Below are 57,671 nucleotides of genomic sequence, written 5' to 3' on the forward strand. Positions count from 1 at the left end.
GAAAAAATTGATCAAGAATTACTAACCGGTAAGCAACTCCTTAGTTAGCTGTTACCTGACCAACCAAACCTATAATCCCGCCTCAACCCCTACCACTTTCCAAAAGTTTCGTCACAAATCGTTAGTTTACGCTAGTTATTGAAAGTTCTTTAAAGAAATTATTTGTTATAAGCAAATAAATGTTCGTTGAGTTCTATAAATTTGCAATGCTAGGATTTTTATCTTAGTGTCTTTAAGTACCTCCCTACATCGATAATTGTCTGATTTTTCAATTATCTCTCTATATCGGCACAAAAAGCCGGTAAGTGAATCAATTGTTACATTTTCTAAATCAGTACTTTAAGATGGAGGAAGTTTACAAACCCCAAACAAAGCAAGAATTAGCGCACGCTTATGGCGTGACCTTACGAACCATATCCAGTTGGCTGGAACCTCACTTGGATGAGGTGGGCGAAAGAAAAGGCCGAACCTACACGCCCAAGCAGATCAAGATCATTTACGACATTATCGGGCCGCCTTCACTGGTCGGGAATGGTAAAGAGGATGATGGACGGGTATGATAAGATCAATCAGCGGTTCGAAAAGGCGGTGACTATGCTCCAAGAGAACCTGCAATACTTGGCCGACGAAACCAAAGTAAGCGATAGGTTCATATCTCTACACAATGCCATCATCAAAGCCTTGATAGATTACCAGCATCTCACAACGGAGATCATTGAAGACCTCCAATACGAAAATTATCACCTCGCATTGAAGAAGTCGAAGGAGTACCGGGAGTTGGAAGACATCAAGATAAGCTTTGAGGCCATTTGCATTATTCATGGCATTATGGACTTTGTCGCCTGGATGAACAAAGGCAAGGACTACCTTATCACAATGGCCGTAGATCATTATAGGGATGGAACGATACAGGTTCCTTACCAGCTCATGGAGCTTATAGACCGATTACCGGAACAGGAAAGAAATACAGTCATGACCATTCTAATGAAAAAGGGGCAGGAACGATGGAGGAACGAGCTGGAAGCCCTTGCCCGAAAACCGGAAAAAAGACAATATGCTGGAACATAAAGAGATTAAGAAAAACGGCAGGAAAAACAAACCGGCCAAAAAACACTTAATCCTCGAAATCAAAGATTACCTCGAACTGAAATATGAAATCCGTAGAAACGTACTCGCCCTTGAGATCGAATACCGGCCAGTAGAGGAAGACCATTTTACGGTACTCGACGAGGCAAAGATCAATAGCATTTGGATCGACCTGCAGTTGAATGGCTTTAAAATATCCGATGCCCTGCTAATCAAAATCCTGAACTCCGATCTGTTTCCCGGACACCACCCCATTGAAGATTATGTAGCGCGACTGCCAGCTTATGACGGGAACGATTACATAAAGGCATTAGCAGAGACCGTTACTATTGCCGATGTACAGGTAGCAGATACACACCTACGCGATCTCTGGCTTCCCTACCTGAAAAAGTGGTTGGTGGCCAGCGTAGCCACCGCATTAGGGCGGGGTATTAACCACCTGTGCCTGATCATGGTTGGTGGTCAGGGTATCGGTAAAACAACGTGGCTGAACCGGCTGTGTCCTGATACCATGTATGACTTCCTAGTCTGTTCGCATATCAACCCATCACTTACCGACCAGAACACGGCTAACTTCCTAGCCGAAAAGTGGTTCGTCAACATCGACGACCAATTGGAAACCATTTTCGGTAAGGACTTCAATTCTATGAAAGCTATCATTACCGCCCCTTTTGTTACCAACCGGAAAGCATGGCACCGGCTTACCCGTAGGCGCAAGCGGGTGTGTAACTTCATGGGCAGCGTAAACAACCCCCGCTTCCTAACCGATGTGGAGAACCGCAGATACCTCGTGTTTACGGCAGAAGGTATCGACCTCGATGAAAAGGTAGACATGGATAAAGTGTGGGCGCAGGCCCTTCACCTGCTCAATGCGGGGTTTTCTTACTGGTTCTCTAAAGAAGAAATACAGCAACTCAACACGGTGAACGAGTTGTACCGTCAGGTATCGGTGGAGGAAGAATGGCTGATGAAATTATTCGAGCCTTGTGAAGCTACAGATCCGCAGGCGAAGTTTCTAATGCCTTCCGAAATTTTAGCAAAAATGAATGCCTGGTCGGGGATGAAACTTTCTATTCGCAAACTATCACAGGCTATGGAAAAACTAGGCTTCGGCAAAAAGGTTTCCAAGCGGATCAGCGGCCAGCCCCGCAATGTTTACCCGGTCATCGAGCGTACTGACAGTGACGAGACCCAATTCCAGCAAAACATTCGTTCATCCTTTGATTAACTATTCAACAGAATAAGTTGAAACGGATTTGCAATTTGGACAAGATACTTTGTTGCCCTTGACTTCCGCCCGTATATTACAACTTATGCAATACCATTCCCCATCACTTCTTTTTCTTTCCCTTTCATAATCAGACCACTCAAATTTAAAATTGCCGTGTAGAGTATATCCTCCATATTCTGTCCGGTATATCTTTTTTTGCTTCATAATTCAGCAATGTTTTAATGAAAGCTACGGGTTCTATTGATGACTGTATTGCCGGTAGCGGATACAAATTTTTAAATAGTACTTCATATCCAGTTAAATGCAAACCCTCCATAAGTGCCTCAATTACAAATTTTTAACCAAAATATCATAGCCTATAAAATTTCTAACTTTTCGTGACTACAACGAATACATAATTATAATATAATTGATATTCAATAACTTAAATAAAACAATAAGGTATTAAAGCGTAGTCGCTGTAGTTTTTGTATCCGCGTAGTTGTAGTCGTTTAGGGTAAAGTTGTATTTCTATCGTTTACACGAAAAATATAAGCGTGATGAACCGCATTAGATAAGTCCTTTCAACTCCTTCAATTTCTTTTCACACAAGTCATTGACCAACCCCCTGAACTTTTCCACCAAAGCGAAAAGGGCATTTAGTTCCTTCTTCGTTATCTTGTAATTCACATCGTACCGCGCATCTACGTAGGCATTCCTCAATAGGCTGTAGAGGTTCTTTTCAGCCATCGTTTCACGTGGGAAAGCTTCATATATTTTTTTATAAAAGGGAAATACTATTTTCTCCAACTCGTCCAGGTGGTGGGTTTTTGGTTTATAACCGGTATAAACTAAAAGGAGAGACACGTAAAGATGTTCGGTCGATTTGTGGAGATGAAACACTGCCAAATTAAAATAACTTTCTTCCAAACAGAATCGGTATACCTTTAAGAATGTTAGTGAACTCTCCTTCCAATAATCAAGATCAAAAACAGCCTTTTCATACCTTTCCTTGGGTTCCAACTCCCTTACATCTTCCAGCTTGAATTCACCTTTGGAGTACAGTAAAATACCCTCCCGCCTAATATCGATGAATAGGTAATTGTATTTCCGTATTTCGTTGTTGACTTCCGAATATTGTTCATAATTGAAGGTAACCCATGTGGCAATGTCATAGTCCATACTTATGCGTCTTTCTAATTCGCTACGCAGCGTATAGTTCCTTTTTTGTTTGTGGTCGCAAATAACCAGAATGTCATAGTCACTTTGATACTCCCGCTCTATGTCCACCCAATCGCCTCTCGCGTAGCTTCCGTAAAGTATGGCCGCTTTTGGATCGAACACTTCCTTTATGTAATCGATAACTAACCGCAGCTCTTTCTGTTTCTTTTTCGGTAGATGATCCAGACTTGTTTTCATGATGAAAATTAATCACGTTAAAACAGTCCTTTCAACTCCTTCAACTTTTGATCACACAAATCATTAACTAACCCCCTGAACCTTTCCACCAAAGCAAAAAGGGCATTTAATTCCTTCTTCGTTATCTTGTAATTCACATCGTACCGTGCATCCACATAGGCATTTCTCAACAGGCCATAAAGATGCTTTTCAGCTTCGGTCTCACGCGGAAAGGCCTCGTGTATTTTTTTGTAGAGAGGGAGTACCAATTTCTCCAAGTCATCCAGATGGTGGGTTTTTGGTTTGTAACCAGTAAAAACCAACAGGAGGGCCACATAAAGATGTTCCGTGGATTGATGCAGATGAAACGCTGCCCAATTGAGATCATTTTCTTCTGAATAAAAATTATATCCTTTCAATGCTGTGAGTGAACTCTTTTTCCAATAATCAAAATCCTGAACAGACTTTTCATACCTTTCCTTCGGTTCCAGATCCTTGACATCTTCTAGCTTGAATTCACCTTTGGAATAAAGCAGAATACCTTCCCGTCTAATATCGATGAATAGGTAATTGTATTTCCGTATTTCGTTGTTGACTACCGAATACTGCTCATAATTGAAGCTGACGCTGGTGACTATATCGTCGTCCATACGGACGCGTTCTTCCAATTCGCTACGCAGTGTATAGTTCCTTTTTTGTTTGTGGCCGCATATAATCAGAATATCATAATCACTTTGATACTCCCGTTCTATGTCCACCCAATCACCTCTCGCGTAGCTTCCATAAAGTATAGCCGCCTTCGGATCGAACACTTCGCGTATGTAGTCAGTGATGAGCCGTAACTCTTTTTGTTTCTTTTCCGGTAGATGATTGAGGGTTGTTTTCAAACGTTAAAGCCTATCAGTTTCCATAAAGAAATAACAAAATAGATAGAAAAAAGAATATTCGGTAATTAATTTACCTGTCTTGCAAAAGCGCCGTAAAACTGCTGTAATCCTCATTTTGTAGCTTACTCCCTCTTTTTCTGAACGTTATTGCCCACACGATCAATAAACTTCAAATTTCTTCCCCCTTCATGCCCTAACCGGAAAGCGCTGAAAAGCCCCTCCTTACTTTCATGGTATGAAGCCGGAAATTACGAACACATCACAACAAGCACCGGAAACCAACGCAGATGATTTCGAAGCCCTGCTATGGGGCGCAGCATTCAAAACGCAATGTGGCTACCGGGTATTGAAAATGTGGCGTGAACGCGAACGAAACGGCAAGAACAAAACCAAAAACACATGATGAAAAATCCGGAGATTTTACTTTTGATCAACAGTTTCTTACTCACCATAGTCACCCTTTCTTTCCTTGTCATCGGCTATTTTCTCAAAAGCCTGCACAAAGATTTTAAGGACTTGATCGGGCGGGTGAACCAGCTCTACTTAGAACTCAACACCCATGCCCGGTTGTTCGATACGTTATCCAAAGCATTCCAAAGTCGGCTGGAAGATCATGACGACCGGTTGAAAAAACTCGAAGGAAAGTGATGTGGAAATTACTGGTGGGCGGTGGTTTAGTAGCAGGCGCAGGATATTACTTCCTGCGCCTACGCCGTACTTCCAACCATTTGGAAAGCATAACCACTGCCCAAATTCACCACATCAGCTTTAAAGACATCATCATCCGTATAGATGTTAAACTCAAAAATCCCGCCGGGGGTGCCCTTTCCCTGAAATACCCTTTCGTAAGGCTCACCTACAAAGGCCGGTCTATCGGCAGCTCACAAGTGGCAGACCGCAATATTACCCTTCCGCCGCACGGCGAAACCTCCATTACCGGCATTACCATTACTATTCCCCTGCTAAACCTTACCGGCCTTTCTAAAGACCTTTTGAAGCTGCTCAAAGGCAACCCTCAAGGGATCGTCCTGCAAGCCGTAACCATTACCGAGATCGACATAGGCATCGGCCCGGCTATCCCGTACGAGAAAACCGAATCCATCACCCTTAAAAAGACAGCCGATGGAGCGGCTTAATCATGCCCATATCAAACCCGGCAAACAGTATGATCGTTTGTTTCCCCGGCCTGACTGGAAAGATACCGTGATCAAACGATCTGCCGACCTGGCCGATACCCTTGAACTGATCCCTAAAGTAGTACAAAAGACCAAAGGAGACACCACCAAAATCAGTAAGCTACTGGAAGGTAAAACCAAACGTGAAACCTGTAGTAACATTTGGCATTTTGTCTATGATCATATTCCCTACCGCCGCGATGAAAAAGGCAAAGAACAAATACGGCGGCCTTCCCGGAGCTGGTTCGAGCGCAAACGCAGGATGGACGGCAGTGACGGGGGAGTGGACTGCGATTGCTACACGGTTTTCATTTCCAGCATCCTTACTAACCTCAACATCAACCATACCCTACGGGTAACCAAAAACAACAAGGAATACTTTCAGCACATCTACCCCATTGTACCGGGTAAGGGAAAATACATCACGCTCGATTGCGTGGTAGACACCTTCGATTACGAAGCGCCCTTCAAGGAAAAAATCGATAAGCCAATAAAAATTATGGAGTTACACTATTTAAGCGGCCTCGAAAGTGACACATTGGCCGATAACGAAATTTTAGACGATCCCTTTTATGACGAAACCAACGATCTGCTTGACTTCACAGGGGCCAATATAGACGTTGAAGACTTCCTCGACGGCCTGTCTGAAGGGGAATTAGGCTTCTTACGGAAATTGAGAAAAAGGATAGGGAGAGGCGTAAAAAAATTCGGCAGGAAGGTCGGAAAGGTGGCCAAAAAGGCCCTTCACGTAGTAAACAAGATCAACCCTGCCACCCTTCTGCTGCGGAATGGTCTTTTACTGGCCATGAAACTGAACATGATGAAAGTGGCCGAACGCATCAGGTATGCCTACCTATCAGAAGCCGATGCCCGGAAAAAAGGGATCGACATAGGCAAACACCGGAGACTGGTGCACACCAAAAGACGCCTTGAAAAGATCTTTTACGGAGCAGGGGGTAAACCCTCCAATTTAAGAAAAGCCATTCTCACGGGCAAAGGCAACAAAAACCGGGAAGTACGCGGATTAGAAGGATTAGGCGAAGTTTTCGATGGGGGTAATTATGATGAAAACAGCTCCATCCGGGAGATTTTAGGGGAAGAACTTTATTACGAGGAATTCGCCGGGGACTTTCAGGAAATAGAAGGTTTCGAAGATTTAAGCGGCGAGCTGGGCGCAATTGCGACGGGTACCGCCTTGGCGGCTGCCAGTGGAGCGGTGGCCGCTATTTCCAAACTGCTGGATAAGATCGGGGACGTAAAAAATAAAGCCACGTCCTTAGTGCAGAATACGCCCTTTGCCCCCCGGCCTGCTACTCCTGCCATTCAGCCCGCAGAAGTCTCCAAACCTTCCGTCGCACCAAACAGGGTTTCAAGCCAAACTCGGAGGCCCGGCTTTATCGTCCCAAGCAGGGTACGGAAGCCTACAGTGGTCAGGCAGTTGCCTCCGCCTGTAAAGACTCCACCGGCGAACGTACCTGTCCAGCCTGCTACCGACCTGCCCATGCAGGCTAGAAGAATGCCATCGGGCACAGAAAAAAATACCCCCCAGACCCCACCTCCGGAGAAAGAAAAAGGCTTTGTCAATTGGATAAAAGAGAACCCGGTCAAGGCAGGTGTAGCCGGTGTGGGAGTCATTGCTGTAGGGTACGGGGTATACAGACTGGCAAAGCCCAAATCGCTCAACGGTGAGCTGGCAGGCACATCGAAAGGAAAACGAAAATCTGCTACTAATAAGAAAAAACCCTCTGCCGGGAAACCCCGGAACACAAAACGCGGAGCTACCCGCCGGAAAGTCACCAAACGAAGCACCCGGCAACGGGATACCCGAAAAAAGGTGGCCATTGCCCTCATGTAACATTATCAAATTCAAATCAAGCAATATGAAATCAATTACAGCACGAAAACGAGAACGTTTCCTGAACGAGGTCAAGACCACCGGGGACGTGATGAAGAACAGTGCCATCGGCACGTTGAGAGATATCGGTATAGGAGTGATCGGGGGCGGCCTGATCGGCTCCGTAGTGGGGAGGCATAGTTTCTTTGCGGGCCTTGCCACCTCCTTCGGAGGCTATTACATGGCCAATCCTACCGTATCAAGCTTAGGCTTGGGCATTATGGCTACCAATGGCTTCCAGATTTCCCGCAACAACCCACCCGCCGGTACACAAGGACTGGATGGGTTCGACTTTAAGCAAGAGATGGAAAACGCCAAACAGCGAGTAGTAAACTTCCGGGACAACTTTGCCGAGAAACTTTACCTCGACAAGTTCATCAAAAAAGAGGTTTCCGGCCTTGGTGGTGTGGATTACTACCTGCATGGCCAGTTAGGGGACGAGGACGATGCCGCCGCCGAACTGGATCGTATCGAAGAACAACTGGTCGAGAGTGCTGAACAGTTCCAAGACGAAAATGCCGTAAGCGGCTATACCTCCCAAGGACTGGATGCCCTCGATGACGACCTTCTTTTGGAAGAAATGGAGGTGAATTATTAGCCTAAACACCAGAAGTAAAAACTATTTAAAACGATTAACGCAATAACGAACAAAATGGAAGAACTGGATTTTATAGAAGAAAGCGAGTTCAACAATGCCGGGGAGCTGTTAGGACTCGATGCCGCTTTAGGTGGCGAGCTGTCTGCCCGGCTAAGAAGGATGGACCCGTTACGCAGGTTGAGAGTACTCAACAAAATGGGGAAAAAGAACCGGAGCAGGGGCTCACGGGCCGAGATGGAGAATTTTTTCAGGGAGCTGCCCGGTCACATCAAACAGGAATTGCTGCAAGGTAAGTTACGCCTTGCCGATACCACTATCTTTTCCGTAAAGAAGATCACCTCCAAAACGATCAAGTTGTTTGAAACGCAGGACGATAAAGAAGTGGGGTTAAGCAACGTATCCAATGCCAAGCTACCCAAGAACTTTGCCTTCCTTGTCAGTGGCATTACCATGCTGGCCGGTGAGCTGCCAGTGGCTCCCGACGGAGCACAGCCTTATGACGAGAAGGAGGCTGTCAAGGCCATCAGGTTCGCCAGCATCTATGCCTTTCCGGCATTGGCCAACGGTGAGCATTCCCTAAAAGCCAACAAAAAGCAGATCATACCGGAAGGAGAAAGCAACTGGAAGTTTGTCACCGATAACAATACGATGAAGAATCTGGGCTACTATAAACTGGACAACCCAAGGCTAATTCAAGACGATGTGTTGATCGAATTTACCGTAGAGCTGGGCACTGATCTACTCATACCCAATAACACTTACCTGAAAATAGTATTCCACGGTACCGGCACTACCCCTTAATGTACAGATCATGAGTAATAACAGCCTACAGATACGTGAAAGCACAATTATACAACGTTTCGACCTGCAAATCGACCGGGCGGGGGAAACCTTCGATGAAGAATTCGAGGTAGAATCCCGTTCCGAAAGGATCCTTGGAATATTGCTTACTTCCGACAGGGAGGACCTGATGTTTTACCGGGGTAGCCAAGAGATCAAGATCAATAACCAAGAGGTTTATCCGGAAGGCTATGAAAGTAAGCTACTCATGTCAGGATTGAACGTAGCGCCCCAAGAGCGATTTCATGAGGTCATCTTTTATGTGGGCAACCGCAAAATAGATGTGAAGTACAAAGATACCGATCATCCCAAAGCGTCTTTTCAGCCTTATAGGATTTCGTTGTATGTGTTTATGCGTGAAGATGAACCATAATAAAACAACCAAAGTACAGGTCAAAAAAATACGGATCACAAGGCCGGGAGAGCGCCGGTTCTTCCAAATCAAGCTACCGGCAGATGCCCGGCGGATCATTTCGGTGAAAGTAACCGCTACCCCATGAATACATGGATAGACGACATATCGCTACTTACAGAGGATTTCTTTGCAGGGTTCCGGGGGAGTCTTTACGAAACACCATCGCAGGCCGGTGGTATTTACCGTATTACTACCGGGACATGGACTATCCGCGATACTGCCGGGTGTGGCAAGCCATCCTATTCACAAAACCTCTACCGTTACTTAGCCCAAGCGGGGAATGTGCGTTTCCAAGCAATTGGAAGTAACCATGACCTGTTTTACTGCCAAGAGGTACGTGTTACAGGGCACGACCTATTGTGGGAAGAACCCTTTGTTTTCCAATGCTTCACCTTTGGCCAAGGAGAATTCTGGATCGACGGTGCAAAGCCTGCTATCCCGGGGATAGGGGTGGCACTGTGCAACCCCATCATCTTCGGCATCTATGAAGACGATCATAACCGTATCCTGAAACGCCCATCGGGATACGAGGTAACCATTTATATCCATTACGAGACATGACCGTAGGATTTGCCCTCGACTATATCGAAAAACGCATGAAGGCCATTGGATATGGCGCCAATTACCTGCTGAAATTCCGCCACTTGGTTTTGCAACCTTCGGAAACACGTAAGGTACATGCCTTCAACGAATATTATCTCTTGATCGAAGAAAATGCCTACATCACGATAGTGAGTGACTTTGGCCTGTATGATACCGGCACCACCATCACCAACGAATTGCAGTACGAGCATTTCGGTAAGATCAGGATGACAAACAAAAGAGAAGCTGTAACCAGTGCGAAGTTCATCCAAGTGATCCCACTCCACAAGGAAAATACAAAGGAGGACGCTGATAAATTAAAACTTGACTTGGAAAACTAATGCCTGTTACCACGGAAAAATATAGCCAAGCCAAGATCGACAGTATTGCCAACCTGCTGGCTGTAAACGAAGAACAAGGAACAAGTATCGACTATGAAGTGTTCGTAGACACGCTAAAAGTCATCCCTCGTACCGATAGTGCCGGTCGGTTCGAATCCTACACCGATTTCGTGAACGCCGATACTAAAAGTATCACCATCATTCTTTACAACGGCCAGTCCAACCGAAATGACAAATACATTTTCCGGCTAAAGGAGGAAAATAATGGTTTACAAGGGTTGGGGATGGATGAACGTATCCATGAAAAGCTATCTACGGAGCGGCAAAAATGGGAGTTCGAACAATTGGAAACCAAAAGCCAGAAGCTACAAAAAGAGCTAAAAGAAGCCGGGGAGTACATCGACGAGTTGGAAGAAACCATAGTAAAGCTCCGTAATCGAAAATTTCATCTGGGCAGTATCAACCTCGGAGAGTTGGGGTCAGTCATGCTGGAAGGTTTTATTCGAAGAAATCCACACCTACTCTCCAAGCTGCCCGGGGGCGAGGCATTAGCCGGTGTGATCGAAGAAGACAATGAAAGCTTGGATGCCGAAGCTCCCGATAGCGAAGTGGAGGTCGTGTCCAAAACATCCCCATCGGTCACCGGTCAGGAGCGGGAATACATAGACCTTTTAGCGAGGATCAGGAAAGTTTTCAGTGAGCAGGATTTCATCCAAGTAATGCATATCCTCGATGCCCTAAGCCAAAACCCAGCTCTAATAATGGAAATGCTGGATGTACTACAAACAGAACATCGAAAAAACGAAGAAGAACCAAATAGTTGATGCCATGAAAAAGTATAGCTATGATATGACCATCGGTGCAGCTTCACAACCGGAAGCCGACCGGAAAATACACGCACTGGCCATTCTTTGCCGAAAGCTCAATACCCAAGAGTTGGAGAAGCTGGCAGATGTGGTGCAACACGATCCGCTCAAAACCAAGATCGCTAAAAAGGCCCTTGGCTTATGATACCCGCAACAATGGCAGCCGCAAAAGCGGCAGATTCCAAAGTAATCCGCTATGCCTTCCTTGGGTTGGGAGGATTATTATTGACCGGTGGCGTGATCCTGATCGGTAGAAAGATCATTAACTCCGCCATTTCAAACAAAGTGGAGAAGAAAACTTTGGATGAACGATCACCGGCTACCTTGGCGAAGCAGTTCAGGATGGCTTTTGAAAATAATAATTGGCCCGGCACCAATGAAGAATTAGTGCGCAGGCTTTTTCAGAATATTCCTTCCAAGGAATTCTTCTATAAGCGGGTGGTAAAAGCCTATAAACAACTTTATCGAAGGAATCTGCTTCGGGACTTGGCCGATGAGTTAGCTGACACAGAATACGCCGAAATGATGAACATTTTAAGTCCTAAACCGGATCGCCTTTTTCCCGGCCAGCAGCCCAAACCCAACTATGATCCATACGCATGGGCTAAAAGGCTCAAAGCGGCGTTTGACCTGACCTATTGGGGTTTTCCCCAAACTGACGAAGAAGCAATTCGCGCTGTAATACAGGAGGTACCGAATAAAAAAGTATGGCATGAAGTGGAGAACGCTTATGCTCAACTTTATGCACGCCGCCTGATGACCGACATGGAAGATGAACTGGATCGATGGGAAATGAAAGAATTTATGGATATGATCAACGCTAAAGATGTGGTATAGATGGCAGCGATAAAAACCAAAAGTAAACCGGGAAATACCGGGGCGACTTCGAAAAACCAACAGGCACAAAACCGGTTGCTATGGTCGGGTATTGCTTTGGCTGCCGTAGGTACAGCCGGCTACCTCGGCTGGCGTCATTTCCGAATGCGCCGCAGCAGGTTCGAGGCATTGAAAACCTTACCCGCTTCGGCTCCTGCGTTTTCTCCCGGCCATCCGGTCCCCTCGACCAATGCATTCCCATTAAAAAAAGGCAGCCGGGGGAAGTTGGTAAAACAGTTGCAACAAGCCTTGATCCGGCAATATGGAAGCGGTATCCTGCCCCGCTTTGGAGCGGATGGTATTTGGGGGAATGAGACACAAAATGCCCTGATCTCGAAAGGATTGCCTACCTCCATCACAAAAGCAGAGTTTAACCGGATCGGGGGATCGCCGGTAACCGCCCCTAATGGTTTCGATCCCTCCCTGCTCGCACGCCGGTTGATCCAAGGTATCAGTACCCGGAATTTTGCCACGGTAGACCGGTTACTGGCAAGTATGAAATCAGTCAATGAATACGATGCCGTCAACCGGGCATTCAAAACCATCCGGCTCTTTGGCATACGCCATACCCTTGTCACGGCCCTGTTCAAATTCTTTACCGGTACCAGCCAAAAAGAAACCATTCGTCAGCACCTTTTACGCATGGGCTTAAAATTCAATGGAGGTAAATGGTCGCTTTTTGGATTAGGGGCTTTAAGTGGCAGGTCTGTCATTACCATTCGCCCCACTACTATTTGGGATGGGAACGAAATCACCGTAGAAGTTCCTGCCCACCTGCTCTTGGGAAAAGAAATTACCAGTGAAGACGGTTTTACCCGTTTCGAAACACTGGATAAACACCAACTGATTGTTCACACTAACGCTATTGCTTATGCACCATCCTATGATTGAAACACTGGAAAATACACTCCGCAGGAAGGGTTATGTAGTATTCGAAGGAAAGACCAAAAGCGGTGAAGTTAAGCCCTACGACCTGAATATTATCGGTATCCGCACCGATTGTAACTTTCCTAACCGGTTCGACGACAGATTGATTGTCTTTTGCAAAGACGAAAAAGGAAAGGCACTATTTTGTCGTTTTAAGATTACCACAGATCCGGGGCTTTACTGGCTCGAAAATCCTATGCATGTAAAGGGTACGGCCATCATATGCCCCGGGCAGTACCGCAGCGCCTACAAGATCGGGAGGCACAAAAACTATAAGGCCCTTGAACAATGCGGTCCTATCGATTTTGTAAGGGACTATAACCGGGACAGCAGGCTGGATTTTTACAGCCATTTCAAAACATCCGGTATTATCAAAGCCAACATTCACCGGGCCACAGCCTATGGCACCAGTGTACAGGTGGACAAATGGAGTGCCGGTTGCCAAGTATTCGCGGATAGCCGGGAGTTTGGGGAATTTATGAAGTTGTGTGAAAAAGCCCGCACAGTTTGGGGCAATCGTTTCACCTATACACTACTCACACAGCAAGATATGGAACCCCATGCTTTCGAGGCTTAAAACCATATTACGACAAAAAGGCTATCGGCTTTTTACCCGGCCCTATGAACTCAATATCGTGGGGCTACGCTCATCCCGTACATTGAGTAATCGGTTCGATGACGAACTACATGTATTTTATACCAATAATCAAGGGAAATGGAAATATCATATTTTTCCCATCACCACCGACCCGGGCACTTACTGGCTCAAAAACCCGGTAGCACCACGGGGAACAGCCATTTTGGCCGCAGGCCAATATCCGGGCGCTTATGGCATTGCCAAACACCGGGGGAGGTATTATGCCCTGTGTCAGCTCCACCGCCCTGTCACGGTGATCCGGGACTATGATCGTAATGCATGGCTGGACTTACTAAACGGCACAAGGGAAAGCGGCATGTTCGGCATTAACATTCATAGGGCTAGGAATGTAGGAAAGACCAAAAAGATCGATGATTTTTCAGCCGGGTGTCAGGTGTTCAAACATGCCAGTGATTTTACAGCATTCATGGCATTATGTGAAAAGCACCGCCATCTATACAGTAATGTCTTTACTTACACCCTTATCGATTTTCGCTCATTACGGCGGGAGACCTACAAGCGATTGGCCATCGGTTCGGCATTCGTCGGGTTAGCAGCTTTTAGTTATATACGTTATGCCAAATATTTCTAAAGACATCATCAAAGACAAAGACGGGGAGTACAGTCTCCGCGAGATCGCCACGATACTGTTCGTGCTGATCTTGATCGCAAGTTGGGCGGTGGACACTTTCACCCACTTCCAAGTGCAGGAATATATGTTTTATGCTTTCGCCTCCCTAGTAGGCGCCGGTGTATTTGGATATTCATTAGAACGAAAAACAAAACAACATTATGGAAATCACTCATAAACGCAAACTCTGGATATTGATGGTCCTACTGATCGCCAACGGTGTCATCAATTTACTATTCTTCGAGCACCGGGTGGACTATCTGGAAGATTACCACCGGGCAAAGGAAAAAATGGAAACTATCGGGCAGGATTATGCCGCGCAAACGCACCGGTTCAAACAAAAACAAGACAGTCTTACACAACGACTCATGATGCTGGACAGCACAATGAAAAAACGAGAATTAGTGTTGCGCCCCCTTCTTGGCAGGATGATACATTATGCCCATGCGGATTGGGAAAAACTTTCGGAGTATGAAAAAGCAAAGTGGACGGAACTGGCCATCAAACAAATCGATACCCCATGAAGTGGACAACTTTACTATTGATCTTTATCACCTTAGTAGCCCGTGCGCAGGATAATAGCTACCTGCGGGTACTCCACCAAGGTGACCTTTTCGAAACCCCGATGCCACGTATGGTGGTACTGGATGATCGCACTTTTGGACAGTACTATTTCTACCGGGTACACTTCGATTCATTGCAAAAAAAGGTGATCGCTTTTGATCATGCTTTTAAACACTTGGATAGCCTGAACTACCGAAAAATTAAGACTCTCCAAGCCTTGATCCATGAAAAAGACCACCAGGTCGCCACCGGTCACAAGGCCTACCTCGACATGAAAGCTATGGCGGATACCAGTCTGGAAAAAGCCGACCGTCTTCAAAAGCAATATACCCGCCAATCGCGGCAAACCAAGTTTTGGAAAACCGCTACGGTCATCCTGTCCGGTGTAACCCTGATTGTCGTCGGCTTATGAGTGATAAGACAGTCATATCGGCGGCTACACTTAGTGGGACATTGGCCGGGTACTATCTGTCTCGTTGGGATGAAAAGCACCGTATTCCCTTCATGCTCATCGGGGGCTTTGTCGGTACAATGATCGGTGAGATACTGGTTAGGAAAAGAAAGCCAAGACGACTGGATTATGTTCACCCCAAGGAAGATGAATTTATCGGGATGTAAACGGGCTGATCATAAGCTCATTCAAAACAAGGGACTGAAAGGCATTAAAAGCCGAGCGCTTCGTGAAACCCGTTATGTTGAACTGGTCACTGAAGCTTTACGCACGAAAACTCCCCTGAACAAAACCAAATTGGAAAAAATAGCGGTCTCTTTTAGGATCACCGATAAGAACGAAGTGAAAGAGCTTACCGAACTGGCCATCGTTCATATAGCAAGAGAACTGGCCCAAGGTGAAGGTAGCGTTCAGGGTAAATACTGGCAGATCGTAGATTTCTACAAGCATCAGGTTAACCTATCTCATCGCACCTCCATGAGCGTGATGCTACAACAGTACAGCACGCCAGCCCCCATCGCATATCTGGCAGGGGTTTTCGTAAAGGCTGATCAGGGCGTTTCTGTTTTTGAACCTTCTGCCGGAAATGGTTTGTTGACTATAGCTGCAAAACCCGGCAATGTAGTCGTGAACGAGGTGGATGATTTTCGCAGGGCCAATCTCGAAAAGCAAGGTTACAAGCTAGTGTTGAAGCAGGATGCCACAGAACCCTTTACCACATTTACTAAAAAGTTTGACGCAGTGTTGACCAATCCGCCTTTTGGCAGGTTGGAAACCGTGGTAACGTATGAGACTTTTCCTATCCGTACACTTGATCACCTGATGGCACTAAGAGCATTGGACACTATGAAAGACAAGGGGAGGGCTGCTATTATCATCGGGAATCATACCCGTTGGGACAGTAAAGGACGAATCCAAGCCGGGAGGAACCGTATCTTTTTCAATTATCTCTATAGTCGTTACCATGTTCTCGATGTAATTAATATTGATGGCAAGCTTTACTCCCGCCAAGGCACATCCTTCGATGTACGGCTGATTTTAGTGGATGGAAGAAAGGTTACCCCCCAAGGAGCAGCACCGCTGGAAGATAAAGACCATGACAAAGTAGTCCGAAACTTTAAAGATTTATACGAAAGAATTATAAATACAATGAACACGGACAGTTTATTACTCAAAGCACAGGCCCTTAAACTCCAACTGGCCCTTTTGGCTTTCGATGAATTGGGCGCACCCTACCTGCCTGCCTCGGAAAGTTGTGTTATCCTAAATACCCAAGTACCTGACAGTATGGAATTCGAAGCCCACAGTGCCGCAAACCGCATCAAAAAAGCGGTAGGGGGCAGTATGGACGGGTTTGTCCGGGAACGGCTGGACTTCGATAGTGAGGTAGCGCTTTGTAAAGCACTGTCCGCCGAACAGATCGATGCCGTAGGCATGGCTATTTATAACATAGAGGCCCGGAAACAGGGCATGATCATCGGTGATCAGACCGGGATCGGGAAAGGCCGGGTAGCGGCCTCTATGATTCGTTACGGTGTATTACACGGTTACAAGCCCATTTTCCTCACCGAAAAAGCCAACCTGTTCAGCGATATTTACCGCGACCTCTTAGCCATCGGTGCGGGGGAACTGGTGCCCTTCATTGTTAACAGCCGGGCATCCAAAACCGATATTAAAGACGAAAACGGCAACATTATACACCAAGCCTTACCACCCACGGAACAAAAGGCGGTGATCGGGGATAAACGAATTCCGGGCCGGTACGACTTTGTGATTGCCACCTACTCACAGTTCAACTCCCCGGAAAAAAAACCGGAAAAACCCGCTTTTCTTCATGCTATTGCAAAGAATAACCTGATTGTCATGGATGAAAGCCATAACAGTTCGGGTTCTTCCAATACCGGTGAGTTCCTCCAATCGGTGATCGCCAAGGCCTCTGGGGTAACGTTTCTGTCAGCCACGTTTGCCAAACGTCCGGATAACATGCCGGTCTATGCTATGAAAACCGCCATCAGCGAGACCAACATGACAAGAGACGACCTTATTGAAGCTATTCAAAAAGGTGGAGTGGCTTTACAGGAAATACTAGCCAGCCAGCTTGTAGCCGAAGGACAGATGATCCGCAGGGAACGTTCCTTCGAGGGGATAGAGGTCAACTATATCACCATGACAGACAAAGCACAGGAACATCGGGCCATTGCTGACAACATCACCGAATTACTTCGGGAAATAATTGCTTTCCAAACCACCTATGTAGATGAGTTGGTGGAAGAACTGGACGATATTGCAACAGCAGAGGGGAAGGAGGTCGAGATCCGTGAGGGTACCTCACAGGCAGGCGTAGACAATATCCCTTACTTTTCCAAAGTGTTCAATGTCATCAACCAGATGTTGTTCAGCCTGAAGGCTGAAGCAGTGGCCAATAAGGCTATTGAACGACTGCATGAGGGTAAGAAACCCGTAATAGCCTTTGCTTCTACGATGGGCAGTTTCATCGAGCAGATGGAAAACGAGAATGGGTTGCCGGTAGCTGACGGTGATATCATCAAAACGGATTTTTCAGAGGTTTTACAACGGGGCTTGGATGGCATCCTGCGATATACCGAAACCGACATCAACGGTAAAAAAAGCTATAAGAAATTTGAGGTGACCGACCTTCCGCCCGAAGCTCAAATGAAGTATCATGATATTAGTGAACACATCAAACAGGTAAGCACTGGTATTACCATATCCCCCATAGATGTCATTTTACAAAAGCTCAAACAAGCAGGATATACAGTAGCGGAAGTCACCGGGAGAAAATACGAGCTGCAACTCAACGCCAAAACCGGGATGGGCCTGCTACAATCCCGTAAGAAGGTCAATACCAATGATGCGTTCAGGGAATTCAATAACAATGAAACAGACGTACTGATGATCAACCAGTCTGGAAGCACAGGGGCATCCGCACATGCCATTCCTACCGACAAAGTTTCCAAACCACAAGTAAAGCAGCGGGTAATGATCGTACTGCAAGCTGAATTGAACATCAATACCGAAGTGCAAAAAAGAGGAAGGATCAACCGGACGGGACAAGTACACAAGCCGGTCTTCGACTATATGATCTCGGCCATCCCCGCAGAACAGCGATTGATGATGATGCTCCAAAAAAAGTTAAAAAGCCTCGATGCCAATACTACTTCCAACCAGAAACAAAGCACGAGTATTCTCGATGTGCCGGACTTCCTGAACAAGTATGGTGATCGGGTGGTTGCAGAGTACCTCAAAGAAAACGAGGAAGTGAATAAACTGATCGGTGACCCTTTAGGGCTTAGATATAATGGAGAAAGTCCTGAGCTGGAAGGAGCCTCTCACAAGGTTTCAGGCCGTGTGGCCGTCCTGTCTGTCAACATGCAAAAAGATTTTTATGACGAGATTGCTACCCGTTATGATGAATTTGTCGAATACCTGAAACAAACCGGGGATTATGATCTGGAGGTAGAGGCCCTTGATCTCGAAGCGGAAACCCTACAGCAACGTACCATCAAAGCAGGAAAAGGTGGAGAAAGCGCCTTTGGAGACGACAGTATCCTTGAAACGGTCAATGCGAACGTACTGAAAAAACCCTTCACGTCCAGTGAACTGGATAATCTTGTAAAAGAAGCATTACAAGGGAAAGAGGCGCAAACCCTGCAGGAGCAACTTACGGAAAAGTTCGGGGCTTTTACGGAAAGCAAACTCTTGGAAGAAATCCAAAAGCAGGAGGAAAAATATAACGAACTGATCGCCGGTATTCCACAGGAAAAGAAACTACTCAGGATACTGGAAAAGCGGGGCGAATCGGATTACCTGCAAGCACAGTCCGAACGAAAAGAGGAACTGGAGGGCGCCCGGCAAAAAGCCATCACCAAAATCGAGAACCAGTTTAAAAACAGGAAAGACTATTTGGAGCGTATCTTTCGTTTTTTCCATATAGGCAAAAAGATCAAATACCCGGTAGAAACCTTCGATGAGGGTTCCGTTTCCCTGTTGGCAGTCAGCTTAGGTTTTATTATCGACGAGAAAAAGAAAAACCCTTACGTTCCCAGCTCCGTTCGTCTGCGCCTTGCCATAGCCGGAAGTCAAAAATATGTCGCCATCCCGGCCAGCTACACCAAAGATATCAACGCCATCATAGGCGTTAGCTCAGGCATCGGTAATCAAAACATTGCCGATACGTTGAAAGAATGGGAAACCTCCATACAAGCCAATAGCACAGACCGAACCGTCCGCCATATTATTACAGGGAATTTACTGCAAGCATTTAGCGACTTCAAGGGTAAGCTGGTCAGTTATACTACGAAAGATAAACAAACGCTAAAAGGTATCCTGATGCCCGAACACTGGCAACCGGAAGAAGCCATCAAAGACCGGGTAATTGTGCCAGTCATCAAAGCACAAATGTTCATACGTTCGCTATCAACCGGCAATATGATCAACACCACCGACGGTATATCTATTTTTCGCCAGCCTGATAGTTACAAGATCGTTGTCCCGTCTTCCAAAAAACGAGGCGGAAACATATTTTTGGATGAAGATATACTCAAACTGGTGGCTGGCAATAATTTCCAGAAAGTGGGTGATAAAATGGCTGCTAACTTTGACATTGAAAAGATCGACAAACTGGTCAGCCTGTTACAGGAAAAGCACTCTGCCAGTGTTGTGCTTACCGGGGAGCAATACCGGGTGATCGAAGGTGAAAATGTACCCAAAAGATCGAGGACATTAAAAATGCTTCCCCCGTCAACGAAAAAGGTAAGGCGCTTAACCCGGCCTGACAATGCTCTCAAATTGAAGGCCAAGGCACTCAAGCTTAAACTTCAACTTTTAAAATTCGCCGCATGATCACGAAAAGTAACTATTACAATAAGGTTAACGAAATCAACATAAATGACCTGCCGGAAACCCTAAAGGCAGGTCATGAGTTTGTAGATGAAACCACCGGGAAAGGGCAGGATTGGTCTGCTTATGAGGGTGAGCCGGAGATCAAAGAAGTAGTCGACCTGTACTTTCAAAAGCTCGATGCATTTCTTAAGGCCACCAAGCTTACTGCCGAACAACAACATGCCAAATCAAAAGATACCACTACCCACAGCAGCAAAAAGGAGCCCGGAAAAACCAAAAGTGCGACAGAACGAAGAACTGTAGGTGTAAAATCCCGATCAACCACGGGGCAAAATAAAGGAAAACCAAAGGTAAGAAGTAAGAAACCGACAACTCGATTTACCGGTAAGTACGTTGAAGCCTATGGCGAGGAAATCCTTTTGATCCGTAGAATGCTCAACATGCATGAAAAGGAAAAGACAAAACACCAGGTTTTACTATTCATCAATGCTATTCAACGTAAGATCGTAGAGAAAAAGGTGCGTAAAACCTCTCCCTACGCGGTGCAAATCAAATTCATCCAAGAGTGGCTGGTGGACCTTTACAACAAAATGGGGGAAACCGTTACAATAGAAATCTCCGGCAAAAAACTGGACAAGTTCCGGCGTATCACCGGGTCGAGGCAGGTCAGGCCTTCCATCCGGCTGATCAAGCGGTATACCAATTTGCATGGCAAACAGGTAGAACATGCAAGGGTAAAGTCTTTACACAATGCCATCGCCAATTCGATCAACAAAGGCAAGATCAAAAAGTCCGATCCCTATTACAATAAGCTGATGAAAATTTTGGACTCACTGCGTGATTTTAATTGTGAAGTAGGAGAAAAAAGCCACCTCAAAATTCATCATGCCACATTGAACGGACTACATGGTATCCTCAACGGAATAGAGAACAGCGATGGCTTAGGCGAGTTACAGGCCATCACAAAAAACAGGATCATGAATAGCCGGGCCATTCAAAACATGACGTTCGAGCGGTTAGGCTTTCAGGGCAAATGGCTGGATTTTATCGGTGATCCTTCTCCCGGTTTTACGGCTATGATCTTCGGAAAGCCAAAAATGGGCAAATCTTTTCTCGCGGTAGACTTTGCCGGTTACCTTGCCGAATGGCACGGCAGAGTTTTGTATGTGGCAAGAGAGGAGGGCATTTATGCCACACTTCAAGAGAAGATACAGGAAATGGCCGTAGCCCATCCCGATCTTGATTTCAGCGATTTTTTGCCTCCTGACTTGTCTAATTACGAATTTGTGTTTCTGGATAGTGTGACCAAGCTAAGCCTGTCGCCGGAAGACCTTGACGAACTAAGGACCAGCTACCCGAAAGTATCCTTCATTTTTATTTTTCAAACCACAAAGAACGGCAACTTTAGGGGTAGGAATGATTTTCAACATGACGTAGACGTAGTGATCGAAGTACCCGAAAAAGGTATCGCTGTGCAGAATGGCCGCTTTAACCAAGGGGGTGAAATGGAGATTTTTTAAAGGTTAGTCGCAAAATCCCTTTAAAATGTGAGGTGGTAGGTATGTAAATAACGATCATTGATGGCTACCAACGTATGATTGAACACCCGGAAGTCCTGCATTTTTAACCCTTTGATCTTGGGGATATAAAAGCTGAATAGATAAGTCCGGTCTTCCAGCGAATAGACATCGATTACGGAATTCCTCTCAAAGGTCAGTTTATCCTCGTTGTCCGCCAGCAATAAAGAATGAATAAATAGCAAGTTGCCCGATACACAACTATGCTTATTCACAATAACAGGTGGTGCGGCCATCGTGGTAGTTCTCCCTTTATTAATTTTGGCAAGCTTGATCCGGGCTTTGCTCACCGTATCGATAGTTTGTCCCCGGTACCGAAGGTGAAGACTCGTATCGATACCGATGTATTGATTACGATAGAAATAGACATACACCAATTGTGAAATGGCAGGATCATAATGCAGCATACCGTCGGTACAGAATGAACCATCTATTTGCTTTTCCAGCAAATTGGAGGAATGTGTTATTAGTGTTGTATCTGTTCGCCTTTTGGTGAGGATGTATTTACCTAACTTATCACTATACGTTTTTAAAACAAAAGAGGTAGGTGAAAGAGGTTCTGAATCCGCAAAATACAGGCTGTTTTTCATCAAAACTTCTGATTTCAGGTCGTTTAAGCTACCCATTAGGATCATTGGGGTTATGCCCTCCAAAAAATAAATGTAGGGAGCATTTACAATCAACCGGGGGGCACGCCTGAACTTAACTTCTTTCCGGACTTGCAGTTTCAAATGGCTGGTATCGGATAGTGAATGATCCGTTTTTATCAATAAGGCGGGCGCTACTTCATTGCCCAAGAAAACATGATGGTTGGTGATACCCGCTATATAAAAGAAATTGTATTCTAGGTCTAACACCCGGATTTGTTGTATCTGGCCACTGGAAAACTTACGGGTAAAATCATTCTTTATCCCCGTACTTGTAGCCAACTGGTAAAGCATCCATACCAGCAGGAGGCTAAAAAACAGGATCACTGAAGGAATTATTAATTTACGAATAGTCGCCATCGACACAAGCGTATTGGATACGGGCATTGGAGAGATCCAATGCCCGCTATCCGGTTAGAGTCTAAAGTACGGTGTTGCACATTTATCATCCTTAAAAATGTCCTTTCCCTGCATTTGGCAAATGTTACCACTGGAAAGGTCACAATTTGCAGGAGGAGTAACACCCTGTTGTAGTGTGCACTGGCCGGCAACGGTTATAAAAACTTCATCCGTAGCAGAGGTAGTATTAGCCGCAAAAGCGACCCCGATAGCGAATATAAAAGCTATAAACGATAGCAAATTTTTAGTTAACTTCATGACATTCTATGTTTAAAGGTTAGTGAATGATGCCTACTCTTTTTGACAGGTTTTCAGCGCCCCCCTGATCCATTGGCCAATAGAATGTTTTTAGTCTTTTTTAAACCAGCGATTGGTTCCCGGTGAATTTAATCCTGACACGTTCATGCAGATCAAACAGTTATGGGTTCTTTTACTTTTGACTTATTTGGCGGGGACGAAGCATTTGATATCATTATCCCCGCCAATCCCAACAACACAAACACGATGTTGAAAATAAGATGCTCCACCCACCCGAAACTTTCCAACACACCTCCACAGGAGCAAGGTATATCCTCTGAAAACTGCAAGATTGCGGTAATGTAAGCCGTGAACAATACCATCAAGCCGAAAGCTGTGTATAAACCTATGATTTGCAAACGCCTCACAGCCAGCATAAAAGCGGTCACCAGCTCTACACCGGGAACCAGCCATACTACTATGCCTGCAAAACTGGTCAGTAACGGTGATTTTCCAATCTGCACCATAAACGCATCGTAATCCATTAATTTGGTCACCGCAGCATAAGTGAAAAGCAAAATGAATAAGAAACGGATCGTTTCGATAGCTATATTTTTCACCATGATTTTCATTTTTTGATTGTGGTTCCAATCACCGACGAATATCCCGGCCTGTTTTCCGGTGCTTTCTCAATTCAGCAAATTTGCTAAAAGCGTTCAGTCCTGATTGAGACTATTTTGCTGTCTTTTTTGTCAAATTAGTTATACTATTTTTTACCCTAGTAATACGATTAAATAAGTTAGTTTCCCTTTAATAAGTAGTATCAAAAAAGTTCAAAATACGTCGAGGAAATTTGATTTTTTTTCAATCGCTTAATATATGGTCTGTTAATCAGGAAAAAACAAGCTAATGATCGCCCTGTCCCTTGATGCGTACCACATTTGCCTTTAACTGCTTCATGGCTCGCCTGAACCTACTTTGTGCTGCTACAGGAGTGGATAGGCCTAATAGACGCGCTACCTTTTTGTAAGTATATCCCCTGATACTTCTTAACAAGAGTATCTTTTTGTATTTGAACGGAAGTGAGTTGTAGGCCCTTGACAAGATACTGTTCCTATTTTCAATGGTCAATTCAGGGCTATGGAATTCATCATGATACCGTTGGAACTCTTTTTGTGCACTTATTCCCAACTTACTAAGCGTGTATTCGTTTTTCCTGTGTCTTGTCTTATTCCTGTAAGAGTAATCCAAACTTTTACACAAATACGCCCGTATGGAAGTTACCTCGGCGGGCAGCTTTCCGACTTTCAGCTTGTTGGTAAGGTCGGTAAAAACATCCTGTATACAGTCTTTAACCTGTTCGGGATCGTTATATTTTCGCCCGTATTGAAGCAGGATAGGAAAAAAGTAAGAGTAAAAGGGGTTGATCCGCTCTTTATTAAAGCATATCCAAAGTGATGCTTCGTATTTTTCCTTTGACTGGTAAAATTTCCCTTTCTCCATTGTTAGTTGATGTTATTAAAAAATCGGGAACCAACAATAAAGGGAATGCTAACTAAAGATCGTATACTGCTTGACTTGCCTTATAAGATAAACCCGAACTCAGATGAGTCTGATTTTTCTATCAATCGCTGTAAATATATTGATATTTTTATTTATGTTAATAATTTTTAGGTGAAATTCGAATGACCTTATGGCTATGTAAACTAGCTGCTTTCTTTCCGGTCATGATTACCTGTCCAAAACCTTTTCTAAGAGAATGGTTTACAGCACTTAGCCCCATACCAATAGGATTTTTTTGGTATTCATTTAAATATTGGCGAAATTGACTACCGTTTAAAAAATTTGACGATAACGGTCTTTTATTCCCAGAACTAAAACCGCCAATATAAAATTCGAACGGGAATAAATCCGAGATGTCCATGCCGTATTGGCGTGGGACTTTTGCCATTGGTTCGATGCGCTAGGCGGTGCGTGGTTCTGTTTGGTTTAAAGTACCACGCTATTTTTTTGCATGGAAGGTATACATTTTGTTCTTTATTGCTGCCACCCGCAGGAGTGTATTGTAGTCCATATTTGGCGAAGCCGCTCGCATTCCTATTCGATACACAACAAAGCCGAAGGAGTGGAAGTAAGACAAGAGTTTATTTCCTTTCTTATAAAAAGATGCAAACATTGGGACAGCCTCGAAATGAAATGTTTCGAAGGCTTAAAAGCTTCGCATTCAGTGCCCGGGAAAAGTGCAGGCGTTGGATTAAAAAAGGAAAGAGCTGTTCGGCAGGGCTGGTTTTTTTGATGATTGTAAGTTATATTTAATAATTTGGTTGTATAGAAAGTTGGCTAATTATTGCGAATCGACAAGTGATCAGGCAATTCTCAAAGATTTAATTGCAGGCAACGAGGAAGCCTTTAAAGAGCTGTATCATCGATACTATTTCAGGCTGCTTCATCTTACCATCGGTATGACTAAGTCCCGTGAAGTTTCCGAAGGCATAGTGCATGATGTATGGGCTAAAATATGGGATCGTAGAGAAAAGCTAAGTCCCGAAGGTTCCTTCAAATCGCTCATCTATACCATGGCGAAGAACCTTTCAATCAACCATTTAAGGGACATTTCCTATCGCAAGGGCTTTGAAAAAGAGTTATCTGAAAACATGGCGGATATTGTACGACATGCTGAAAATGATGTTTGGTTCAACCTTTTTGAACAACAGGTTGAAGACATTTTAGAAAGTTTACCTCCTCAAAAAAAATCCATATTTTTCCTATCCCGTAGAAAGGGGATGAGTTACGAAGAAATCGCCAAAACCCTTGGCATAGCACCTCAAACTGTGGCTAATCACCTAAACAGAACCCTTGAGATTATCAGAGTCCGGTTAGACCGAATCGATACTACCGACTCTTAGAGATAATATTTATTTCCTGCCCTAATGAACTAATTTCCAATTGCTTATAAAAGTACTGGAAATTTTCCCTCTCTCGCACTGGTAGTTTTTGCCATCTCATGTGTGTTACTATAATACAAGTAACAGGAAAAAAAACACCTTGAAAGAGAAAAAAGACATCAAAGTCTTAGCCCAAAAGTTTATCGATAACACGGCTACCGAACAAGAAATTGAAGAACTCATGATCCTGCTTAGATCAGAACCATCCAACCCGGATTTTGAAGCGGTCATCAATGATATGATCCTGAAAATCGATGCAGATAAAAGTCTGAAAAAAAGGGCGGATACTGCGCAGCACCATGTAAAGATCGATACCATTCTATCGAAACGAAAAACAACCGGGAAAAAACAGGTCTTATGGCCGGTGAGAAGAATAGCGGCAGTGATAGCCTTGTTCATGATAGCGGTCTTGTCGATCTACTTTTTGAATACCCAACTGGAAACAAAGTTAGTGGTTCACCAGACCGTTGCGGGAAAGAGGTCTAAGGTCACTTTACCGGATGGAAGTACGGTTGATCTCAATTCAGAAAGTAAGCTGACCTACCCGGAAAGGTTTGATGCCGGTGTCCGGGAAGTAGTCCTCGAAGGCGAAGCCTTCTTCACAGTAAAAGCAGACAGGGATAAACCATTCATCGTAACATCACAACATTTGATCACAAAGGTCTTGGGCACTTCATTTAATATCCGGGCTTTCATCGACGAAAAAAAGGTACAGGTAGTAGTGACCAGCGGAAGGGTGCTGGTGGAAGATCAGCCGATGGGGCACACTGCTCCCAAAGGGATCATTCTAACCAAAAATGAAATGCTGACCCTTGACATTTCCGATAAGACTATGACCAAGACATCGGGCAACTTCGACGAACTCATAGCTTGGAAAGATGGTATTCTGGTTTTCAATGCTGTGGAACTTAGAGAAGTAGCTAAAAAGCTCGAACGCTGGTTCGGAATGAAAATTTACCTCGATAACGAACCATTAGGAAATTGCCTGATCAAAGGGAAGTTCCATAATAAAAGCCTCGACAGAATTCTTGACCTCATCGGGTGGGGCATGGACGACTTTAGCTATGAACATAAGGATGAGGGGATACTGGTAAAAGGGAAAGGTTGTGATACTGATGAGTAAAAATAAATTGAATTAATAATAAAAACGAAAAGATAATGACTGGATGATTACAAAGACTTAACCCTCCGACGTGATGTCAGGCACATCACAGGAGTAAACCGAACAAAAAGGAAAAGGACCCCCTGATTAACAAATGTTTGCCGCATTCTATCACAGGAAGGTCCTCCTTTGTCAATTTTTAACAAAACCGAAATTTTATTAAAAACCCTTGTAAAAATATGAAAAAAATAGCTCGATGTATAACCCTCGTCATGACGGTCCATTTTCTTGCAGCCGCTTGTATTCCATGCCTTTGCGCTGGCCTTTTGATCGTCAATGAGGCCCATGCGCAAAGTGTCAATGAAGTAATTATTTCCATCGATGTACAGCAGGTTTCTATCGAAAAGGCCCTTGAAACCATAGAAGGGAAAACCCGGCTTAACTTCGTCTATGCTGACAAAGCTCTTGCATTTTCACGGAGTCATACCACTACCTTGGAGGCCGACCATATTAGCGTGGGCAATATATTGAAGGATATAGCCAGACAAACAGGGGCTTCCTTCAGGCAAGTGGATAACAACATTGTGGTGAAAGCTGCCCCGGTATCCGCAACACAAAAAGAACCGGAAAAAGCCCACCTAAAAGATAAATGGATCGAAGGAAAGGTAATGGATGAAAATGGGGAACCATTGGTCGGGGCCAATGTAATGACCAAAAATACCTCCATAGGCACTGTAACCGATGTAGAAGGAAAGTACCGCATCAGGGTTCCCGATAAAACAACAGTACTGGTAATTTCCTATATAGGCTATGGAACCAAGGAAATCGAGATCGCCGGACGATCGGTGATCGATGCAGTATTGCAGGAGGATGTTACGAGTCTGGCGGAGATAACAGTAAGCACAGGCTATTGGCAAACCGATGAAAGAGCATACACCGGTAACATTGCCAAAGTTAGTGCCAAAGAGATCGGGCAACAGGCAGTAATCAATCCATTACAGGCATTACAGGGAAGGATGGCCGGTGTCAATATTCAGCAGCTTACGGGTATCCCCGGTGGTGGTTTTGATGTCCAAATCAGGGGACTAAACAGCGTTCGAACGCGATTTGCGAGTGCAAATCCCGGTAATTCACCCTTGTATATTGTGGATGGAATACCTTATCCTTCCTCACCTTTAGGCTCACTTTCAGGTTTCCTAACCGCTTTTGGCAGTCCATTAAATAGTTTGAATCCAAACAATATCGAAAGTATCGAAATCTTGAAAGATGCCGATGCCACCGCTATTTACGGCTCACGAGGTGCAAACGGTGTTGTATTGATCACTACGAAAAAGGGAAAATCGGGAAAGACATCGGTTGACATCAATATCAATTCGGGTGTGGGAGAAATTACCGGCAAAATGGATTTGCTTACCACAGAACAATACCTCGAAATGCGGAACGAGGCTTTTAAAAACGATGACGTTACCCCGGGGTCTTCGGACTATGACATGGAATTTAGTGGTGACAGGAATACCGATTGGCAGGAAGAATTGATCGGTGGTACGGCAAGATTTACCGATGCACAAGTATTGGTGTCGGGAGGTGATTTTTACACTACCTATTTATTCGGTGTCGGTTACCAGCGTCAAACTACTGTCTTACCGGGGGATTTCGCCTACCGAAAGGGTTCCGGTAATTTCAACCTGAATCATACTGCTAAAAATCAAAGGTTTTCGCTCACCTTATCGTCCAATTATACAGTAGATCAAAACGATTTACCCAAGTTAGACCCAACGTTCGTAGCCATGACAAAAGCGCCCAATGCACCTGCATTGTTAGACGAAAACGGAAACTTCACATGGGATGATCCGAATAAAGGGGATAACACGTTAGCTCAACTGGCAAGAAAGTATAAGATTACCACCAAGAATTTTATCAGTAACCTAGGTCTGGAATATAACCTGCTACCTACCCTGCAACTGAAAGGCAGTTTCGGGTATTCGGATTTTCAGTTCGACGAATTGAAAACGTCCCCTGCCAGTACCTACGATCCTGTTTATGGTGTTATCGGTGGTAGTTCCGATTTTATAGATGGAAACGTCAATACTTGGATCGTAGAACCACAACTGGAGTATACCGAACAGATCGCCGGGGGATACCTGACGGCCCTGATCGGAAGTACCTTCCAGCAAACCACCACAAAAAGAGAAGTACTCATCGCACGGGGCTTCCGGGATGAAAACTCGCTGCAAAATCCGGCGGCGGCTTCAGAGGTAATTCTCAATAGCTTCCGTAACGATCCCTACAGGTATAACGCAATATTCGCCCGGATCAATTACAATTGGAAAGACAAGTACATACTTAACTTAACAGGCCGCAGGGACGGTTCCAGTCGTTTCGGGCCTGACCGGCGATTTGGCAACTTCGGGGCCATCGGTGCAGCATGGATATTCTCCAATGAACCTTTCATCAAAAGCCGTTTACCGTTCCTTAGCTTTGGAAAAATCAGGGGTAGTTTCGGCATTACGGGTAATGACAACACCAGTGATTTTGAATATTTAGATTCCTATTCTTATAGCAGTTCGGGGAATTATTTAGGTATAAAAGGGTTGGTTCCGACACGTATTGCAAATCCCGTTTTCAGTTGGGAAACTATCCGAAAAATAGAAGGAGCGATTGAATTGGGCATATTGGAGGATAGGATTTTGCTGGAGGTCAGCTATTACAAGCACCGTACCTCCGATCAACTGGTGGGCTTCCCGGTGTCGGATGTTACAGGCTTTTCCTCCCTGCAAGACAATTTCCCGGCCATTGTAGGGAATACAGGTTGGGAACTGGAACTGAATACCACCAATATAAAATCTCGCAACTTTAAGTGGAGTACGGGGTTCAATGTGACGTTCCTGAATAATGAACTCCGTGAATTTCCCGGTATTGAAAACACGCCCTTCGACCGTCTTTTTGAAGTCGGCAGATCATTATTTGTAGTCAAAGGGCTTGAATTTAGCGGAGTAAACCCACAAACCGGAGTTTTCACTTATGTAGATGCCAGTGATGACGGTACGCTACTGGATTTTCCCAACGACAACGTAGCACGCAAAGAAATAGGGGCAGAATATTTTGGAGGGCTTAGTAATAGTCTGACCTACAAAGGATTTCAATTAGACTTCCAGCTTCACTTTGTCAAACAAAACGGTTTGAACTATATCAATGACTTTTCCACCCCGGGTACGTATGGCAACCAACCCGCCATTGTCATGAACCGTTGGCAACAGCCGGGTGACATTTCGGAAATTCCCCGGTTTACACAAGCTTTCGAAGAAGCCGGGCTTAATTATGCCATTGGACGTGCCTTTGGGGATAACAGGATCACCGATGCATCTTTCGTACGGTTACAAAACCTGTCCCTATCATGGCAGCTTCCGGCTAACTGGCGTGAAAAGCTGAAACTCCAACAAGGGAGAGTTTACCTGCAGGGACAGAATTTATTGACGATAACAGATTACTTAGGGCTCGACCCGGAATCACGTAGTTTTTCTAGGCTGCCTCCTTTGCGCATTTTCACCATTGGTATCCATGCAACACTATAAATTAAAATTACCTATGAAAAAAGATCAACAATATATCAATCGATACAGGCAGTTATTCACCGGGATTTTAGGTGCGATCATAACAACCTTTCTCTTTTCCTGCGAAGATTTTGTAGCACTCGATCCCCCGCCTACGGAAACGACCACCGATAACGTGTTTACACACAATACGACGGCCACATCGGCACTCTTGGGAATTTACAGCGAAATGTTCAATGAGGCTACGATGACCAGCAAAATGACCATAGCCAATGGGTTAGCTGCCGATGAATTGACCGTCTTTCAAACCGGGGCAAGGGAACAGTTTTATGATAATACGTTGCTGCCGGATAACAGTGAGGTCGCCAGTTTTTGGTCATCGATGTATACTTATATTTATTCGGCCAATGCCATTTTAGACGGCCTCGCAAGGAATACAGGCGTTACAGATAGCATAAAAATTCAGCTTGAAGGGGAGGCAAGGTTAACTCGTGCCTTTTGTCATTTTTACTTAACCAATCTATGGGGCGACGTACCGTTAGTTACTACCACTGATTTTAGAATAAATGCATTCGCTTTAAGAACTCCCCAAGCCGATATATACGGACAGGTGATAGAGGATTTGAAAGTAGCAGAAACATTGCTTGCCAGTGATTACCGTTTTTCCGGTGGTGACAGGTCAAGGCCCAACAGGTGGGCAGCTACCGCACTTTTGGCTAGGGCATATTTATACATGAAAGATTGGGTGAGCGCAGAAACAGCGGCATCCATCGTAATTAACAACCCTGCATATCGTTTGGTGGAAGATTTGAATACGGTATTTCTCGCCAACAGCCCCGAAGCCATTTGGCAATTGAGTTCGACAAGGGAGATTGGCCTCAATACCCGGGATGGCGGGGCTTTTATATTAGAAGCCCCGCCGAATTTTATCGCGCTAAACGAAAGGGTCATAGGGGCCTTTGAGACAGGAGACCGTCGCCGCACTGATTGGATAGGCAGTTTTACAGATGGTTCCGATACTTGGTATTATCCATTTAAATACAAAATAGCAGACGGTGGGAATGACGGAACTCCCATTACCGAATACCTGATGATCATACGTTTGGCCGAGCTATACCTTATTCGGGCCGAAGCCCGTACCCGGCAAAACGATGTTACGGGTGGCCGGGAAGATTTGAATGTCATTCGTCACCGGGCAAATCTGGGGAATACCCCGGCTTCGGATCAGGCTTCCCTGTTACTGGCCATTGAACACGAAAGAAGGATGGAACTAATCACTGAATGGGGACACCGTTGGCTGGATTTAAAACGTACAGGCCGCGCCGGTGACATACTCAGGCCCATTAAACCCGGTTGGCAACCGACCGATGAGCTATATCCTGTTCCCTTGGCTGAAATTGGTGATAACCCGAACCTGACTCAAAATTTGGGATACTAAGCCACACTATCTAAACGACACAAAAAGTTACAACAATGAAACTTAATCAAATCATAATGGTATGCTTTGCCCTATGGCTACCATGCCTATGTACTCAGGCACAAGCGGATCAAGTGCAACCCAAAAATACTGGTTCTGAATTACCGGACGTAGGTGATAAGGTTCCCGATCTATTGCTTTCTCCTATTGTCAATTATCCCAAGACATCAGCTAGGATATCCGACTATAATAACCAATTGCTGATCTTGGATTTTTGGGCTACATGGTGTCTGCCCTGTGTGCGGGCTTTTCCAAAACTGGATAGTTTACAACGTAAGTTTAATGGCAGGGTTCAGTTCATGCCGGTCACTTACGAGAAAAAAGAGAAAATAGAAAAGTTCTTTGGCCGGTTAAGAAAACAAAATGACTATGTATTACCTACAGTGGTGGAAGATACAATGCTGGCCAAACATTTTTCTGGTAAAACCGGTAGTCTCGATATCCAATATGCATGGATATGGGATGGTGAGATTGTGGCGTTTACACGGGGAAACAAAGCCTTGACGAAAGAAAACCTTGAACGTGTGTTATCCGGGAAGGGACTCGATGCAGACGATCAACAGAACAGGGCCAAAGGTGAGATAATCTTTCAGGACTTTGATAGGCCGGTGCTGGTAAATGACAGGAAAGATATGCACCGGGAGTTCCTGTATCATTCGGTAATAACACCGTTTGTAAAAGGATTGAGATCGGAGGTATATGTTCCTAAAAAAACGGATAAGTTCTACGGGATACGATTGATCAATGTACCCCTTGCATCCCTTTATGCTCACGCTTTTCAGACGGTATCACCGGATGTAATGGAGGAAATGGCTGATCCCTTGCAATTTAATCCCCCTTTATCCCAAAGAGACAGTTCTAACCTCTACTGCTACGAATTGATTATACCGAAAGATAACAACGGCACTAGGGAAGAATTTTTAAGAGGTATGCAGGAGGATTTAAAAAGGGCATTTGGATTTGTCGTAGCACGTGAAACTAGAAAAGTGAATGGTGCAGTACTCAGGCAGGCAAAAAAAGTGAAACTATCTTCTTCCGGGAAAGAACCGGTTATAGAAGTGAACAATTTCTATATCACGGTCAGGAATCAGCCTATGTCAAAGCTGGTATCCTCTTTAGCCTATTACCTTATCAGCCCGGATATACGGGTAGTAGTAGATGAGACAGGTATAACTGGAAACATCGATCTAAGTATGGATGTGAATTTAAGCGATCCGCAGGCGGTGGTCAAAGCATTGAAGGAGCATGGCTTGGAATTATCCTTTGAAGAAGTCGAGAAAGAAATGGTAATAATCAAAGATGGCCGGTTATGATCGTGAAATTAAAATATATAATAAGCTGTATCGGCTTGTTAGTATCTATGGACGTTTTTGCTCAAACCTTTCCAGCGGCAAAATGGAGCTATACATTTTCTGCCGGGAAAATAAACGTGGGTGACTCTGTAGACTTGGTTTTTCATGTAGAACTTGATAAAACGTGGTACATCTATTCGAATGATTTTGTCAAGGACGTAGGGCCACCGCCTACTGAGATCAACTTCGAACCTCACAAGAGCTATCGACTGGTAGGGAAGTTAACCCCTCTGAATGCCAAGGAAAAGTACGATGATATACTGGATGCTACTTACCGCTATATGGATAAGAAAGCAGCTTTCAGGCAAAAGGTACGGATACTTAGTGAACACCCGGTTATTAAAGGGGATTATACTTACCTCGCTTGCTCTATCGTGGATGGCAGATGTATGCCCGGTGATGGGAATTTTGAATTTACAGGCATTACCGTTTTGCCTAGAGGGAATTGAATGGTAAAGACAAAAACTCGAAATAAGTGGCGCATATAAAGGGAGTGGCGTTTTTCATGCGTTAGGTTTAAGTTACCGTTTACCTGTCTGCCAAAAGGCAGGCAGGCTGCTCCCTTTACTATTATTCTTTGATCAGTTTGTACCTGTGCCAGCTTGGCAAGCTGCCACTTTAAAAATATGGGCTGCCTTACCCTAGCCTGAATGGGTATCTAGGGAGGTCACCATGATAGGTTCTAGGAGGGCAGCCCACCATATTAAGTTGAAAATATGAAGTAACCGGGTTTGTTAACAATACAGAAACAAAAAACACAGCATAGGGAAAAGGAATAACAAAATATTGAAGCTATAAGATTCTAACTATTTTCTCCCCGTCCTGAAAACTGGTAATTTATAAGTGCTAAGCGGGAAAATGGATCAGGCTATCGTCATAGCGTGGGCTTAACTTATTTGTAGCACTAAGGTATACCAGTACCTTCAGGACGGATAAAATTAAGTGCCACGCTTTTTTTTGAAAAATTATGAAAGCAAAAATTATTGCACTATCCAAAGAACCCATCGTAGGTGGGCATAATCTTCTTTTAAAATTCAAGAGGAATTTCTTTTTTGCAAAGCTTGAACCGGACGAGGCAAATCAATTGCTTTCCTTCGGAAATTTTAAAGAAGTCGAAGAGGGGTGGTACGAGGCAGCCCCTTCTAAAGATCGTACAAGTAAGATAACCAAGAACCTGAAAAATTTGGTTTACAGGTTTTATGGCATAGAAGACCTGTCCGAAAGCGTCGAGGAATGGACAAAGTTTGTCACACTCTGCATAGACCGGGAATACTTGCCCTGTGATCAGTATGATGATTTGGTATTTTTCTTATATCAACTCAAAGACATCCTTAACCAGAAAAAGACAAATATTTAAGTTCAACAACCAACAATTTACCAAGTAGTGTATGATTTAGGGAAAAGTCATGTATGAATTGAGAACCAATGTGTTTGGATCATTTTTTGATCTTAACTTCTATTATTGGCATATAATTTGTACCTTGAGGTATAAATTAAAATCGTATGCCTATCTATTTGGACAAATATTTCGGTACCCTCAACCTGTTAAAGTCAATTGAATTATCACGACACATCAATCAGGACGGTCTTTTTGATGTCAAAGACACAGGTGTCACCTATAAAACGATCAATCATTGGGACAAGCAGGATTTATTGGTTTCCCGCAGGACAGAGGAAAGTAAATGGCGCAAATTCAGCTTTGTGGAGTTTGTATGGCTGAAAATGTTAGAGCAATTCCGGAGCATCGGCATATCGATACCGATTTTGCAAAAAGTGAAGGCCGACGTCTTTCTACCGGTAGAAACCGAAGATATTTACCGAGTATTTCAAAAGAACAAAGCATTATTGAATGAACTACCGGACGGTGGGCAAAAAGATCAATTAAAAGATCGCCTGACGTCCGGGTTTTCAAAAGGCCCCACTAGTGTCCCGATGTTACAGTTTCTAATCTGTGAAACCATCTTCGACAGGACACCCGTCTCATTGATCGTATTTGCCGATGGCGATTGGTTCCCTTGGTATGAAAACAGGCCCGGAATTTACAGCAATGAGGATCGCCAGCGCATAGCGTATCATACTCATGTGAGGGTTTCGATAACAGAGATTATTAAAGACTTCCTAGTCGGTGATAAGTCTGCATACATCTTGCCTGAGCTACACCTACTCACCTCTACAGAAACCAAGCTATTGGAGATAATACACTCCGGCGAATATGAAAGCATTACGATCCATTTCAAGGACAGCAGCATAAAGTCTCTTGATATGGTGAAAGCACAACCTGTAAAACGAAGGCTTGTAGATATTTTATCAGAGAGTGACTACCAAGAAATTGTGATCAAGAGCCACCAAGGGATGGTCACCACTATCAAGAATACCATTAAAATGAAACTATCATGAATATACTCTACGCTATAGAGAGATTGAGCAGGGAGTTAGCCACCTTTCAAAAGGGGCTGTTACTCACAGTTCTATTGAAAGTTGGAAGAAAATATACCGGATGAGCCAAAACGAATTACTATTGAACAACTCAGATCATTTAAGGGGTTGAAAAACTTATCGGATGAGGAAGCCATAGAAGTCATCGAGAGCTTGGAACAATTGGCGGATATACTCATCGAACATTTTAAACTTAACAAGAGAGAAGATGAAGAACACTGATAATTTAGAAATATTTGAAGCGAATTTTGGTAAAAAGAGCACTACCAAACGTAAAATTCAAAACAACCTTTGTGTCATATATACACGCGTTTCGTCAAAGGATCAGGAGGACAATACAAGCTTGGAATCACAAAAGCGATATTGCGAAGAATACGCTGAACGTAAAAAGCTGTTGGTAGTCGAATATTTTGGAGGTACACATGAAAGTGCCAAAACCGATGAGCGGCAGGAACTCAAAAGAATGCTGCTGTTCGTAAAGCGAAGGAAAATATCCAACATACTTGTATTTAAAGTAGACCGCTTTTCCCGGTCAGGAGCCGGGGGTATATCACTGGCAGAGGAACTTAGACAGGGTGGTCATGCCATTCATTCGGTCACGGAGCCGGGCGACTCCTTCTCCCCATCGGGCAGTTTTAACCAAAACATGCGACTGCTCATGAGCAAGTATGAGAATGATGTTAGGAAGGAGCGTTGTGAAGTTGGCATACGTGAGCATCTCCAAAAGGGATACTGGATGGGAACTGTCCCTTTCGGTTATGATCAAGTAGGTTTCAAGAAAAAGCAACAGTACGTAATCAACAAGCAAGGAAGGTTATTGAAGAAGGCTTTTCACTGGAAAGCACAAGGAGATACAAGTGCTGAAATATTAAGGAAATTAAAAGCCTTGGGCCTGACACTATATTCACAGCACCTTTCACGAATACTACGCAACCCATTCTATTGCGGATTACTTTCTCATTCAGCGCTAAACGGTAAGATCGTTCCGGGAAATCAACCTCCTTTGGTCAGTAAGGAGACCTTCCTCAAAGCCAATGAAATCCTTAAAAGAAATCCACAAGGCTACAAACAAAACCGGCAAGAAGATCACATTGTCAATATACCATTGAAGAACTTTGTCAGATGTGCTGTCTGCGGCACAGCTTGGACGGGATACCTGGTTAGAAAGAAAGGGCTTTATTACTATAAGTGTAACAAACGTGGATGCGCTTGTAATCGGAGTGCTAAAAAGATGCATGAGTCCTTTCAAGACCTTTTGAACGAGTATACGCTGAACCCGATCCTAGCCGAACCACTCAAATGTACTTTGCAAAATTATCTTGAATACTACACGAAAGATAAAGCGGAGGTAAAAGGACAGATGGAAAAGCAATTGATGGAGATCGAAAAGAAAATCGAGCGTATCGAAGAACGATTTGTTTTAGAAGAAATCAGCGAAGAATTGTTTGAGAAATACATGCCGAAATACCGTAAGGAAAAAGACGAAATTGCCAGTCAACTCGAAAGTTCACAGTTTGATTTATCGAACCTTGAAACAGGGATTGATCATGCCGTCGATATTATAACTAATTCATTGGAAATATGGGAGTTAGGGAATTACTCTGTGAAGCAGAAACTTCAAAAGATGGTCTTCCCGGAAGGAATTGAATATGACCTTAAAAATGACCATTATCGAACCAATAGAGTGAATACAGTATTCGATATTAGCCGTTCTCTATCAATGAGTTATAATAAAAGTAAAAAGGGGATAAAAGACTTTTCAGCCAATTTACCCCCTTCAGTAGCCCCGACAGGAATCGAACCTGTATCTAAAGTTTAGGAAACTTCTATTCTATCCATTGAACTACGGGGCCAGCAGAATACCCAAGGTATTTCTAATGTCAAAAAGACAAATTCTTTGAGCCCTTTCAACTAATTGGCGCGGCAAAGTTAGCAAATTCAAAAGGGAGAGTCAATTGATATGATTTTTTTTGAATTTTAAATAAAATTTCATCCTTATTTGACTTGATACTTTAAGCAAATTAAAGGTTTAAGGTTGATGTATGAAACCAGGAGAAATCATAAGTATGCTTTAATTGGGCAGACAACTGGCTCCAGTTTCTGTGGCTGTTGCACAACTTAAGCATGTGCTTGTATTTTTATTTTACAGGCGAAAACCTTTGTGTCTCAGTGCCTCCGTGGTGAAAAATGGTGAACTACAAAGACACCAAGACGCAAAGAGACACATAGCATTTTGTCCAAAACGTTGTGCAAAAGCCACAGGACGCTTGCGCTATTTAAGACACAAAGCAATTAAAATTACACAAGTCTTTGACAGTGTCTGCCTCAAAAGCAGACCGGTAGAACACTTTAGCATTTTATACTTATCCTAATGATTATGAAGGGTATTGTAGTACTGAAGTACAGCAATCAGGTCTTCCCTACGGGAAGTATCCAACTGATGATCGTCGATAAAAGTCAATATGGCATTCGCATGACGCTGCATGTGGTTAAGCAAATCTTTGGTGTTCCCGGAAAAATAGGTCACCTCCCCATGTTCATCCAACACATAGTACTTGTCAACTAAAACCCATTCGGTGGGGTCCGAAAGATTGTTAAAATTCTGGTGGTTTGCAATCATCATTTTTTCTTCCCTGTTAAGCAAAGAAATTTTTCCATGGTAAAGCAGTTCAAAAAATTTCTTGCGGATGTACCCGTTCAATCCTTTATAAGGAAGTGTGTAAAAACTCCGGGTTTCATTCAGGCTATTATCAAAAATCACAAAGTACTCCACTTTCACAGGACTTAGGGTGAGTGTTTGCGCTTCATTTTTCAACATTACGATATCATGATCAAGACAATACCTGATTTCACCATTGACAACGGTTTCGTCTGCCAGGTGGATATTGCCCTTATGCCAATTCGAGCAATCCGAGTCAGAATGAAAGCCGTTCAAAATTATGCCAAGAGATAAAATATAGGTTTTCATACCAGGGTCGCCGTATTTTTACTTTTCCACTTCGGGCATATTCCGGGGCATGGCGAACCAACATCTTGTTAGTTCGAAAAGAATACTTTTCCTTCATCCATGTCATAATATGCTCCCATGATTTGTATTTCTCCGGTCTCTTCCATGTTCTTAAGAACAGCGCTTTTCTCTCTGATATCTTCTACAGTATTTTCCACATTGTTTTTCACCACTAACGCTACAAATTCAGGGTTTATGGAAGATCTTTTTCCCTGGTATTCGACTCCTTCAATGGCCGGCTGTATTTTGGATACCATAGTAGCCATATTGCCCAGCTCCACTCGGTCAATGGCCGAGACGACCGTTCCACAATGCTCGTGCCCTAAAACCAGTACTAACTTGGCACCAGATACCCGGCAGGCAAATTCCAGACTACCTAAAATATCCTCATTCACCACATTGCCGCCTACCCTCGCCACAAAAATGTCACCTATTCCCGTATCGAAAACATCTTCAACAGGTATGCGGGAATCGATGCAGGTAAGGACGATTGCTTTTGGGAACTGGCCCATGACCGCCTCACGTAATTGTTTGGAATGATCCCTTTTTGTGAGGTCATCGTTTCTGAAACGTTCATTTCCTTCGCGCAACCGTTGTACCACGCTGGCTGGCGTCAATTCACTGCGCTCTTCCGGAGACATGACTCTTTCTACTACCCTCAAATCTTCCCCGACTTGTTGTGATTCGTTGACCGGTTGTTGACATGCAATTAACAAGAAGGGCAACACCATGGTGAGATCATGCAGTTTTAAGTTTTTCATGTTCATAGATTTATTCATTTGGATTGTTCTTTTTTGTTGGCGCCTGATAAGTATAAGGTAATGTTTTTTGATTTGGAGGACAGTGCTTTTAAAGGAATTAGTAAATCTCAATTCTCTGGTCCTGATTAAACCGTACCGTAATCCTCACGCAATAATATAGCGCCACTATTAGAGCTTACAGGAGTCATGAAAACCCACCTTACCGGAGTTGCGGTTTCATGTAACCTACCTGTTGAAATACTTAACTTAAGGGATGATCTATTTGAAGCGACTGAGGGTTGTGACCTGATGAGATGGTCATTCTTTTTCAGCTTGTGAGTGATGTTGTTGATTAACCTTACCATACGTATTATGATTTAGTAGTTTTACTATAAAATACGAAAGTAATACTATTAAGTTGCTCTTTTGGCTTGTGTTTATACTAATAAGCCTATTCCTCTCTCTAACAAGTCATAATCTTTTGCGAAATAGGGTGACATAACTTGAGCACACGTGGCTTTATTGCATACATTAAACCTGTAACAACTATTCATTAAATTTCGCAGGTCCGGATGATCAAAAAATCAATCTCGCAAACCCAATTCAACTGAATAGTTGCCAACAAGGATTACCTTATCTTTATTTTAATTTAAAATATTGGTTGGTTTTTTGTTTTGATCTATTGCTACCAGCGTAAATTGTCCACTAATCGCCTTTTCTCTATGCTCAGAGTACATTTGTTCAATAAAAATATCAACCCGGACTTTTAAGCTGGTGGTCCCAACACCTGTTACATACCCCACAAGCTCGATGATAGTACCTGTCGGGATGGATTTGGTAAAATCTATTTTGTCACTACTCACAGTAACTATTCTTTGACGGCTGAAGCGGGTCGCTGTAATGAAGGCTACTTCATCCATTAAACTCAACGCAGTACCTCCAAAAAGTGTATCATAATGATTGGTTGTGTTGGGAAATACAGCCTTGAATATTCGTGTTTCTGATTGTTTGATTCTTTGTTTTATATCCATCTATCATTTTTCCTGATAACATAAAAACGAATTACTTTGTAATTCTTTAAATACAGTCAGCACTGCAACAGGGTTAGGGATTAATCCGGCGCCATCGTTATGCTTGGTTTTAAGCTATAAATTCATCCAAAGATGGCCTTTGGCTACTCACAACCCGGCAGTTTTTATCTACGTACCCAATTCCGCCGCAAAAGTTGTGAGTAGCTATTAGCTTAGAACATGCACATAATTAGCAGGATTCAGACAGAGGCCGGACCAATGGCCAAAAGCTGAAAAAATTTGGTTAGCAAACCACCAACACGATATCTGCCAAATGACCCGTTATCATTAATGCCAATCATATCACCGACTCACTGATTTCCTGCCTCATTTGTTTGGCTGCTGACACCATGGCTATAAGCGCCTTTTTGGTTTCGTCCCAGTGACGGGTTTTTAAACCGCAGTCCGGATTTACCCACAGTTGATCCGCAGGGATCACCATCCTCGCTTTTTCCAGAAGGGATACCATTTCCACTTGTGTGGGCACTCTTGGGGAGTGTATGTCATAAACCCCCGGCCCGATTTCATTGGGGTAATGAAAGTCCGCAAAGGCATCCAGAAGTTCCATTTGCGAACGGGAGCACTCAATGGTGATTACGTCAGCATCCATATCGGCAATGTTATGAATAATATCGTTAAACTCAGAATAGCACATGTGTGTATGTATCTGGGTTTCATCCTTCACAGCGCTGGTGGCGATCCTGAAGGCTTTTACGGCCCATTTCAAATAGCTGTTCCAATCTGACTTTCTTAATGGCAAACCTTCCCGGATAGCAGGCTCATCTACCTGAATTACTTTAATACCGGCCCTTTCCAGATCCAGCACTTCATCGCAAATGGCCAGAGCAATCTGATTACAGGTTTCTGACCGTGGCTGATCGTTCCGGACAAATGACCATTGCAGGAGAGTAACCGGACCGGTTAGCATTCCTTTGACAGTTTTATCAGTTAAAGATTGGGCATATGATGACCATTCGACAGTCATAGACCGGGGCCTTTGTACATCGCCATAGATAATGGGTGGCTTGACACATCTCGATCCGTAACTTTGCACCCAACCATACCTTGTAAAAGCAAACCCATTCATTTTTTCTCCAAAATACTCAGCCATGTCATTGCGTTCGAATTCGCCATGTACAAGCACATCAAGGTCAATTTCCTCCTGCCAGCGTATGGTGGTTTCAATTTCTTTTTTCATGTAATCGACATACGACTGTTGGGTGGTTTCTCCTTTTTTATACTTCGACCTCCGGCGACGCACCTCAGTGGTTTGAGGAAATGAACCAATGGTAGTGGTTGGGAATTGGGGCAAACTCAGGGTTTTTCTTTGCAGTTCTTTTCTCCTGATATATGGTGATTGCCTCCTTACATCTGTCATGGCTACTTCCAGACTTCGCTTTTTGACATCCTCATTATGAATGAGTGTTGATCCCTGTCGCTCTTGCATAGTGGCTGAATTCCGGATAAAAACAGGGTCCTTAATGTAATCCCGGCCAGTAGCAGCCAGAGATTTGATAGTCACCACCTCATGCAGTTTTTGTTTGGCAAAAGCCAACCAAGGTTTGATTGCTGTCATCACCGTACTTTCATCCGTTTCCAGCTCCAAATCACAGGGGCAGTGGAGTAAAGAGCATGAAGGAGCAATCATGACCAATGCTTCTCCCCTTTTCCGGATAGCTTTGTGAACATATTCAATAGCGCTTTCAAAATCATTTTTCCAAATGTTTCTTCCATCGACCAACCCCAGCGACAAAGTCATGTCAGGAGATAACCGGTCTGAGTCCAATATATCATCCAATTGCGAAGCAGCCCTCACCAGATCTACATGAAGCACTTGTACAGGCAGGGAAAGACTCAACGCGAGATTATCCCTGAGCCCATCGAAATAGCTCGCAAGGATGATGTTCAGATGGGGAAAGTACCGGTTGAATTCGCCGTAAACATACTTTAGTGCCTGCTTCTCCTTTTCATCCAAATCCATCGCAAGATAAGGCTCATCAAACTGCACATAGGTTGCGCCCAGATCATTTAGTTTTTCCAGGATTTCCAGATAAACGGGAAGAAGTTTAGCGATCAATTCAATCCGGTGAAACCCTTCCTCTTTTTCTTTCCCCAATAACAAATAGGAAACCGGGCCTATCAAAACAGGTTTGGTAATTATGCCAAGCGCTTTTGCCTCATTAAACTCATCAAAAGCTTTTGTGGACAAAAGTCGGAAGTGCTGATCTCTTTTGAATTCCGGTACAATATAATGGTAGTTGGTATCAAACCATTTGGTCATTTCCATCGCAGTGATATCCAATCCATCTTGTTGAAATCCCCGTGCCATGGCGAAGTACAGTTCTTTGTCATCACCATTTGCAGAAAGATCACGATACCGGTCCGGTATTGCCCCGACTATCAAAGACATATCCAGCACCTGATCATAAAATGAAAAATCATTCGATGGTATGATGTCGATGCCGGCATCTCTTTGTATCTGCCAGTTTTTTAATCGAATTTGTTTTCCAGCTTCCAATAGTTCATCGAGGGAAATTTTTTCAGCCCAGAATTGTTCGCAGGCTTTTTTGAGCTCTCGCCGGCTACCAATTCTCGGATAGCCAAGATTGTGTGTTTTCATTTTTAAAGCTTTTAAATAATTAAAAAATTAGTTAAAAGCCCTTTGGCTCAATTTCACAATTCTTTAAGAAGTTTTAGGTATGCAGGGCAAATGGTCAGGCGCCTGTATTGTACCCATTTGAAAAGCAGAACATTATGTCTTCTTTGATCAAAACTTCAAATCGCGAAAGAATTGTCAAATCCTATACAAGTTAGGTCGATGATGGCAGGTTTCCTGGCTTTCCTGACTAGTTGCCCGCCTTCTCATCTTCCATGATAACATCACAAAAGAAAATGGCCTTGTGGACAAAAGCATACTATCCCAATGGTATAATATCGGGATCAGGATTACAGTTGCGCGTCAGCTCGTGATTTTCACACAATTCCCTTTTAATTCCGGCTTCCACCGGTCACCTTAATCGATTTTGATTAAGAAATCAAGTAAAGAACTTGTGCGTAAATATAAGACATCCATTTTAATTATTCATATTTTAATACTTCAACAGGGCTGGCCCTGGAAATACTCAGGCTGTGATGCAATGGTAAACAAGCTCAGCAGAATATTAAACTAAGGCTTCTGCCAATTCTGCGCCATTTGCAAGTAGTTGGTTTGTAAAGTCTACCAGCAAAATCGAGTTTTTAATCTCAATGCCAATAAGGGCAATAAAACCGATAGCAGCCGTAAACGATAGCGGGTTACCGGTTATATAGAGGGCCGCCAAAGCACCAATCAATCCTAGCGGAATTACCGAAAGTACAATCAAAGAACTCTTGAATGAACCGAACTCCAGGATCAGGATCAGAATAAATAGTACAGCAACAATGAGTCCTTTTAAACTAAAAAGAAACGGGCTATTTCATCAATCCCTGGTAGGCATTAGCCACTGACAGTACTTTGTCATCCACCATTACCAACACCCATATTCTCTGGTACTGGGCTCCTTCAAAATTGTCCGGCACCTGCCAGTCGAGTTGTTTTGAAATAAACAAATATCCCGGAATATCCTGCCCTTGGGGCTCCCATTTCATAGCAGGAAGTCCATAGTCCATTCCCCGGCCCATACTATAAAGATTTCCTTTTGAATATCCTTTTTGCCAAACCCCTATCCATGGATCCAATATTTTATGATTAGCTTCTCCTGGCATGAGGGTTCCATAGGTAAACAGGTTTCTACGTGGCCACTCCAGCAATGACTCCAGGTAGTCTTCAACATTTTCATCAAGGGGGGGCGATACCTCATAATTTGAAATATATTTCCCTATTTTTTTAAAAAATGCATGATCTAAAGGTCTTTTATCAAGCTTGCATTCATTGACTTCGGTCAAAAGTTTATTCAGTGTTTTTTCTGTAAATGATCGAATCATGAACTGGAAACCTGTAAGTCATCTAACTACTGGAAGATACCTATATCGAGCAATAGTAAGAAATATTTTTAATAAATTTCCGGTACAGGGAAACCATTCGGACAAAAGCTATTTTGAAAATTCTATAGAAAGTCGATATTATGTACTTTCCATGTTCAATAACAAAGTCCTTTTGAGTCCGTTTGCAATAATAACTGTCATGATGATATTAAATTTAGGCAGCTATTTTACAAAATAGTGAAAAAAGGCAACAAGATGGTAGTATTATCGTAGATGATAGTATTACTATTATCAAATAATGTTTTGCTTTCATAACAAACAAATTGATTTTGATTTTTGTTTAACCGATATGCTTAAATTTAATTCCATTGATACACTTTCAAAGTCCGGGTATCTCCTTTGTGAAATGGTCAGACCGCCAGTCTTTTATCCACACCATTTAGCCTCTGGAGAGAATTCTGTCGAGAATAAGGCAAGAAAAGTTTGTAATGTAAACTACGAATTTCCAAACATGATAATATCAAATTTTGTCAGTAGTAAATAGCCTTTTATCCTCCGGAAAAAATCCGTTGTGGATGTATAGTAAAACTTTAAAATGAACAGTAATAATATTATCAAAATTATTAGGGAGGTAACACATCTCCTTGGGCAGGAGTACAATGAAACCATGCTTGGAGCCAAACAGGTATCCCAGAGAGAGTATGCTTTGGATGAGGTGGTTGAATTCAAGAGGGACCTGATCGAAGCCGGCAACCTTGTTCGTGTTATTTTCCTGGAAAACTCATTATCACTGGCTGAGTTTCCCGCTTTTATACAAAATGTAGAAATACCAGTAGTAGTTTTTTCAATGGAAGGTAACGACCTGGTTCCCGCTATTCTTTTTAAGGATAAAAGAAAGGTTAAACTCCAAAAACTGATTGAAAATGAACCAGTCATTGACTTCACACCGGAGTGCTGTCAAACATTTCTTATCAATGCTGATAACGACGTTATTTTTCTAGGCGTTTTTTCATACAAAAGCCTCGTAAGTGACGACCCCGAGGAGGAAGAGAAAGGAAAGCCCTTTACACCTATGAGAAGGCTGATCAGGTTGCTTTCTGAAGAAAAAAAGGATATTATCAATATTTTCATCTACGCCATTTTTATTGGCCTCATAGGGCTTACTCTGCCATTGGGCATACAGGCGACGATTGAACTGGTTTCGGGGGGTGTTGTAGTTAGTTCGGTTTATATATTAATAGCTTTGGTCATTATTGGTGTGCTCGCGGCGGGAGGTTTGCAGGTGATGCAGATTACCATTGTGGAATACCTCCAGCGACGAATTTTCACCAAGGCCGCCCTGGAATTTGCTTTCAGAGTGCCAAGGATAAAGGTTGAATCCATTCTCAACCAATATGCGCCTGAGTTAATGAACCGGTTTTTCGATGTATTGACACTCCAAAAAGGACTTCCAAAACTATTGATAGACCTGACAGCAGGTGCTATGCAGATCTTTTTCGGTCTCGTCCTCTTATCTTTCTACCATCCTTTTTTCGTCTTTTTCGGCCTGGTGCTGGTGGGCACACTAGCCCTTATTTTTTACCTTACAGGTCCAAAAGGATTGAGGACGTCAATCAAGGAATCGAAATTTAAGTATAAGGTAGTTTACTGGCTAGAGGAGCTGGCCAGGACCATTAATTCTTTTAAATTATCCGGAAACACTACCTTACCGATCAAAAAGACCGAGTACAATGTAAACAGTTATCTGAAAAATAGAAAAGCCCACTTCAAAGTACTGATCAGCCAGTATATGTACATTATTCTTTTCAAGGCTGTCATTACCGGAGGTTTGTTGATTATTGGTACTATTCTGGTGATACAGCGTGAAATTACACTCGGACAATTTGTAGCCTCGGAAGTGATTATTATTCTTATTCTGGGCTCTGTGGAAAAAATCATCCTGTACATGGAAGTGATTTATGACCTGTTGACAGCAGTAGACAAAATTGCCCATGTTACTGACCTTCCGTTGGAGAAAAGTGGTGGTATTGACATGTCCAGAAATTTGAATGGCAAAGGATTTTCTATTGATGTTCATAACCTGAAATACAAATATCCTAACACTGGAAAGTATGCGTTAAACGGTGTAAATCTTAAAATACGGCCCGGTGAAAAGGTCTGTATCGCTGGGAGCAGTGAATCCGGAAAAACCACGCTGACCAATACGCTGTCGGGACTTCATTATGGATATGAGGGAATTGTGACAATTAACAATATCTCATTGCGGGATCTTGATTTGAACAATTTAAGGGACTTGATAGGGAAAAATGTATCACAGGAGGACATATTTGACGGCACCATACTGGAAAACATCCTGGTAGGAAAGCCTCATGCGGAAGCTGAACGGGCTATAGAATCTATCAGGATGGTAGGGCTCGATGAAGTTATTAATCAAATGCCTGAAGGACTGAACACCCACATTGTCAGTGGTGGAAAGGGATTCTCCAGTTCATTCATTAACAGGCTTATTCTGGCCAGATGTCTGGCAAAAAAGCCAAGATTACTTATTTTGAATGATTATTTTGTGCCTTTTCAGAAGCCAGATAAACTGGAACTCATCAGCCTTTTGACCAAAAAAGAACATAACTGGACACTTTTGGCCATTTCCAATGACCCCATCATTATGGCAGCCTGTGATACGGTAGTGGTTATGGAAGGCGGAAACATAAAGGCACACGGCCCGTATGAAGAATTGCTAAAGAACAATGCAATAACGAACTTTATATCTGAATAGAAACTTTAAAAACATGCTGAATATATCCCGACCGAATATAAAAAAAGATACTGACCAGGAGAAATACTATGTGCTGAAAACGCTGAAAACTCCGGGTGCAGGCAGAATTCTGGCCAGGTTGTTGCTGATTGTAGGGTTTCTTTTCTTTCTTTTTCTCTTCTTACCCTGGCAACAAAACATCAGAGGCACAGGGCTTGTCACGGCTTTTACACCACAGGACCGGCCTCAAACGGTAGAATCAGCTATAGCAGGTAGAATTGCTAACTGGAAAATACGTGAAGGGCAATTCGTGCGGCAGGGGGATACTATTTTGACGCTGGCCGAAGTGAAAGATAAATTTTTTGATCCGGAATTGTTGCTGCGTCTTAAGGAGCAAATAAATGCAAAACAATCAAGTATCGACTCAAAAGGCGAAAAAGTGGAAGCCCTACAGGATCAGATCAGGGCCCTTAACGAAGCCCTTGAGGTGAAAGTTGAGCAAGCCGAAAACAAATTTTTGCAGGCGCGGCTCAAGCTTACCAGCGATAGTGTAGACTATGAGGCGGAGAAGATCAGATTTAAAAACTTTCACAATCAATATGAACGAAACAAGAATCTGTATGATGCTGGTAACATCGCCCTCACTAAATTTCAGGACATTGAATCAAAATTTCAGGAAAGCAAAATGAAGCGGATTTCCGCTGAAAACAAGTTTCTTGAGGCTAAAGCTGAGCTAATTAATGCCCGTGTACAAATTACTGGTGTAAATGCCGAATATGCCGACAAAATCAGTAAAGCCAGATCCGATCTGAACGCAACATTGGCCGAGTTGTATGATGGGCAGGGAAGCCTTGCCAAAATGAGAAACGAATATGCCAATATGGAGATAAGAAATCAACAATACCAGCTAATCGCTCCTCAAAGCGGCTTTCTGGTGAGGACCATGAAGGCCGGATTGGGCGAAACCATCAAGGAAGGTGAGGCAGTAGCCACGATCATGCCATCTACGCCTGATATAGCAGTTGAAATGTACGTTAAGGCCATGGATGTACCGCTGCTTTCCAAAGGCCGGAAGGTAAGAATCCTGTTTGATGGCTGGCCCGCTTTGCAGTTTTCAGGATGGCCCAGTGTCTCAGTAGGAACTTTTGGTGGAATTGTGCAGGTGATCGACTATGTGAACAGCACAGGAGGTGAATTCAGGATCCTGGTAACACCTGACCCCAATGATGAAGAATGGCCGGCCCAGCTTAGAATAGGTTCAGGAACCAAAGGATGGGTGATGTTGGAAAATGTGCCAATCTGGTATGAAATCTGGCGACAATTGAACGGATTTCCCCCTAGCCTTTACGAAGAACCTTCGCAGGAAGAAACCTTGGCCGGGAAAGAAAAGGAGGCTAAAAAATGATAAAAAGGCTGGTCATTCCGGTATTGACATTATCCCTTTTGTTTTATTCCAGGCCTGTACAAAGCCAGGAACTGGAGTTTTTTTCTATAGACACGGTGCTGGCACTCCCTGACACGGTGAAGACTTTCAGTATTAATGATTTGTATACGATCATTTTCGCCAACCATCCCATCGTCAAGCAGGCCGCTCTGCTGGAAGAAACTGCAAGACAGGAAATAAGGTTGGCGAGAGGATCTTTTGATCCAAAGCTGGAAGCCGCCTGGGACATTAAGGAGTTTAACGACACCGAGTATTACAATATGTGGAATACCACCCTCAAAGTACCCATATGGTTTCCAATAGACCCGAAGGTCAGCGTAGACCGGAACAGAGGTGTTTACCTTAATCCCGAAAATGTTATACCTGAAAGCAATGATTTCTGGCAGGTAACCACTGGGGTTAGCTTACCGGTAGGTAAAGGGCTGATTATCGATAACCGAAGGGCTACGGTGAAGCAAGCTATTCTGTTTCAGGATATTCTTGAAGCAGAACAAATTAAAATGGTCAATAAAATATTACTTGAGGCTAGTAAAGATTATTGGAACTGGTATTTCGACTACTATAATTACCTGCTTTTACAAAGTAGTATCGTCATTGCCCAACAAATATTTGACAGGGTAAAATTGAATTTTGAATTTGGGGAAGCAGCAGTTGTTGATACGGTGCAGGCACAAATAACCCTGCAGAACAGAACCATCGAAGCGCAGGAAGCCACTGTCAACTTTCTTAGAAGTGGATTAATTTTGTCAAACCATCTTTGGGGAGATAACGAAGAACCACTGGAGTTAACGCCTGATACCGGACCGGCACTGGCAGACTCCTTGCTGATTGTTCCCAATCAACAGGATTTGGAGACGCTGCTTAACCTTGCCCGGAACAATCATCCTGAATTGGTAAAACTGAGTACCAAAATTGAACAATTGGCGGTTGACAACAGGCTCAATAAAGAAAATCTCAAACCCCAACTTGATTTAAACTATAATCTGATCGACAGACCGCTTAATCGCAATGGTGAGTCTCCGGATATTATCCTTGACGATAATTACAAGTTTGGAATGACATTTAGTTTCCCACTGCTGCTGAGAAAAGAAAGGGCAAAGCTGCAAAAAACCAATATCAAAATTCTGGAAACCCAGTATGATCTAAATTTCCGAAGGAAGGAAATACTGAATGAGGTAAACGGTTTTTATGCTTTGCTGACTAATACCTCAACTATTATTCAGCAACAAAGAATTGCGGTAGACAACTATCAAAGATTGCTGCAGGCAGAGCTTTTCAACCTCGAAAACGGGGAAAGTGACCTGTTCCGGATAAATTTTCAACAGGATGCATTGATCCAGGCCCGTTCAAAGCTGTTAAAGTTAAGAACTGAGTACGAAAAAGCCAGGGTCAACTTGCTATGGGCAGCAGGAGTACCAAACCTGGATAATTAAATGTGAAAGTGGGAAATGTATACATCTCATACAATTTCCAATGCTAATTGAATATTGCACCTTTCATAAGGGGAATGCGAGCCTTTCACTTTCTTAAAACCTAATTTATGGTACAGGTTGATCGCAGGTTTCAACTTGGTGTTGCTTTCAATGTAAACCCTTTTTGCCCCCACTGCTTTCGCCTCATCTACAACTTTCTTACCCAGTAACCATCCGATGTTCCGGCCTCTGGCTTCTTCAGCTACTGCCATTTTTGCCAATTCATAGGTATCTTCGCTGAGTTTTTTCATAGCTACTGTTCCTACAACAGTACCATCGTACGAAGCCATAAAGATCCTTCCCCCTTTTTTAAGAATGTCTTCCTCAGGGTATTCCAGTGATCGCACATCTGCTTCTTCTACCTTAAAGTACTTATTGATCCATTGATAATTAAGTTCCTTAAACATCGCCCGATGTTCAGGGGCATAATCGATAATTTCAACGCTTTTGGCTTCCCTTTCCTTCCTCACCTCCTTCACCCTGTCATACAAACTCTTCCGGGCTAAAGTATATTCCAATTCGTTGATCCCCTCCCACACATCATGATTGGTATCCCGCAAAAGATTTTCTACCGCCTTTGAAACATCTGGATAAACCTGGCGCATTTGATCACTTTTACTTTTTCCCTCCTCCGACAGCGCAATGATGGACTTTCTACCATCCATTTGATCTTTACTAATAGTGATGAGTCCCCTGTTTTTCATTTCCTTAACAATTTGACTCACCGAAGCATGGGAGTGATTAATTTTTACCGCCACCTCAGTGATGGTCAAACCGCTTTCATGAGATAATAAATAAAATACCGGAAACCACCTCGGTTCGAGGGTAACGCCATAATCTTTGTAAATTTCTTTTGCCTGTGACAACATGTTTTCACTTAACCTGCGCAACCGGCTACCTAGGGCCAGTTTGCCCACCTCTTCATAAAAGTCTTGCATAGAAGTATATTCAGGATTAAAATAATAGGGGTTTTTCTAACCTTTGCAAAGCTCCGGGGGCCATTGCAACGGAAAACGAAAGATCCCCTGCATTAAAATAAATCATATCTTGTGATAACAAGTCCTTATCCATCAATAATTGTAAGCCAAAAAGTCCTCCGATCGGTGGCAGCTCTCCGAAACTGCAGCCGGTGACTTCTTTGAGTTGTACCAGCGTGGCAAGTCTAATGGTACTGGCTCCGATTTTTCCGGCCAATAGAGCGAGGTCGGCTTTTTTCTGTGCCTGTATAGTCACTACAGCAAAACCCTTTTGCCCATGGCTTCTGTATCTTAATAATAAAGCCTTCGCCTGCTGTTCATATCTTGTGCCAAGTGTACGATGATAATCCTCTGCACTCGCCGCAGGGGGATGATCCAATTTCCAAAAACTGATATTGTTATTATGCAAATAATGGATGATTTTCTCTTTGTTATTAATCATTTCAATCATAACGCTATACTTTTTTGGTTCCTTTACAAATCTCCCGGCCCGCTGGCAGAATGATCAGGTCTGGCTGCCAAACGGTATATAAATATAATAAATTTATATAAGTACTTATATAAATACTATTATTTTTAAGACTATCTGATCATCTACTTTTTTAAACCGTTGGTCTATCAGATTTTATTTAGAAAAAATTTATCCACACCTTTTCGAAAAAGGCTTTGTAATGCTCAAAAACCATTTAAAAATCGCCATCCGTAATTTAAACAGGCATAAATTCCATGCATTTATTAACATATTCGGGTTGGCCCTCGGCATGGTATGTTGTGTAATTATATGGCTGTATTTAAAAGAGGAATTATCGTATGACCGGTTTCACACCGGGATGGAAAACATTCTCAGGATTACTGAAAAAACACAAACTGACGCTCTAATCACTCATACTACGCACATTTACAACGCCACTGCGCCAGCTTTGGCCAATGAATTTCCGGAGGTTTCATCATCAGTAAGGTTTCTGAATTATAACGCAATGGTAACCTCGACAAAGATAAAATACCTATAGGCAAAACCTTCGGAGATGCAGTTATTAAGGAGAGCATTGAAGAAAACATTTGGCGCCGTGGAAAAGAGGATTGACGCCCGGGTTTAGTAAAAACCTTTAAATCTATGGCAATGACGCTCCAATTTAATCCACCTCGAAGATGTTCTGGTCTATCTCTTTTTTGGCAAATTCTTCAATCTTGGAGCACCTCCTTTTACCGTTACTTCCTGAGTTGATCGTTCGTTGAAGATGAATCAGGTTCAGCCAATCTCCTGAAGCCATGAATTTAGCCTGAATTGGCCACAATTCAGGATGATAAAAAAAACCGATAGACTTCGTAGTGGTCAGAATGCTAAACAACACCGGAAATTCAACTTTTGCTAAATCCAGGGTTGTTTTAATGTTTGCCTCCTCTAAATATTTCCGGACTTTTTCATCTATCCCTTCAATCAATGTTAATTCATGTTTATTCGCAATGGCCCAATCTATAAATTCAAAAGATAGAATAGAATTGGAATGATCTTTAAGGAAATTATCTTTTTCATAGTGTGAAACAAAAACATTTTTATTAAGGCCTAATTCGAAAATCTTCCTAAGTGTTCTAAATTCCAGATCTGCCTTATTATTTTCGATTTTTGAAATGTATTGTTTATTGGAGCCTATATTTTCTGCCACGGTCTCTTGGGTGAGTCTGGATCGTTTTCTTATACTTTTTATCTTTTTGCCAAGGTTAAATCCGGATGAAAATTTTTGATCCACAACACTGCTATTGTATATTACCACGGGATCCAGATGAAAGAATGTTTCGAATTGTTCATTTTCTGAAAGCTTTACAACATCCTTTAAATCTTTCCAGGCAAGTGAGTTATTCTCCAGAGAAACTGCATTGAATAGCTCCCTGTTTTTTATGATCTGATACCCAAAATCATCTTCCTGAATTCCAATTTTTTCAAAAAGTAAAACCATATTAATACGTCTGTATTCTGAAGTATTAAAGGCGCAGGTGATGTTTGGAAACCTGACTTCAATTATTTTTAATATTCTTGGTATGCGTCTCATTTTCTATATTTTCTGGGGTTCATTTTGTTAAAAATAGTCAACAGTTTTTCCTGGTTTTCTTTAACAAAGCTGATCGCTATTTTTTCCTGTCTGCAAGGCAAATATCCTCCATATATTGACAAATAATCAATTTCAATCAAAGCCTCAAATTCACCATAAATGGCGTGAACATGGGGCGGAGGGTGATCGCCATAATAACAATCAATCTTTATACCTCTCACTATCTTTAACGTCGGCAATTTTTTTTAGTTGTTTAATTGGATGACTTTTTTAAAAAAATTAGCATAACTCCGGTCACTCTACTACACAAAAAAATTAAAGGGGGATAGGTTTGAAGATTACAAAAACTTCTTTCGCTCTTACTGTTGTCTTATGCTGCTTCATTTTCGCAAATGAAGCTTAGCTTAATTCAGGTTCCGAAACTTAAGAATTATTCTGGTAAAACAAATGATAAAGTCAAATTTCTTTCCCGAAACTTGTGTTCAATTACCTGGTAATCAAATCCATCCTTAAAAGGAAAAATTTCCTTTTAAATATCCATGACCTGGTTCAAGGTTTTTTTGTTGTTGATGTTGTTACCATCGGTGGTAAACAGCAACGCATCGTTAAAGTAAACTGTAATTTTGTAAGTTTTCATTTTGTTTTTATTTAAGTAAAAAAATAGTTCTGATGAAACAAAATGTTTCATTTTCAGTTAAAAAAATTTAGCTTCGTGTTTTATTAATTGAACATACTAATTTTGTAACAATTTGTTTCATTTTTCGAAAAAAATTATTTGAACTTTACCCGGATATCAACAGTCACTTCCGCCCCATATTTTTTAACCAAAGATATTTTGCCATCCAAACTTAAAGCCTTACTCAAGAATCGCTGTTTATAAACTCTCATTTTCGCCCGATCAATTTCATTCAAAGACAGATAATAATCCCTGTCATCGAATATCCTATTAATCGCCTCATCTAATGCATAAATCTTGGACATCCGGTAAATATAGAAAATTTATGAGCGAAACAAGTTATTTTAAATTAGCGGAACAGTCCGGGGGATTAAAAGAATCAAAAAAGATTTAACACAGGCGTGGTAAAAGCTTTCATCAAAATTAAACTTTACCAGGCATTAGAAATTTCTAATGAATGAGTTAAAAGAAAAATATGTTTTGCTGGCATGTTAAAAAGATTTTACGCATTAAAACTCAACCGTAATGTTATTGTTAACTTTCCCACCATACGGTCTGATAAGGTTGATCTTTGTGTCAATGTTTAGAGTATCGTTTTTAAATCTAATCTTAAAATTTTTCATTTTAATCCGATCAGACTTGGAAGGTGAGGGGTAGTATTCCCTATCACCAAAAAGAATTTGTATTGCTTCGTCCAACGTGTATAACGCCATGTCTAAATATATAAATGTTTATTAATATTGTCACAACATTTAATAGACTCGATGAATGGTGGGAGTTCTTTGCCTACAAATAATATAAAATTAGCTGACGACCAATTCTGCCTTAATCTATTGAAGCAAAGTAAAATTGCGTAGGCAGGAACCTAGAGGTTTTCAACATATCCAGCCATCTTTTCTCTCATCACTTGATTGGGAAGAGTTCCCATGCCCGCCCCGAGGTTGTCGGCCATATGGTGAGGCTTGGAGGTGCCGGGAATAACGCAGGTCACCGCATGGTTGGACAAGATAAATTTCAGAAAAAACTGTCCCCAGCTTTGACAGTCAAAGTCACTGACCCACTCAGGCAGGGTATTGCCTTTGATTTTGCCAAAAAGGGAGCCACCTTCATAGGGCCGGTTAATCAAGACGGCTATACCGCTATCCTTAGCCAGTGGTAGGATGCTTTTTTCGGCAGTACGGCTAATAATGGAATAATTTAACTGGATGAAATCTATGGGGTAGTTTTTCATGATCCTTTCCATGTTGTCATAGGCGCTTTCCATATAATGGGTAATGCCAATGTATCTGATTTTACCCTGTTCTCTCCAGTCCCTTAATGTCTGCATATGGGTTTGCCAATCCACAAGGTTATGAATCTGCATCAGGTCCATCCGCGATTTTTTCATACGGCGCATAAATGTTTCCATTTGTTTGATACCAGCCTGCTTACCGCTGGTCCAGACCTTGGTGGCCATAAATAACTTTGAGACAATCCCTAGCTGCGATGCCAAATCACCAACCACTCCTTCAGACCGGCCATACATGGGCGAAGAGTCAACCACGCTGCCACCTCGACCTGTCAGTGTCTTTAGCACATTTACTAGAGGCGCACGCTCTGCTGCAGAACTGCCTACATCAAAAGTTCGCCAGGTTCCCAATCCTACCATAGGAAGCTCTTCTCCACTGGTTGGAATTTTCCGCGTTTTAATGGTATCGTTAAAATTTAGTGGATGACTAAAGCGCAATCCAATAGCTCCCAACCCGGCGAGTTGTTTAAGTGCTGTCCTTCTTTTCATAACTTAAATCTTTTTAGGATTATACTGATAGCATGATTTCACAAATGCCTGATTTTGTTGGCTGCCGGGGACTGGTTAAGATACTACTCACGTAGGCCTCCGGCAGCAGTGCGATCCAAAAACCAGCGAAGTGACCCAGGTACTCCGGCATTTGGCTGTACATAGGCGGCAGGATACTTTTCCCAATTCCCTGTATTATTCAAAATCTCCGCCACGACCTCCGATTTTCCATCGCCAGCTACCAGGAAACAAATGTTAGTGGCATTGTTGATAACAGTACCCGTTAGGGTGATTCTTTGCTGGCCGCTTTCGGGATGCCTGGCCACCTCGCAAAATCGATCACTTTTCAATAAATGCATTTGTCCTGGAAATATGGAAGCCGTGTGCCCGTCGGTACCTAAACCCAAAATGACCAGATCAAATGCCGGAAAATTTCCGGTTTGCGGCAACAAATGCTTCATCAAATCACCATATCGCTCCGCCTCGGCTTTCGGGGGTGATTCTCCATGTATTCTATAAATATGGTGTGCTGGTATGTTGACCCTATCCAACAAGTTCTGACGGGTCATGAGAAAGTTACTCTCCTCATGATCCGGGGGCACACACCGCTCGTCTCCCCAAAAGAAATGTATTTTAGACCAGTCGATCTTGTGGCTGTATTGCTTGCTGAGGATCTCGAAAAACAACTTTGGGGTACTTCCTCCCGACAAAGCCACATTGACGATAGATTTTTCACTTGTAAAATCATGAAACCACTCAGCAAAGCCTGCTGCCAGGGAGTATGGGTCATCAAAAATCAGTATTTCAGGCACCGGTTTCATGTCGTTATAATTCACAATAAGCCCCGTCACCAACCAGGTTCTTGCAGGGATAGCGCCAGGTAAAGTTTTCTCCTTCAATCAATTGATCGGCATGCTCTGGGCCCCAGGTCCCAACAGGATATCCAAAAATCTTTATACCATCTGACTCCTGCCAGGCCTTTAAAATTGGATCGACAAAGGCCCAGGCGGCCTCCACCGAATCTCCGCGTGAATAAAGTGTCGCATCTCCCAGTATGCAGTCCAGCAGCAGCCGTTCATAAGCATCGGGCAGATAGGAGTCGTTTAATTTATCATAATGAAAATCCATATTGGTATTGGTTACACGGAATCCCTCGCCAGGAATTTTAACTCCGAATTTCAGCAGAATGCCTTCGTTGGGTTGAATTCGTATTACCAGGGTATTTCCTGAGTTTATATGGTCATTGGTGAAAGTGAATAAACGATGGTGGGTGGGTTTAAAATGCACCACTATTTCTGTAACTCTGGTGGGAAGTTTTTTTCCGGTTCTAATATAAAATGGGACATCGGCCCATCGCCAGTTATCAATGAAAAATTTTAATGCGGCATAGGTTTCGGTTTTCGACTGCGGATCCACACCTTCTTCTTCCCGGTATCCCGGAAAAAACGTTCCATTGATCCTTGAACCCACATACTGCCCCCTTATGACATTTTTTCTGATATCGTCAAAAGTTAACGGACGCAGGGATTGAAACAGCTTCAGCTTTTCATCCCTGATAGCAGCAGCACTGGATTGGTTCGGGGGTTCCATGGCTACCAACGCGACAAGCTGAAGCAAATGATTTTGCACCATATCTCTTAGCGCCCCCGAACTATCGTAATACCCCCCTCTTTTCTCCACACCAACGCTTTCGGCAGCTGTTATTTCAACGTGATGAATGTAGTTGCGATTCCATATAGGCTCAAAAGTGCTGTTGGCAAAGCGCGTGACCAAAACATTTT

The 57,671-nt window shown here is 43.1% G+C and carries 56 protein-coding genes, 1 tRNA gene, 1 pseudogene and 1 riboswitch (1 of these 59 running past the window's edge); of the genes and pseudogenes, 35 read left to right on the plus strand and 23 right to left on the minus strand.

Annotated features, from left to right (window positions below):
• Window positions 1–344: 344 nt before the first annotated feature.
• The 3 genes from AC04NP_RS25855 to AC04NP_RS25865 are packed head-to-tail and all read left to right on the plus strand — an operon-like array spanning window position 345 to window position 2,314.
• Complete coding sequence (locus AC04NP_RS25855; protein ID WP_482862956.1) at window positions 345–560, plus strand: hypothetical protein; 216 nt, start codon at window positions 345–347, stop codon at window positions 558–560.
• Complete coding sequence (locus AC04NP_RS25860) at window positions 532–1,068, plus strand: hypothetical protein (protein WP_482862958.1); 537 nt, start codon at window positions 532–534, stop codon at window positions 1,066–1,068. The genes AC04NP_RS25855 and AC04NP_RS25860 overlap by 29 nt, the downstream gene beginning before the upstream one ends.
• Entirely contained in the window at window positions 1,055–2,314 is a 1,260-nt protein-coding gene (locus tag AC04NP_RS25865; RefSeq protein WP_482862960.1) for a VapE domain-containing protein, read from the plus strand. The genes AC04NP_RS25860 and AC04NP_RS25865 overlap by 14 nt, the downstream gene beginning before the upstream one ends.
• Window positions 2,315–2,866: 552 nt before the next feature.
• Here the strand turns inward: AC04NP_RS25865 and AC04NP_RS25870 are convergent.
• The gene (locus AC04NP_RS25870; RefSeq protein WP_482862961.1) at window positions 2,867–3,715 is read right to left on the minus strand and encodes a HEPN domain-containing protein; all 849 of its coding nucleotides are present in this window, start codon (window positions 3,713–3,715) and stop codon (window positions 2,867–2,869) included.
• Between the two features lie 17 nt (window positions 3,716–3,732).
• Window positions 3,733–4,581 (minus strand): HEPN domain-containing protein, encoded by an 849-nt coding sequence (locus AC04NP_RS25875; protein ID WP_482862962.1) that lies wholly within the window; start codon window positions 4,579–4,581, stop codon window positions 3,733–3,735.
• 235 nt (window positions 4,582–4,816) lie between these two features.
• On the opposite strand from AC04NP_RS25875, the gene AC04NP_RS25880 reads away from it, so the two are divergent.
• From AC04NP_RS25880 to AC04NP_RS25970, 19 genes are all read left to right on the plus strand, one after another.
• Window positions 4,817–4,984, plus strand: coding sequence for a hypothetical protein (locus tag AC04NP_RS25880; protein WP_482862963.1), 168 nt, complete (start codon window positions 4,817–4,819; stop codon window positions 4,982–4,984).
• Complete coding sequence (locus tag AC04NP_RS25885; RefSeq protein ID WP_482862964.1) at window positions 4,981–5,229, plus strand: hypothetical protein; 249 nt, start codon at window positions 4,981–4,983, stop codon at window positions 5,227–5,229. Before AC04NP_RS25880 ends, AC04NP_RS25885 begins: the two co-directional genes overlap by 4 nt.
• Entirely contained in the window at window positions 5,226–5,717 is a 492-nt protein-coding gene (locus AC04NP_RS25890) for a hypothetical protein (RefSeq protein WP_482862965.1), read from the plus strand. The genes AC04NP_RS25885 and AC04NP_RS25890 overlap by 4 nt, the downstream gene beginning before the upstream one ends.
• Window positions 5,704–7,611, plus strand: coding sequence for a transglutaminase-like domain-containing protein (locus AC04NP_RS25895; protein ID WP_482862966.1), 1,908 nt, complete (start codon window positions 5,704–5,706; stop codon window positions 7,609–7,611). The genes AC04NP_RS25890 and AC04NP_RS25895 overlap by 14 nt, the downstream gene beginning before the upstream one ends.
• A gap of 691 nt (window positions 7,612–8,302) precedes the next feature.
• The gene (locus AC04NP_RS25900; RefSeq protein ID WP_482862967.1) at window positions 8,303–9,049 is read left to right on the plus strand and encodes a hypothetical protein; all 747 of its coding nucleotides are present in this window, start codon (window positions 8,303–8,305) and stop codon (window positions 9,047–9,049) included.
• A 10-nt stretch (window positions 9,050–9,059) separates the two neighbouring features.
• Entirely contained in the window at window positions 9,060–9,461 is a 402-nt protein-coding gene (locus AC04NP_RS25905) for a hypothetical protein (protein ID WP_482862968.1), read from the plus strand.
• A 324-nt stretch (window positions 9,462–9,785) separates the two neighbouring features.
• Window positions 9,786–10,064 carry a hypothetical protein gene (locus AC04NP_RS25910; protein ID WP_482862969.1) on the plus strand — a complete coding sequence of 93 codons (279 nt, stop codon included), beginning with the start codon at window positions 9,786–9,788 and terminating at the stop codon, window positions 10,062–10,064.
• Window positions 10,061–10,426 (plus strand): hypothetical protein, encoded by a 366-nt coding sequence (locus tag AC04NP_RS25915; RefSeq protein ID WP_482862970.1) that lies wholly within the window; start codon window positions 10,061–10,063, stop codon window positions 10,424–10,426. Before AC04NP_RS25910 ends, AC04NP_RS25915 begins: the two co-directional genes overlap by 4 nt.
• Complete coding sequence (locus AC04NP_RS25920; RefSeq protein WP_482862971.1) at window positions 10,426–11,250, plus strand: hypothetical protein; 825 nt, start codon at window positions 10,426–10,428, stop codon at window positions 11,248–11,250. Before AC04NP_RS25915 ends, AC04NP_RS25920 begins: the two co-directional genes overlap by 1 nt.
• A gap of 4 nt (window positions 11,251–11,254) precedes the next feature.
• Window positions 11,255–11,437 carry a hypothetical protein gene (locus AC04NP_RS25925; RefSeq protein WP_482862972.1) on the plus strand — a complete coding sequence of 61 codons (183 nt, stop codon included), beginning with the start codon at window positions 11,255–11,257 and terminating at the stop codon, window positions 11,435–11,437.
• Window positions 11,434–12,129, plus strand: coding sequence for a hypothetical protein (locus AC04NP_RS25930; protein WP_482862973.1), 696 nt, complete (start codon window positions 11,434–11,436; stop codon window positions 12,127–12,129). Before AC04NP_RS25925 ends, AC04NP_RS25930 begins: the two co-directional genes overlap by 4 nt.
• A complete protein-coding gene (locus AC04NP_RS25935; RefSeq protein WP_482862974.1) occupies window positions 12,130–13,059 on the plus strand; it encodes a hypothetical protein in 930 nt (309 codons plus the stop codon). It abuts the gene before it with no gap.
• Entirely contained in the window at window positions 13,052–13,672 is a 621-nt protein-coding gene (locus AC04NP_RS25940) for a hypothetical protein (RefSeq protein WP_482862975.1), read from the plus strand. Before AC04NP_RS25935 ends, AC04NP_RS25940 begins: the two co-directional genes overlap by 8 nt.
• On the plus strand, window positions 13,656–14,324 hold the full coding sequence (locus AC04NP_RS25945) for a hypothetical protein (protein WP_482862976.1): 669 nt from the start codon (window positions 13,656–13,658) through the stop codon (window positions 14,322–14,324). Before AC04NP_RS25940 ends, AC04NP_RS25945 begins: the two co-directional genes overlap by 17 nt.
• A gap of 200 nt (window positions 14,325–14,524) precedes the next feature.
• A complete protein-coding gene (locus AC04NP_RS25950) occupies window positions 14,525–14,887 on the plus strand; it encodes a hypothetical protein (protein WP_482862978.1) in 363 nt (120 codons plus the stop codon).
• Window positions 14,884–15,339, plus strand: coding sequence for a hypothetical protein (locus AC04NP_RS25955; protein WP_482862979.1), 456 nt, complete (start codon window positions 14,884–14,886; stop codon window positions 15,337–15,339). Before AC04NP_RS25950 ends, AC04NP_RS25955 begins: the two co-directional genes overlap by 4 nt.
• Window positions 15,336–15,545 carry a hypothetical protein gene (locus AC04NP_RS25960; RefSeq protein WP_482862980.1) on the plus strand — a complete coding sequence of 70 codons (210 nt, stop codon included), beginning with the start codon at window positions 15,336–15,338 and terminating at the stop codon, window positions 15,543–15,545. Before AC04NP_RS25955 ends, AC04NP_RS25960 begins: the two co-directional genes overlap by 4 nt.
• Window positions 15,526–20,241, plus strand: coding sequence for a strawberry notch C-terminal domain-containing protein (locus tag AC04NP_RS25965; protein ID WP_482862982.1), 4,716 nt, complete (start codon window positions 15,526–15,528; stop codon window positions 20,239–20,241). The genes AC04NP_RS25960 and AC04NP_RS25965 overlap by 20 nt, the downstream gene beginning before the upstream one ends.
• Complete coding sequence (locus AC04NP_RS25970) at window positions 20,238–21,761, plus strand: hypothetical protein (RefSeq protein WP_482862983.1); 1,524 nt, start codon at window positions 20,238–20,240, stop codon at window positions 21,759–21,761. Before AC04NP_RS25965 ends, AC04NP_RS25970 begins: the two co-directional genes overlap by 4 nt.
• 20 nt (window positions 21,762–21,781) lie before the next feature.
• Here AC04NP_RS25970 and AC04NP_RS25975 read toward each other — a convergent pair whose 3' ends face one another.
• The 5 genes from AC04NP_RS25975 to AC04NP_RS25995 form a co-directional block, all read right to left on the minus strand.
• Window positions 21,782–22,825, minus strand: coding sequence for a hypothetical protein (locus AC04NP_RS25975; protein ID WP_482862984.1), 1,044 nt, complete (start codon window positions 22,823–22,825; stop codon window positions 21,782–21,784).
• Window positions 22,826–22,879: 54 nt separating this feature from the next.
• A complete protein-coding gene (locus AC04NP_RS25980) occupies window positions 22,880–23,122 on the minus strand; it encodes a DUF6520 family protein (RefSeq protein WP_482862985.1) in 243 nt (80 codons plus the stop codon).
• Window positions 23,123–23,274: 152 nt separating this feature from the next.
• Window positions 23,275–23,724 (minus strand): MauE/DoxX family redox-associated membrane protein, encoded by a 450-nt coding sequence (locus AC04NP_RS25985; protein ID WP_482862986.1) that lies wholly within the window; start codon window positions 23,722–23,724, stop codon window positions 23,275–23,277.
• A 283-nt stretch (window positions 23,725–24,007) separates the two neighbouring features.
• On the minus strand, window positions 24,008–24,604 hold the full coding sequence (locus AC04NP_RS25990) for an RNA polymerase sigma factor (protein WP_482862987.1): 597 nt from the start codon (window positions 24,602–24,604) through the stop codon (window positions 24,008–24,010).
• A gap of 157 nt (window positions 24,605–24,761) precedes the next feature.
• Window positions 24,762–25,052 (minus strand): hypothetical protein, encoded by a 291-nt coding sequence (locus tag AC04NP_RS25995; protein ID WP_482862988.1) that lies wholly within the window; start codon window positions 25,050–25,052, stop codon window positions 24,762–24,764.
• Between the two features lie 373 nt (window positions 25,053–25,425).
• Between AC04NP_RS25995 and AC04NP_RS26000 the strand changes: the two genes are divergently transcribed.
• The 9 genes from AC04NP_RS26000 (at window position 25,426) to AC04NP_RS26040 (ending at window position 37,783) form a co-directional block, all read left to right on the plus strand.
• Window positions 25,426–26,007, plus strand: coding sequence for an RNA polymerase sigma-70 factor (locus AC04NP_RS26000; RefSeq protein ID WP_482862989.1), 582 nt, complete (start codon window positions 25,426–25,428; stop codon window positions 26,005–26,007).
• Between the two features lie 139 nt (window positions 26,008–26,146).
• Window positions 26,147–27,169, plus strand: coding sequence for a FecR family protein (locus AC04NP_RS26005; protein ID WP_482862990.1), 1,023 nt, complete (start codon window positions 26,147–26,149; stop codon window positions 27,167–27,169).
• 218 nt (window positions 27,170–27,387) lie between these two features.
• Complete coding sequence (locus tag AC04NP_RS26010) at window positions 27,388–30,720, plus strand: SusC/RagA family TonB-linked outer membrane protein (RefSeq protein WP_482862991.1); 3,333 nt, start codon at window positions 27,388–27,390, stop codon at window positions 30,718–30,720.
• A 13-nt stretch (window positions 30,721–30,733) separates the two neighbouring features.
• The gene (locus AC04NP_RS26015) at window positions 30,734–32,137 is read left to right on the plus strand and encodes a RagB/SusD family nutrient uptake outer membrane protein (protein ID WP_482862992.1); all 1,404 of its coding nucleotides are present in this window, start codon (window positions 30,734–30,736) and stop codon (window positions 32,135–32,137) included.
• 113 nt (window positions 32,138–32,250) lie between these two features.
• The gene (locus AC04NP_RS26020) at window positions 32,251–33,489 is read left to right on the plus strand and encodes a thioredoxin domain-containing protein (RefSeq protein WP_482862993.1); all 1,239 of its coding nucleotides are present in this window, start codon (window positions 32,251–32,253) and stop codon (window positions 33,487–33,489) included.
• A complete protein-coding gene (locus tag AC04NP_RS26025) occupies window positions 33,486–33,977 on the plus strand; it encodes a protein-disulfide reductase DsbD domain-containing protein (RefSeq protein WP_482862994.1) in 492 nt (163 codons plus the stop codon). The genes AC04NP_RS26020 and AC04NP_RS26025 overlap by 4 nt, the downstream gene beginning before the upstream one ends.
• Before the next feature lie 518 nt (window positions 33,978–34,495).
• Window positions 34,496–34,885 carry a hypothetical protein gene (locus tag AC04NP_RS26030; protein WP_482862996.1) on the plus strand — a complete coding sequence of 130 codons (390 nt, stop codon included), beginning with the start codon at window positions 34,496–34,498 and terminating at the stop codon, window positions 34,883–34,885.
• 146 nt (window positions 34,886–35,031) lie between these two features.
• Window positions 35,032–35,925 carry a MerR family transcriptional regulator gene (locus tag AC04NP_RS26035; RefSeq protein ID WP_482862997.1) on the plus strand — a complete coding sequence of 298 codons (894 nt, stop codon included), beginning with the start codon at window positions 35,032–35,034 and terminating at the stop codon, window positions 35,923–35,925.
• Between the two features lie 247 nt (window positions 35,926–36,172).
• Window positions 36,173–37,783 (plus strand): recombinase family protein, encoded by a 1,611-nt coding sequence (locus AC04NP_RS26040; RefSeq protein ID WP_482863029.1) that lies wholly within the window; start codon window positions 36,173–36,175, stop codon window positions 37,781–37,783.
• Here AC04NP_RS26040 and AC04NP_RS26045 read toward each other — a convergent pair.
• From AC04NP_RS26045 to AC04NP_RS26080, 8 genes and pseudogenes are all read right to left on the minus strand, one after another.
• Window positions 37,746–37,817: transfer RNA gene (locus AC04NP_RS26045), tRNA-Arg, on the minus strand. The genes AC04NP_RS26040 and AC04NP_RS26045 overlap by 38 nt on opposite strands.
• 515 nt (window positions 37,818–38,332) lie before the next feature.
• Window positions 38,333–38,932, minus strand: a complete 600-nt coding sequence (locus tag AC04NP_RS26050; protein WP_482862999.1) for a hypothetical protein — start codon at window positions 38,930–38,932, stop codon at window positions 38,333–38,335.
• A gap of 68 nt (window positions 38,933–39,000) precedes the next feature.
• Window positions 39,001–39,732 (minus strand): carbonic anhydrase family protein, encoded by a 732-nt coding sequence (locus AC04NP_RS26055; protein WP_482863000.1) that lies wholly within the window; start codon window positions 39,730–39,732, stop codon window positions 39,001–39,003.
• A 125-nt stretch (window positions 39,733–39,857) separates the two neighbouring features.
• Window positions 39,858–40,076, minus strand: a complete 219-nt coding sequence (locus AC04NP_RS26060; protein ID WP_482863001.1) for a hypothetical protein — start codon at window positions 40,074–40,076, stop codon at window positions 39,858–39,860.
• Window positions 40,077–40,355: 279 nt separating this feature from the next.
• The gene (locus AC04NP_RS26065) at window positions 40,356–40,742 is read right to left on the minus strand and encodes an acyl-CoA thioesterase (RefSeq protein ID WP_482863003.1); all 387 of its coding nucleotides are present in this window, start codon (window positions 40,740–40,742) and stop codon (window positions 40,356–40,358) included.
• Between the two features lie 337 nt (window positions 40,743–41,079).
• Complete coding sequence (gene metE, locus AC04NP_RS26070) at window positions 41,080–43,401, minus strand: 5-methyltetrahydropteroyltriglutamate--homocysteine S-methyltransferase (RefSeq protein WP_482863005.1); 2,322 nt, start codon at window positions 43,399–43,401, stop codon at window positions 41,080–41,082.
• A gap of 186 nt (window positions 43,402–43,587) precedes the next feature.
• A riboswitch (cobalamin riboswitch) is annotated at window positions 43,588–43,812 on the minus strand.
• A gap of 136 nt (window positions 43,813–43,948) precedes the next feature.
• A pseudogene (locus tag AC04NP_RS26075) lies at window positions 43,949–44,206 on the minus strand (efflux RND transporter permease subunit); the annotation flags it as partial.
• A 25-nt stretch (window positions 44,207–44,231) separates the two neighbouring features.
• Window positions 44,232–44,744 (minus strand): gamma-glutamylcyclotransferase, encoded by a 513-nt coding sequence (locus AC04NP_RS26080; protein WP_482863006.1) that lies wholly within the window; start codon window positions 44,742–44,744, stop codon window positions 44,232–44,234.
• A gap of 595 nt (window positions 44,745–45,339) precedes the next feature.
• Here AC04NP_RS26080 and AC04NP_RS26085 point away from each other — a divergent pair.
• The 3 genes from AC04NP_RS26085 to AC04NP_RS26095 are packed head-to-tail and all read left to right on the plus strand — an operon-like array spanning window position 45,340 to window position 50,373.
• A complete protein-coding gene (locus AC04NP_RS26085) occupies window positions 45,340–47,517 on the plus strand; it encodes a peptidase domain-containing ABC transporter (protein ID WP_482863007.1) in 2,178 nt (725 codons plus the stop codon).
• Between the two features lie 13 nt (window positions 47,518–47,530).
• Complete coding sequence (locus tag AC04NP_RS26090; RefSeq protein WP_482863008.1) at window positions 47,531–48,901, plus strand: HlyD family secretion protein; 1,371 nt, start codon at window positions 47,531–47,533, stop codon at window positions 48,899–48,901.
• Window positions 48,898–50,373 (plus strand): TolC family protein, encoded by a 1,476-nt coding sequence (locus AC04NP_RS26095; RefSeq protein WP_482863010.1) that lies wholly within the window; start codon window positions 48,898–48,900, stop codon window positions 50,371–50,373. The genes AC04NP_RS26090 and AC04NP_RS26095 overlap by 4 nt, the downstream gene beginning before the upstream one ends.
• A gap of 26 nt (window positions 50,374–50,399) precedes the next feature.
• Here AC04NP_RS26095 and AC04NP_RS26100 read toward each other — a convergent pair whose 3' ends face one another.
• The gene (locus tag AC04NP_RS26100; protein WP_482863011.1) at window positions 50,400–51,350 is read right to left on the minus strand and encodes a bifunctional helix-turn-helix transcriptional regulator/GNAT family N-acetyltransferase; all 951 of its coding nucleotides are present in this window, start codon (window positions 51,348–51,350) and stop codon (window positions 50,400–50,402) included.
• 16 nt (window positions 51,351–51,366) lie between these two features.
• Complete coding sequence (locus AC04NP_RS26105) at window positions 51,367–51,840, minus strand: YbaK/EbsC family protein (RefSeq protein WP_482863012.1); 474 nt, start codon at window positions 51,838–51,840, stop codon at window positions 51,367–51,369.
• A 220-nt stretch (window positions 51,841–52,060) separates the two neighbouring features.
• Here AC04NP_RS26105 and AC04NP_RS26110 point away from each other — a divergent pair, with 220 nt between their 5' ends.
• Window positions 52,061–52,399 carry a hypothetical protein gene (locus AC04NP_RS26110; protein ID WP_482863013.1) on the plus strand — a complete coding sequence of 113 codons (339 nt, stop codon included), beginning with the start codon at window positions 52,061–52,063 and terminating at the stop codon, window positions 52,397–52,399.
• Between the two features lie 123 nt (window positions 52,400–52,522).
• Here AC04NP_RS26110 and AC04NP_RS26115 read toward each other — a convergent pair whose 3' ends face one another.
• From AC04NP_RS26115 to zwf, 6 genes are all read right to left on the minus strand, one after another.
• Window positions 52,523–53,437 (minus strand): helix-turn-helix domain-containing protein, encoded by a 915-nt coding sequence (locus AC04NP_RS26115; protein ID WP_482863015.1) that lies wholly within the window; start codon window positions 53,435–53,437, stop codon window positions 52,523–52,525.
• A complete protein-coding gene (locus tag AC04NP_RS26120) occupies window positions 53,434–53,658 on the minus strand; it encodes a DUF4160 domain-containing protein (RefSeq protein ID WP_482863030.1) in 225 nt (74 codons plus the stop codon). Before AC04NP_RS26120 ends, AC04NP_RS26115 begins: the two co-directional genes overlap by 4 nt.
• 550 nt (window positions 53,659–54,208) lie before the next feature.
• Entirely contained in the window at window positions 54,209–54,418 is a 210-nt protein-coding gene (locus tag AC04NP_RS26125; RefSeq protein WP_482863017.1) for a hypothetical protein, read from the minus strand.
• A gap of 560 nt (window positions 54,419–54,978) precedes the next feature.
• On the minus strand, window positions 54,979–55,890 hold the full coding sequence (locus tag AC04NP_RS26130) for an aldo/keto reductase (RefSeq protein ID WP_482863018.1): 912 nt from the start codon (window positions 55,888–55,890) through the stop codon (window positions 54,979–54,981).
• An 83-nt stretch (window positions 55,891–55,973) separates the two neighbouring features.
• A complete protein-coding gene (pgl, locus tag AC04NP_RS26135) occupies window positions 55,974–56,789 on the minus strand; it encodes a 6-phosphogluconolactonase (protein WP_482863019.1) in 816 nt (271 codons plus the stop codon).
• Window positions 56,716–57,671, minus strand: partial view of a glucose-6-phosphate dehydrogenase gene (gene zwf / locus AC04NP_RS26140; RefSeq protein ID WP_482863020.1) — the 3' portion only. 574 nt of this gene lie beyond the right edge of the window; only the last 956 of its 1,530 coding nucleotides appear in the window; the start codon falls outside the window, past its right edge; its stop codon occupies window positions 56,716–56,718. The genes pgl and zwf overlap by 74 nt, the downstream gene beginning before the upstream one ends.

The organism is Agaribacillus sp. DX54 (assembly GCF_056858335.1).

Excerpts from the sequence above, each read along its gene's own strand:
- AC04NP_RS25975 (WP_482862984.1), bottom strand. The coding sequence starts at position 22,825 with ATGGCGACTATTCGTAAATTAATAATTCCTTCAGTGATCCTGTTTTTT.
- AC04NP_RS26050 (WP_482862999.1), bottom strand. The coding sequence starts at position 38,932 with ATGAAAACCTATATTTTATCTCTTGGCATAATTTTGAACGGCTTTCAT.
- AC04NP_RS25955 (WP_482862979.1), top strand. The coding sequence starts at position 14,884 with ATGAAGTGGACAACTTTACTATTGATCTTTATCACCTTAGTAGCCCGT.
- AC04NP_RS25905 (WP_482862968.1), top strand. The coding sequence starts at position 9,060 with ATGAGTAATAACAGCCTACAGATACGTGAAAGCACAATTATACAACGT.
- AC04NP_RS26085 (WP_482863007.1), top strand. The coding sequence starts at position 45,340 with ATGAACAGTAATAATATTATCAAAATTATTAGGGAGGTAACACATCTC.
- AC04NP_RS26025 (WP_482862994.1), top strand. The coding sequence starts at position 33,486 with ATGATCGTGAAATTAAAATATATAATAAGCTGTATCGGCTTGTTAGTA.
- AC04NP_RS26060 (WP_482863001.1), bottom strand. The coding sequence starts at position 40,076 with ATGGTAAGGTTAATCAACAACATCACTCACAAGCTGAAAAAGAATGAC.
- AC04NP_RS25865 (WP_482862960.1), top strand. The coding sequence starts at position 1,055 with ATGCTGGAACATAAAGAGATTAAGAAAAACGGCAGGAAAAACAAACCG.
- AC04NP_RS26090 (WP_482863008.1), top strand. The coding sequence starts at position 47,531 with ATGCTGAATATATCCCGACCGAATATAAAAAAAGATACTGACCAGGAG.
- metE (WP_482863005.1), bottom strand. The coding sequence starts at position 43,401 with ATGAAAACACACAATCTTGGCTATCCGAGAATTGGTAGCCGGCGAGAG.
- AC04NP_RS25900 (WP_482862967.1), top strand. The coding sequence starts at position 8,303 with ATGGAAGAACTGGATTTTATAGAAGAAAGCGAGTTCAACAATGCCGGG.
- AC04NP_RS25995 (WP_482862988.1), bottom strand. The coding sequence starts at position 25,052 with ATGGCAAAAGTCCCACGCCAATACGGCATGGACATCTCGGATTTATTC.
- AC04NP_RS25855 (WP_482862956.1), top strand. The coding sequence starts at position 345 with ATGGAGGAAGTTTACAAACCCCAAACAAAGCAAGAATTAGCGCACGCT.
- AC04NP_RS26115 (WP_482863015.1), bottom strand. The coding sequence starts at position 53,437 with ATGAGACGCATACCAAGAATATTAAAAATAATTGAAGTCAGGTTTCCA.
- AC04NP_RS25930 (WP_482862973.1), top strand. The coding sequence starts at position 11,434 with ATGATACCCGCAACAATGGCAGCCGCAAAAGCGGCAGATTCCAAAGTA.
- AC04NP_RS25880 (WP_482862963.1), top strand. The coding sequence starts at position 4,817 with ATGAAGCCGGAAATTACGAACACATCACAACAAGCACCGGAAACCAAC.
- AC04NP_RS25885 (WP_482862964.1), top strand. The coding sequence starts at position 4,981 with ATGATGAAAAATCCGGAGATTTTACTTTTGATCAACAGTTTCTTACTC.
- AC04NP_RS25895 (WP_482862966.1), top strand. The coding sequence starts at position 5,704 with ATGGAGCGGCTTAATCATGCCCATATCAAACCCGGCAAACAGTATGAT.
- AC04NP_RS25980 (WP_482862985.1), bottom strand. The coding sequence starts at position 23,122 with ATGAAGTTAACTAAAAATTTGCTATCGTTTATAGCTTTTATATTCGCT.
- AC04NP_RS25985 (WP_482862986.1), bottom strand. The coding sequence starts at position 23,724 with ATGGTGAAAAATATAGCTATCGAAACGATCCGTTTCTTATTCATTTTG.
- AC04NP_RS26080 (WP_482863006.1), bottom strand. The coding sequence starts at position 44,744 with ATGATTCGATCATTTACAGAAAAAACACTGAATAAACTTTTGACCGAA.
- AC04NP_RS25990 (WP_482862987.1), bottom strand. The coding sequence starts at position 24,604 with ATGGAGAAAGGGAAATTTTACCAGTCAAAGGAAAAATACGAAGCATCA.
- AC04NP_RS25920 (WP_482862971.1), top strand. The coding sequence starts at position 10,426 with ATGCCTGTTACCACGGAAAAATATAGCCAAGCCAAGATCGACAGTATT.
- AC04NP_RS25915 (WP_482862970.1), top strand. The coding sequence starts at position 10,061 with ATGACCGTAGGATTTGCCCTCGACTATATCGAAAAACGCATGAAGGCC.
- AC04NP_RS26030 (WP_482862996.1), top strand. The coding sequence starts at position 34,496 with ATGAAAGCAAAAATTATTGCACTATCCAAAGAACCCATCGTAGGTGGG.
- AC04NP_RS26065 (WP_482863003.1), bottom strand. The coding sequence starts at position 40,742 with ATGGATATAAAACAAAGAATCAAACAATCAGAAACACGAATATTCAAG.
- AC04NP_RS25925 (WP_482862972.1), top strand. The coding sequence starts at position 11,255 with ATGAAAAAGTATAGCTATGATATGACCATCGGTGCAGCTTCACAACCG.
- AC04NP_RS26110 (WP_482863013.1), top strand. The coding sequence starts at position 52,061 with ATGCTCAAAAACCATTTAAAAATCGCCATCCGTAATTTAAACAGGCAT.
- AC04NP_RS25970 (WP_482862983.1), top strand. The coding sequence starts at position 20,238 with ATGATCACGAAAAGTAACTATTACAATAAGGTTAACGAAATCAACATA.
- AC04NP_RS26100 (WP_482863011.1), bottom strand. The coding sequence starts at position 51,350 with ATGCAAGACTTTTATGAAGAGGTGGGCAAACTGGCCCTAGGTAGCCGG.
- AC04NP_RS25960 (WP_482862980.1), top strand. The coding sequence starts at position 15,336 with ATGAGTGATAAGACAGTCATATCGGCGGCTACACTTAGTGGGACATTG.
- AC04NP_RS26125 (WP_482863017.1), bottom strand. The coding sequence starts at position 54,418 with ATGTCCAAGATTTATGCATTAGATGAGGCGATTAATAGGATATTCGAT.
- AC04NP_RS26055 (WP_482863000.1), bottom strand. The coding sequence starts at position 39,732 with ATGAAAAACTTAAAACTGCATGATCTCACCATGGTGTTGCCCTTCTTG.
- AC04NP_RS26095 (WP_482863010.1), top strand. The coding sequence starts at position 48,898 with ATGATAAAAAGGCTGGTCATTCCGGTATTGACATTATCCCTTTTGTTT.
- AC04NP_RS25860 (WP_482862958.1), top strand. The coding sequence starts at position 532 with ATGGTAAAGAGGATGATGGACGGGTATGATAAGATCAATCAGCGGTTC.
- AC04NP_RS25940 (WP_482862975.1), top strand. The coding sequence starts at position 13,052 with ATGATTGAAACACTGGAAAATACACTCCGCAGGAAGGGTTATGTAGTA.
- AC04NP_RS25870 (WP_482862961.1), bottom strand. The coding sequence starts at position 3,715 with ATGAAAACAAGTCTGGATCATCTACCGAAAAAGAAACAGAAAGAGCTG.
- AC04NP_RS26015 (WP_482862992.1), top strand. The coding sequence starts at position 30,734 with ATGAAAAAAGATCAACAATATATCAATCGATACAGGCAGTTATTCACC.
- AC04NP_RS25950 (WP_482862978.1), top strand. The coding sequence starts at position 14,525 with ATGGAAATCACTCATAAACGCAAACTCTGGATATTGATGGTCCTACTG.
- AC04NP_RS26105 (WP_482863012.1), bottom strand. The coding sequence starts at position 51,840 with ATGATTGAAATGATTAATAACAAAGAGAAAATCATCCATTATTTGCAT.
- AC04NP_RS26010 (WP_482862991.1), top strand. The coding sequence starts at position 27,388 with ATGAAAAAAATAGCTCGATGTATAACCCTCGTCATGACGGTCCATTTT.
- AC04NP_RS26035 (WP_482862997.1), top strand. The coding sequence starts at position 35,032 with ATGCCTATCTATTTGGACAAATATTTCGGTACCCTCAACCTGTTAAAG.
- AC04NP_RS25965 (WP_482862982.1), top strand. The coding sequence starts at position 15,526 with ATGAATTTATCGGGATGTAAACGGGCTGATCATAAGCTCATTCAAAAC.
- AC04NP_RS26040 (WP_482863029.1), top strand. The coding sequence starts at position 36,173 with ATGAAGAACACTGATAATTTAGAAATATTTGAAGCGAATTTTGGTAAA.
- AC04NP_RS25935 (WP_482862974.1), top strand. The coding sequence starts at position 12,130 with ATGGCAGCGATAAAAACCAAAAGTAAACCGGGAAATACCGGGGCGACT.
- AC04NP_RS26130 (WP_482863018.1), bottom strand. The coding sequence starts at position 55,890 with ATGAAAAGAAGGACAGCACTTAAACAACTCGCCGGGTTGGGAGCTATT.
- AC04NP_RS25945 (WP_482862976.1), top strand. The coding sequence starts at position 13,656 with ATGCTTTCGAGGCTTAAAACCATATTACGACAAAAAGGCTATCGGCTT.